52 protein-coding genes, 1 other RNA gene and 1 pseudogene (1 of these 54 cut by a window edge) are annotated in these 55,795 nt (G+C 71.9%); 30 read left to right on the forward strand and 24 right to left on the reverse strand.

The window, feature by feature from the left end:
- A protein-coding gene (locus ABZ441_RS01920) for a hypothetical protein (protein ID WP_358966921.1) crosses the window boundary here: on the forward strand, positions 1-798 show its end. The gene continues 3,666 nt to the left of window position 1, outside the view; only the last 798 of its 4,464 coding nucleotides appear in the window; its start codon lies off the left edge, out of view; the stop codon is at positions 796-798.
- 131 nt (positions 799-929) lie between these two features.
- Here the strand turns inward: ABZ441_RS01920 and glnA are convergent, their stop codons facing one another.
- Positions 930-2,291, reverse strand: coding sequence for a type I glutamate--ammonia ligase (glnA, locus tag ABZ441_RS01925; RefSeq protein ID WP_205019757.1), 1,362 nt, complete (start codon positions 2,289-2,291; stop codon positions 930-932).
- 245 nt (positions 2,292-2,536) lie between these two features.
- Between glnA and ABZ441_RS01930 the strand changes: the two genes are divergently transcribed.
- The 7 genes from ABZ441_RS01930 (at position 2,537) to ABZ441_RS01960 (ending at position 9,922) form a co-directional block, all read left to right on the forward strand.
- Positions 2,537-3,220, forward strand: a complete 684-nt coding sequence (locus ABZ441_RS01930) for a DUF3105 domain-containing protein (protein ID WP_358966924.1) — start codon at positions 2,537-2,539, stop codon at positions 3,218-3,220.
- Positions 3,217-3,894 carry a DUF305 domain-containing protein gene (locus ABZ441_RS01935; RefSeq protein ID WP_358966926.1) on the forward strand — a complete coding sequence of 226 codons (678 nt, stop codon included), beginning with the start codon at positions 3,217-3,219 and terminating at the stop codon, positions 3,892-3,894. The genes ABZ441_RS01930 and ABZ441_RS01935 overlap by 4 nt, the downstream gene beginning before the upstream one ends.
- 124 nt (positions 3,895-4,018) lie before the next feature.
- Positions 4,019-4,444: a CBS domain-containing protein gene (locus tag ABZ441_RS01940; protein WP_358966929.1), complete on the forward strand. Its 426-nt coding sequence runs from the start codon at positions 4,019-4,021 to the stop codon at positions 4,442-4,444.
- A gap of 147 nt (positions 4,445-4,591) precedes the next feature.
- Positions 4,592-6,178, forward strand: coding sequence for a multicopper oxidase family protein (locus ABZ441_RS01945; protein WP_358966932.1), 1,587 nt, complete (start codon positions 4,592-4,594; stop codon positions 6,176-6,178).
- A gap of 92 nt (positions 6,179-6,270) precedes the next feature.
- Positions 6,271-8,031: an NAD+ synthase gene (locus ABZ441_RS01950; protein ID WP_358966935.1), complete on the forward strand. Its 1,761-nt coding sequence runs from the start codon at positions 6,271-6,273 to the stop codon at positions 8,029-8,031.
- Positions 8,032-8,180: 149 nt separating this feature from the next.
- Positions 8,181-8,849, forward strand: coding sequence for an RNA polymerase sigma factor (locus tag ABZ441_RS01955; protein WP_358966938.1), 669 nt, complete (start codon positions 8,181-8,183; stop codon positions 8,847-8,849).
- Positions 8,846-9,922 carry a CU044_5270 family protein gene (locus ABZ441_RS01960; RefSeq protein ID WP_358966941.1) on the forward strand — a complete coding sequence of 359 codons (1,077 nt, stop codon included), beginning with the start codon at positions 8,846-8,848 and terminating at the stop codon, positions 9,920-9,922. Before ABZ441_RS01955 ends, ABZ441_RS01960 begins: the two co-directional genes overlap by 4 nt.
- Before the next feature lie 127 nt (positions 9,923-10,049).
- Here ABZ441_RS01960 and ABZ441_RS01965 read toward each other — a convergent pair whose 3' ends face one another.
- The 5 genes from ABZ441_RS01965 to ABZ441_RS01985 all read right to left on the reverse strand — a co-directional run bounded on the left by ABZ441_RS01965 (position 10,050) and on the right by ABZ441_RS01985 (position 16,585).
- The gene (locus tag ABZ441_RS01965) at positions 10,050-11,270 is read right to left on the reverse strand and encodes an MFS transporter (RefSeq protein ID WP_358966944.1); all 1,221 of its coding nucleotides are present in this window, start codon (positions 11,268-11,270) and stop codon (positions 10,050-10,052) included.
- Between the two features lie 180 nt (positions 11,271-11,450).
- A complete protein-coding gene (locus ABZ441_RS01970; protein WP_358966947.1) occupies positions 11,451-12,638 on the reverse strand; it encodes a Cmx/CmrA family chloramphenicol efflux MFS transporter in 1,188 nt (395 codons plus the stop codon).
- Between the two features lie 339 nt (positions 12,639-12,977).
- Positions 12,978-14,000: an endonuclease/exonuclease/phosphatase family protein gene (locus ABZ441_RS01975; RefSeq protein WP_358966950.1), complete on the reverse strand. Its 1,023-nt coding sequence runs from the start codon at positions 13,998-14,000 to the stop codon at positions 12,978-12,980.
- Between the two features lie 166 nt (positions 14,001-14,166).
- Positions 14,167-14,865: a TetR/AcrR family transcriptional regulator gene (locus tag ABZ441_RS01980; protein ID WP_358966953.1), complete on the reverse strand. Its 699-nt coding sequence runs from the start codon at positions 14,863-14,865 to the stop codon at positions 14,167-14,169.
- Between the two features lie 112 nt (positions 14,866-14,977).
- On the reverse strand, positions 14,978-16,585 hold the full coding sequence (locus ABZ441_RS01985) for a DHA2 family efflux MFS transporter permease subunit (RefSeq protein WP_358966955.1): 1,608 nt from the start codon (positions 16,583-16,585) through the stop codon (positions 14,978-14,980).
- 184 nt (positions 16,586-16,769) lie between these two features.
- Here ABZ441_RS01985 and panB point away from each other — a divergent pair, with 184 nt between their 5' ends.
- The 3 genes from panB (at position 16,770) to ABZ441_RS02000 (ending at position 19,648) form a co-directional block, all read left to right on the forward strand.
- A complete protein-coding gene (panB, locus tag ABZ441_RS01990) occupies positions 16,770-17,657 on the forward strand; it encodes a 3-methyl-2-oxobutanoate hydroxymethyltransferase (RefSeq protein WP_358966958.1) in 888 nt (295 codons plus the stop codon).
- 120 nt (positions 17,658-17,777) lie between these two features.
- Complete coding sequence (locus ABZ441_RS01995) at positions 17,778-18,794, forward strand: ATP-binding cassette domain-containing protein (RefSeq protein WP_358966961.1); 1,017 nt, start codon at positions 17,778-17,780, stop codon at positions 18,792-18,794.
- Positions 18,791-19,648: an ABC transporter permease gene (locus ABZ441_RS02000; RefSeq protein WP_358966964.1), complete on the forward strand. Its 858-nt coding sequence runs from the start codon at positions 18,791-18,793 to the stop codon at positions 19,646-19,648. The genes ABZ441_RS01995 and ABZ441_RS02000 overlap by 4 nt, the downstream gene beginning before the upstream one ends.
- 7 nt (positions 19,649-19,655) lie before the next feature.
- Here ABZ441_RS02000 and ABZ441_RS02005 read toward each other — a convergent pair whose 3' ends face one another.
- Positions 19,656-22,979 (reverse strand): BTAD domain-containing putative transcriptional regulator, encoded by a 3,324-nt coding sequence (locus tag ABZ441_RS02005; RefSeq protein ID WP_358966967.1) that lies wholly within the window; start codon positions 22,977-22,979, stop codon positions 19,656-19,658.
- Positions 22,980-23,104: 125 nt separating this feature from the next.
- On the opposite strand from ABZ441_RS02005, the gene ABZ441_RS02010 reads away from it, so the two are divergent.
- Positions 23,105-23,923: a site-2 protease family protein gene (locus tag ABZ441_RS02010; protein ID WP_358966970.1), complete on the forward strand. Its 819-nt coding sequence runs from the start codon at positions 23,105-23,107 to the stop codon at positions 23,921-23,923.
- Positions 23,924-23,927: 4 nt separating this feature from the next.
- On the opposite strand, the gene ABZ441_RS02015 is transcribed toward ABZ441_RS02010, so the two are convergent.
- The 3 genes from ABZ441_RS02015 to ABZ441_RS02025 form a co-directional block, all read right to left on the reverse strand.
- A complete protein-coding gene (locus ABZ441_RS02015) occupies positions 23,928-24,113 on the reverse strand; it encodes a hypothetical protein (RefSeq protein ID WP_358966973.1) in 186 nt (61 codons plus the stop codon).
- A gap of 80 nt (positions 24,114-24,193) precedes the next feature.
- Complete coding sequence (gene npdG, locus ABZ441_RS02020) at positions 24,194-24,904, reverse strand: NADPH-dependent F420 reductase (protein ID WP_358966976.1); 711 nt, start codon at positions 24,902-24,904, stop codon at positions 24,194-24,196.
- Positions 24,905-24,914: 10 nt separating this feature from the next.
- Positions 24,915-25,253 carry a hypothetical protein gene (locus ABZ441_RS02025; protein WP_358966979.1) on the reverse strand — a complete coding sequence of 113 codons (339 nt, stop codon included), beginning with the start codon at positions 25,251-25,253 and terminating at the stop codon, positions 24,915-24,917.
- A gap of 119 nt (positions 25,254-25,372) precedes the next feature.
- On the opposite strand from ABZ441_RS02025, the gene ABZ441_RS02030 reads away from it, so the two are divergent.
- Entirely contained in the window at positions 25,373-25,975 is a 603-nt protein-coding gene (locus ABZ441_RS02030) for a hypothetical protein (RefSeq protein ID WP_358966982.1), read from the forward strand.
- Between the two features lie 22 nt (positions 25,976-25,997).
- On the opposite strand, the gene ABZ441_RS02035 is transcribed toward ABZ441_RS02030, so the two are convergent.
- Entirely contained in the window at positions 25,998-26,234 is a 237-nt protein-coding gene (locus tag ABZ441_RS02035) for a hypothetical protein (protein WP_358966985.1), read from the reverse strand.
- 58 nt (positions 26,235-26,292) lie between these two features.
- Here ABZ441_RS02035 and map point away from each other — a divergent pair, with 58 nt between their 5' ends.
- Positions 26,293-27,150 carry a type I methionyl aminopeptidase gene (gene map / locus ABZ441_RS02040; RefSeq protein ID WP_358966988.1) on the forward strand — a complete coding sequence of 286 codons (858 nt, stop codon included), beginning with the start codon at positions 26,293-26,295 and terminating at the stop codon, positions 27,148-27,150.
- 170 nt (positions 27,151-27,320) lie between these two features.
- Positions 27,321-27,983 carry a biliverdin-producing heme oxygenase gene (locus tag ABZ441_RS02045; RefSeq protein WP_358966991.1) on the forward strand — a complete coding sequence of 221 codons (663 nt, stop codon included), beginning with the start codon at positions 27,321-27,323 and terminating at the stop codon, positions 27,981-27,983.
- Between the two features lie 24 nt (positions 27,984-28,007).
- On the opposite strand, the gene ABZ441_RS02050 is transcribed toward ABZ441_RS02045, so the two are convergent.
- Positions 28,008-28,712, reverse strand: coding sequence for a PhzF family phenazine biosynthesis protein (locus tag ABZ441_RS02050; RefSeq protein ID WP_358966994.1), 705 nt, complete (start codon positions 28,710-28,712; stop codon positions 28,008-28,010).
- 391 nt (positions 28,713-29,103) lie between these two features.
- Here ABZ441_RS02050 and efeO point away from each other — a divergent pair, with 391 nt between their 5' ends.
- The 4 genes from efeO to ABZ441_RS02070 are packed head-to-tail and all read left to right on the forward strand — an operon-like array spanning position 29,104 to position 33,417.
- Positions 29,104-30,240 (forward strand): iron uptake system protein EfeO, encoded by a 1,137-nt coding sequence (efeO, locus tag ABZ441_RS02055; RefSeq protein WP_358966996.1) that lies wholly within the window; start codon positions 29,104-29,106, stop codon positions 30,238-30,240.
- A 14-nt stretch (positions 30,241-30,254) separates the two neighbouring features.
- Entirely contained in the window at positions 30,255-31,520 is a 1,266-nt protein-coding gene (efeB, locus tag ABZ441_RS02060) for an iron uptake transporter deferrochelatase/peroxidase subunit (RefSeq protein WP_358966999.1), read from the forward strand.
- A 42-nt stretch (positions 31,521-31,562) separates the two neighbouring features.
- Positions 31,563-32,498: an iron uptake transporter permease EfeU gene (gene efeU / locus ABZ441_RS02065; RefSeq protein WP_358967002.1), complete on the forward strand. Its 936-nt coding sequence runs from the start codon at positions 31,563-31,565 to the stop codon at positions 32,496-32,498.
- Entirely contained in the window at positions 32,410-33,417 is a 1,008-nt protein-coding gene (locus ABZ441_RS02070) for a hypothetical protein (RefSeq protein WP_358967005.1), read from the forward strand. Before efeU ends, ABZ441_RS02070 begins: the two co-directional genes overlap by 89 nt.
- 78 nt (positions 33,418-33,495) lie before the next feature.
- On the opposite strand, the gene ABZ441_RS02075 is transcribed toward ABZ441_RS02070, so the two are convergent.
- Together ABZ441_RS02075 and ABZ441_RS02080 are read right to left on the reverse strand one after the other, a co-directional pair.
- Complete coding sequence (locus ABZ441_RS02075) at positions 33,496-34,239, reverse strand: bifunctional DNA primase/polymerase (RefSeq protein WP_358967007.1); 744 nt, start codon at positions 34,237-34,239, stop codon at positions 33,496-33,498.
- A gap of 141 nt (positions 34,240-34,380) precedes the next feature.
- Positions 34,381-35,010: a TetR/AcrR family transcriptional regulator gene (locus ABZ441_RS02080; RefSeq protein ID WP_358967010.1), complete on the reverse strand. Its 630-nt coding sequence runs from the start codon at positions 35,008-35,010 to the stop codon at positions 34,381-34,383.
- 185 nt (positions 35,011-35,195) lie between these two features.
- On the opposite strand from ABZ441_RS02080, the gene ddaH reads away from it, so the two are divergent.
- The gene (ddaH, locus tag ABZ441_RS02085) at positions 35,196-36,011 is read left to right on the forward strand and encodes a dimethylargininase (RefSeq protein WP_358967013.1); all 816 of its coding nucleotides are present in this window, start codon (positions 35,196-35,198) and stop codon (positions 36,009-36,011) included.
- 27 nt (positions 36,012-36,038) lie between these two features.
- Here the strand turns inward: ddaH and ABZ441_RS02090 are convergent, their stop codons facing one another.
- Positions 36,039-37,034: a small ribosomal subunit Rsm22 family protein gene (locus ABZ441_RS02090; RefSeq protein ID WP_358967016.1), complete on the reverse strand. Its 996-nt coding sequence runs from the start codon at positions 37,032-37,034 to the stop codon at positions 36,039-36,041.
- Positions 37,035-37,104: 70 nt separating this feature from the next.
- Positions 37,105-38,532, reverse strand: a complete 1,428-nt coding sequence (locus ABZ441_RS02095) for a Bcr/CflA family multidrug efflux MFS transporter (RefSeq protein ID WP_358967018.1) — start codon at positions 38,530-38,532, stop codon at positions 37,105-37,107.
- Positions 38,533-38,617: 85 nt separating this feature from the next.
- On the opposite strand from ABZ441_RS02095, the gene ABZ441_RS02100 reads away from it, so the two are divergent.
- A complete protein-coding gene (locus ABZ441_RS02100) occupies positions 38,618-39,625 on the forward strand; it encodes a Gfo/Idh/MocA family oxidoreductase (protein ID WP_358967021.1) in 1,008 nt (335 codons plus the stop codon).
- 17 nt (positions 39,626-39,642) lie between these two features.
- On the opposite strand, the gene ABZ441_RS02105 is transcribed toward ABZ441_RS02100, so the two are convergent.
- Complete coding sequence (locus tag ABZ441_RS02105) at positions 39,643-41,310, reverse strand: alkaline phosphatase D family protein (RefSeq protein ID WP_358967024.1); 1,668 nt, start codon at positions 41,308-41,310, stop codon at positions 39,643-39,645.
- A 142-nt stretch (positions 41,311-41,452) separates the two neighbouring features.
- Between ABZ441_RS02105 and ABZ441_RS02110 the strand changes: the two genes are divergently transcribed.
- The 3 genes from ABZ441_RS02110 to ABZ441_RS02120 all read left to right on the forward strand — a co-directional run bounded on the left by ABZ441_RS02110 (position 41,453) and on the right by ABZ441_RS02120 (position 43,975).
- Entirely contained in the window at positions 41,453-42,208 is a 756-nt protein-coding gene (locus ABZ441_RS02110; RefSeq protein WP_358967027.1) for an SDR family oxidoreductase, read from the forward strand.
- Positions 42,209-42,344: 136 nt separating this feature from the next.
- Entirely contained in the window at positions 42,345-42,809 is a 465-nt protein-coding gene (locus ABZ441_RS02115) for a lamin tail domain-containing protein (protein WP_358967030.1), read from the forward strand.
- A gap of 311 nt (positions 42,810-43,120) precedes the next feature.
- On the forward strand, positions 43,121-43,975 hold the full coding sequence (locus tag ABZ441_RS02120) for a PhzF family phenazine biosynthesis isomerase (RefSeq protein ID WP_358967033.1): 855 nt from the start codon (positions 43,121-43,123) through the stop codon (positions 43,973-43,975).
- Positions 43,976-44,039: 64 nt separating this feature from the next.
- On the opposite strand, the pseudogene ABZ441_RS02125 reads toward ABZ441_RS02120, so the two are convergent.
- Positions 44,040-44,270 (reverse strand): annotated as a pseudogene (locus tag ABZ441_RS02125) (hypothetical protein); the annotation flags it as partial.
- A gap of 119 nt (positions 44,271-44,389) precedes the next feature.
- The gene (locus ABZ441_RS02130) at positions 44,390-45,001 is read right to left on the reverse strand and encodes a TetR/AcrR family transcriptional regulator (protein ID WP_358967035.1); all 612 of its coding nucleotides are present in this window, start codon (positions 44,999-45,001) and stop codon (positions 44,390-44,392) included.
- Positions 45,002-45,106: 105 nt separating this feature from the next.
- Here ABZ441_RS02130 and ABZ441_RS02135 point away from each other — a divergent pair, with 105 nt between their 5' ends.
- The 4 genes from ABZ441_RS02135 (at position 45,107) to ABZ441_RS02150 (ending at position 49,348) form a co-directional block, all read left to right on the forward strand.
- Positions 45,107-46,552, forward strand: a complete 1,446-nt coding sequence (locus ABZ441_RS02135; RefSeq protein WP_358967038.1) for an MFS transporter — start codon at positions 45,107-45,109, stop codon at positions 46,550-46,552.
- Between the two features lie 44 nt (positions 46,553-46,596).
- Positions 46,597-47,178 carry a GNAT family N-acetyltransferase gene (locus ABZ441_RS02140; RefSeq protein ID WP_358967041.1) on the forward strand — a complete coding sequence of 194 codons (582 nt, stop codon included), beginning with the start codon at positions 46,597-46,599 and terminating at the stop codon, positions 47,176-47,178.
- Between the two features lie 77 nt (positions 47,179-47,255).
- Positions 47,256-48,158 (forward strand): glycosyltransferase, encoded by a 903-nt coding sequence (locus ABZ441_RS02145; RefSeq protein WP_358967043.1) that lies wholly within the window; start codon positions 47,256-47,258, stop codon positions 48,156-48,158.
- A gap of 407 nt (positions 48,159-48,565) precedes the next feature.
- The gene (locus ABZ441_RS02150) at positions 48,566-49,348 is read left to right on the forward strand and encodes a phosphodiesterase (protein WP_358967045.1); all 783 of its coding nucleotides are present in this window, start codon (positions 48,566-48,568) and stop codon (positions 49,346-49,348) included.
- Between the two features lie 545 nt (positions 49,349-49,893).
- Here ABZ441_RS02150 and rnpB read toward each other — a convergent pair.
- Positions 49,894-50,293, reverse strand: an RNA gene (gene rnpB, locus ABZ441_RS02155) — RNase P RNA component class A.
- Positions 50,294-50,311: 18 nt separating this feature from the next.
- Positions 50,312-50,845, reverse strand: coding sequence for a TetR-like C-terminal domain-containing protein (locus ABZ441_RS02160; RefSeq protein WP_205019855.1), 534 nt, complete (start codon positions 50,843-50,845; stop codon positions 50,312-50,314).
- Positions 50,846-51,053: 208 nt separating this feature from the next.
- Between ABZ441_RS02160 and yaaA the strand changes: the two genes are divergently transcribed.
- Both yaaA and eda read left to right on the forward strand, forming a co-directional pair.
- Complete coding sequence (gene yaaA, locus ABZ441_RS02165; RefSeq protein ID WP_358967050.1) at positions 51,054-51,854, forward strand: peroxide stress protein YaaA; 801 nt, start codon at positions 51,054-51,056, stop codon at positions 51,852-51,854.
- Positions 51,855-51,915: 61 nt separating this feature from the next.
- Positions 51,916-52,563 carry a bifunctional 4-hydroxy-2-oxoglutarate aldolase/2-dehydro-3-deoxy-phosphogluconate aldolase gene (gene eda / locus ABZ441_RS02170; RefSeq protein ID WP_358967053.1) on the forward strand — a complete coding sequence of 216 codons (648 nt, stop codon included), beginning with the start codon at positions 51,916-51,918 and terminating at the stop codon, positions 52,561-52,563.
- Positions 52,564-52,597: 34 nt separating this feature from the next.
- Here eda and ABZ441_RS02175 read toward each other — a convergent pair whose 3' ends face one another.
- From ABZ441_RS02175 to ABZ441_RS02185, 3 genes are read right to left on the reverse strand one after another with little or no spacing between them, the layout of a single operon-like run.
- Positions 52,598-53,869, reverse strand: coding sequence for a bifunctional RNase H/acid phosphatase (locus tag ABZ441_RS02175; RefSeq protein ID WP_358967056.1), 1,272 nt, complete (start codon positions 53,867-53,869; stop codon positions 52,598-52,600).
- Positions 53,869-54,612: a C4-type zinc ribbon domain-containing protein gene (locus tag ABZ441_RS02180; RefSeq protein ID WP_358967527.1), complete on the reverse strand. Its 744-nt coding sequence runs from the start codon at positions 54,610-54,612 to the stop codon at positions 53,869-53,871. The genes ABZ441_RS02175 and ABZ441_RS02180 overlap by 1 nt, the downstream gene beginning before the upstream one ends.
- Positions 54,609-55,445: a Nif3-like dinuclear metal center hexameric protein gene (locus tag ABZ441_RS02185; RefSeq protein WP_358967059.1), complete on the reverse strand. Its 837-nt coding sequence runs from the start codon at positions 55,443-55,445 to the stop codon at positions 54,609-54,611. Before ABZ441_RS02185 ends, ABZ441_RS02180 begins: the two co-directional genes overlap by 4 nt.
- Between the last annotated feature and the right edge of the window lie 350 nt (positions 55,446-55,795).

The following is a 55,795-nucleotide window of genomic DNA, read 5'->3' on the forward strand; positions in this document are numbered from 1 at the left end:
CCGCAGCACACCGTCGCCGCCGAGGCCGGATTCGTCCTGGACCGGCTGCTCACCCGCCGCGACCTCGGCCCGGACGACGTACGGCAGGTGGTTCTTCCAGGGCTGCAGTGGCTGGAACTCCACGTCGCGAGCGCTGAGGCCCGCTTCGTCCTGCGCTCGTTGCTCACCCGCCGCGACCTCAGCCCGGACGAGGCACTGCAGGCAACCTCCTCGGCACTGACCTGGCTGCGGCAGCACACCGTCATCGCTGAAGCCGGATTCGTCCTGGACCGGCTGCTCTCCCGCCGCGACCTCAGCCCGGACGAGGCACGGCAGGCGGTCCCCGCGGCACTGATGTGGCTCGGACAGCACGCGCCCGCCGCCAGGGTCGGCTTCGTCCTCGGACCGCTCCTCTCCCGCCGTGACCTCACTCCGGAGGAGGTACGACAGGTTGTTTCCCTGGGGCTGCAATGGCTGGGGCGCCACGCCGCGAGCGCTGAGGCCCGCTTCGTCCTCGACCGGCTGCTCTCACGCCGCGACCTCGGCCCGGACGAGGCACGGCAGACGGTCTCCTCGGCGCTGACCTGGCTCGGACAACACGCCACCACCGCCGAGGCCCGCTTCGTTCTCGCACCTCTGCTTCTTCGTAAGGGCCTTCGACCGGATGAGGTACGGCAGGTCGTCTCCTCGGCGCTGACCTGGCTGGGACGTCACGTCACAGCCCGCAACTCTCATGTGGTGCTGGCGCCTCTGCTCTCCCGCAGCGACCTCACACCGGAAGAAGCCCAACGGGCTGCTTCGTCGGCCGCGACACGATAGGGCGGTCGGCGCAGCGGCTCGGGGCCCGGACAACGCCCCACAGACGGCCCGGCCGACACGCCTTCGGGCCGACGGGATCACCCCGTCGGCCCGAAGCCACGTTCAAGCACCTCAACGGCGCCGGCCTGCGCCTACAGCACCGGCAGCAGGTGCTTCAGCTCGAAGGCCGAGACCTCGCTGCGGTACTCCTCCCACTCCTGCTTCTTGTTGCGCAGGAAGAAGTCGAAGACGTGCTCGCCCAGTGTCTCGGCGACCAGTTCGCTCTTCTCCATCAGCGCGATCGCCTCGCCCAGGTTCTGCGGCAGCGGCTCGATGCCCATCGCGCGGCGTTCCGAGTCGGAGAGGGCCCAGACGTCGTCGTCGGCACCGGCCGGGAGCTCGTAGCCCTCCTCGATGCCCTTGAGGCCGGCTGCGAGCAGCACCGCGTACGTCAGGTAGGGGTTGGCGCCGGAGTCGATCGAGCGGACCTCGACGCGGGCCGAGCCGGTCTTGCCGGGCTTGTACATCGGGACCCGGATCAGCGCGGAGCGGTTGTTGTGACCCCAGCAGATGTACGAGGGGGCCTCGCCGCCGGCGCCGGCGGAGCGGCTGGAGCCGCCCCAGATGCGCTTGTAGGAGTTGACCCACTGGTTCGTGACGGCGGAGATCTCCGCGGCGTGCGTGAGCAGGCCCGCGATGAAGGACCGGCCGACCTTGGACAGCTGGTACTCGGCGCCCGACTCGTAGAAGGCGTTGCGGTCGCCCTCGAAGAGCGAGAGGTGGGTGTGCATCCCGGAGCCCGGGTACTCCGAGAACGGCTTCGGCATGAAGGTGGCCTGCACACCCTGCTCCAGCGCGACCTGCTTCATGACCAGGCGGAAGGTCATGATGTTGTCGGCGGTGGAGAGCGCGTCGGCGTACCGCAGGTCGATCTCCTGCTGGCCGGGGGCGCCCTCGTGGTGGCTGAACTCGACCGAGATTCCCATCGATTCGAGCATGGTGATCGCCTGGCGGCGGAAGTCCATGCCGACGTTCTGCGGGGTGTGGTCGAAGTAGCCGGAACTGTCGGCCGGGGTGGGGCGGCTGCCGTCGACCGGCTTGTTCTTCAGCAGGAAGAACTCGATCTCCGGGTGGGTGTAGAAGGTGAACCCCAGGTCGGAGGTCTTCGCGAGGATGCGCTTGAGGACGAAGCGCGGGTCGGCGAAGGAGGGCGAGCCGTCCGGCATCAGGATGTCGCAGAACATCCGCGCCGTCCCGGGGGCCTCCGCGCGCCACGGAAGGATCTGGAACGTGCCGGGGTCCGGCTTCGCGATCATGTCCGATTCGTATACGCGGGCGAAGCCCTCGATCGCGGAGCCGTCGAAGCCGATGCCCTCGTCGAAGGCCTGCTCGAGCTCGGCCGGGGCCACGGCGACGGACTTGAGGTAACCGAGAACATCGGTGAACCACAGCCGTACGAAGCGGATGTCGCGCTCCTCAAGCGTCCTGAGGACGAATTCCTGCTGCTTGTCCATAGCCACATCCTTGCAGTTCAGACGGTCCGTGCACCACCGCCCGGGGTAGGGGAGACACCTCAGTATCACGACCCGGGATTTCACCCAGATTACGCACACGGTGTGAGAGAGAGCACGCGGCCACCCACTACGATCGGCGCCCATGGTGTGCAAGGGCCGCAGCCGGTCCGCAGGTGCCCTCCACCACCGTGTTCCCCCTGTCCCGCCCCGTCCCTACCGACTCCCTGGCAGAAGGACCCGACGTCATGAGCTTCGACCGCGACACCCGTATGGAGCAGACGCACGACACCGCTCGTGCGCACGACGGCCGCAACCGGGTCGTCGGCATAGCTCTGAGTGCCGTGGTGGTCGCCGGGCTGCTGGGTTCCGGCTCGTACACGCTCCTGGAGAAGTCCGAGGCGAGGGAGAACGGCGGGGAGAGCCGGGCCCAGGACGACAAGTCGACCGGGACGACCGAGCGGGAGCGGAAGAAGCTCGCCGCGGAGCCGATCGCGGACGAGAGGACGTGGGACACGACGACGCTGACCCGCCACCACGTCACGACCGACGTGAAGTACCCCATGAAGCCGCCCGTCGGCGGGAACCACAATCCGGCCTGGCTGAACTGCGACGGCCTCGTATACGAAAAGGCCGTCCCGGACGTCAACGCCGTGCACGCCCTGGAGCACGGCGCGGTCTGGGTGACACACAGCGGGAAGGCTTCCCCGGACGATGTCGCCGGACTCGCGTCGCGGGTGAGGAGCACCCCCTACTCGCTGATGTCCCCCTACGAGGGCCAGTCCGGGGCGATCATGCTCAGCGCGTGGGGGAAGCAGGTCACCGTGGACGGTGCGGACGACCCGCGGGTGGCCCGGTTCTTCGCCAGGTACGTCCAGGGGGCGCAGACGCCCGAACCGGGCGCGCCCTGTACCGGCGGGATCGACGGGTGACCCCGCCCCGGACCCGGCGTACGCGGTGGGCGGCGGGCTCGGCCGTGGCCCTCGCCCTGCTGTTCGCCGGTGCGGCGACGGTCACCTCGGCGCGCGGCGACGGCGCCGCGTCCGGGCCCCGTACGCCCTCGGCGCAGTCCGCGGACGCGGGGTTCGCGCGGGACATGGCAGTCCACCACCAGCAGGCCGTGGAGATGTCGTTCATCGTGCGCGACGGGACGCGGGACGAGGACGTACGGCGCCTCGCGTACGACATCGCCAACACCCAGGCCAACCAGCGGGGCATGCTGCTCGGCTGGCTGGACCTGTGGGAGCTGCCGAAGACCGCGCCGGAGGGCCAGGGGCCGATGGCCTGGATGCGGGGCGGCCACGGCGGTCATGGCATGCACGGCGCGGAGGGCATGAGCCACGACGGCGTCCTCATGCCCGGCATGGCGTCCAGGACCGAGCTGAGGAAGCTCGGTGAGGTCCGGGGGAAGGATGCCGAGATCCTCTTCCTGCAGCTGATGACCGACCACCACGAAGGCGGGATCGCGATGGCCCGCGGCTGCGCCGAGCAGTGCGCCGTCCCCGTGGAGAAGCGTCTGGCCCAGGGCATGGCCGACGCCCAGCGTTCCGAGCTGGACCTGATGGCCGACATGCTCGCGGCGCGCGGGGCGACGCCCCGTTCCTGAGCGTGGGCCCTGCCCGGCGTACGCCCGAACGGGTGACAGCGTTCGCGTGCGCCGGGTGGGCCCCCGACGATGGAAGGGACTCGGGGCCGCACAGCAGTGCCCACCGGCACGCAGGAGGCAACCCATGACCACGGCCAGGGACATCATGCACACCGGGGCCCAGTGGATCCCCGCCCACGAGACGCTCGACCGCGCGGCGCAGATGATGCGCGACCACGGGGTGGGGGCGCTGCCCGTCTCCGCCGAAGGCGAGCAGGACAGGATGGTCGGGATCGTCACCGACCGGGACATTGTGATCAAGTGCGTGGCGTCGGGGCACGATCCGTCGAGGATGACGGCGGGCGAGCTCTGCGACGGCACTCCGCGCTGGATCGAGTCGACGGCCGACGTCGACGCGGTGCTGGAGGAGATGCAGAGCCATCGGATCCGCAGGCTTCCGGTGATCGAGGACAAGAAGCTGATCGGCATGATCAGCGAGGCCGACCTGGCACTCCACCTCTCGGACGAGCAGGTGGCCGGCTGGGCGGAGAAGGTCTACTCCAGCGCCTGACTCCCCCGCGGGGCCCGCACACACCCACCCCGTCCTCCCGCTCCGTCACCCGGCCCGGCGGCCGGCGATCCTCACGCGCGGGCGGGGCGCGGGGCTGCCGGGTGTCGACGCCGGCGCCTTATACCCGCCGGGAGTACGGTACGCAATATGTCTGAAATGCCCAAGCGTCGCGCCGTGCTCGGCGCCGGAATCGCCCTGGCGGGAACGGTGGGCCTCACCTCCCGGGCCTCCGCCACCCCGGCCGCGCCTCCCCTGGCCACCGCCGCCCCCTCCCCCGCGCGGCGCGCCGCCGACCCGTACGTCACGCCCGGCGGGCCGGAGGTAGTGGACGCCGAGGCCCGTCGGGGCACCGGCCCGGTGCGGAAGGTGGCACTCACCGCCACCGCGTCCCGCTGCGAACTGGGCGACGGCCTCACCGTCCCCACCTGGACGTACGGGGACCGGCTGCCCGGTGAGGCGATCCGGGTCACGGCGGGCGACACCCTGGAACTGGCCTTGGCCAACCATCTGCCGCAGGCCACCACGATGCACTGGCACGGCCTCTCCCTGCGCAACGACATGGACGGGGTGCCGGCGCTGACGCAGCAGCCGGTCGAGGCGGGCGCCGGCTTCACCTACCGGTTCGCGGTCACCCGGCCCGGTACGTACTGGATCCACCCGCACTCGGGCGTCCAGCTCGACCGGGGGCTGTACGCCCCGCTGATCGTCGACGACCCGATGGAGCCACTCGCGTACGACAAGGAGTGGGTCGTCGTCCTCGACGACTGGCTCGACGGGGTGGAGGGCTCCACTCCCGACGCCGTACTCGACGAACTCACCGGAGGCCGGGGCAGCGGCCACGACGCGGCCGGCCACAAGGCGGCCCGCCGCGCCGGCGACGGCGACGCGCCCTCGCGGCTCCTGGTCGGCGCGAGCAGCGATCTGCTCGGCGGCCACGCCGGCGACGTCTCCTACCCGCACTACCTGGTCAACGGCCGCAGGGGGAACGACCCTTCGGTCTTCGAGGCCAGCCCCGGCGACCGCATCCGGCTGCGCGTCATCAACGCCGGCGGGGACACCGCCTTCCGGCTGGCGCTCGGGGGCCACCGGATGACGGTCACGCACACGGACGGCTTCCCCGTGCGGCACACCGGGACCGACACCCTGCTGCTGGCCATGGGCGAGCGGTACGACGTGCTGGTGACCGCAGGGGACGGGGTGTTCCCGCTGACCGCGCTCGCCGAGGGCAAGGCGGCGTCGGCGATGGCCGTGCTGAGGACGGGGCCGGGAACGATTCCGCCCGCCACGGTGCGGCCGGCGGAGCTGGACGGCGAACTGGTCACGGCCGGCCGGCTGGCCCCGGACGAATCGGTGGCCCTGGCGGAGCGCGAGCCCGACCGGACCGTGCGCATGACGCTCACGGGCTCCATGGACGCGTACGACTGGGCCTTCGACGGCAAGCCCTACGACCCGGCGGTGCGACACCCCGTCAAGGCCGGGGAACGCGTGCGGCTGGTCTTCACCAACCGCACCTCCATGTGGCATCCGATCCATCTGCACGGCCATACGTTCGCACTGGCCGGAGCAAGTGAAGGGGTGGCCCTCGGCGCGCGCAAGGACACGGCCGCCGTCCTGCCGGGCCGCTCGCTGACGGTCGACTTCGACGCGGACAATCCGGGGCTGTGGATGCTGCACTGCCACAACGTCTACCACGCCGAAGCGGGGATGATGACGGTCCTCGGCTACCTGCGCTGACCTGCGGCGCACCCCGGTCCGGACGCGGCCCGCGACTTCCGGACCGGGGATACGCCAGGACATAGCGTCAGTCAGACGATTACACTGGTCACGTGCCTCAACTACGTCTCGCACTCAATCAGATCGACGCGACCGTCGGAGACCTCGCCGGCAACTCCGAGGCGATCCTCCACTGGACCCGGCACGCCGCCGAGCAGGGCGCCCACCTGGTGGCGTTCCCCGAGATGGCGCTGACCGGATATCCCGTCGAGGACCTGGCCCTGCGGTCGTCCTTCGTCGAGGCCTCGCGGACGGCGCTGCGCGCGCTCGCCGCACGTCTCGCCGACGAGGGCTACGGGGAACTGCCGGTCGTCGTCGGCTACCTCGACCGCTCCGAGCACGCCGCGGCACGCTACGGCCAGCCCGCAGGGTCCCCGCGCAACGCCGCTGCCGTGCTGCACCGCGGGCAGGTCGCGCTGAACTTCGCCAAGCACCACCTGCCCAACTACGGCGTCTTCGACGAGTTCCGGTACTTCGTGCCGGGCGACTCGATGCCCGTCGTGCGGGTGCACGGCATCGATGTGGCCCTCGCGATCTGTGAGGACCTCTGGCAGGACGGGGGCCGCGTCCCGGCCACGCGCGCCGCCGGAGCCGGGCTGCTGCTGTCGATCAACGCCTCCCCGTACGAGCGCGACAAGGACGACACCCGGCTGGAGCTGGTCCGCCGGCGGGCCCGGGAGGCCGGCTGCACGACGGCGTACCTGGCGATGATCGGCGGTCAGGACGAGCTGGTCTTCGACGGGGACTCCATCGTCGTCGGCAGGGACGGCGACGTCGTCGCACGCGCCCCCCAGTTCACCGAGGGCACCGTGCTCCTCGACCTGGACCTGCCTGCCGCCGCGGCCGAGGCACCGTCCGGGGTCGTCGACGACGGGCTGCGGATCGACCACGTGGTCCTGAGCGAGGAGCCGCTCCCGGCCTACGAGCCCGAGCTGGCCGGCGGATACGCCGAGCGGCTGGACGACGACGAGGAGCTGTACTCGGCGCTGGTCGTGGGTCTGCGCGCGTACGTGGCGAAGAACGGTTTCAGCAGCGTCCTGATCGGCCTCTCGGGCGGCATCGACTCGGCGCTCGTCGCGGCGATCGCCTGCGACGCGCTGGGAGCTCAGCACGTGTTCGGCATCTCGATGCCGTCGAAGTACTCCTCGGACCACTCCAAGGACGACGCGGCGGACCTCGCCCGGCGCACGGGGCTGAACTTCCGCACCGTACCGATCGAGCCGATGTTCGACGCGTACATGGGCTCGCTGGGGCTCACCGGGCTGGCGGAGGAGAACCTCCAGTCGCGGCTGCGCGGCACGACGCTGATGGCCGTCTCCAACCAGGAGGGCCAGATCGTGCTCGCGCCGGGCAACAAGTCCGAGCTGGCGGTGGGCTATTCCACGCTGTACGGGGACTCCGTCGGGGCGTACGGGCCGATCAAGGACGTGTACAAGACGTCGGTCTTCCGCCTCGCGAAGTGGCGTAACCGCGCGGCGGAGGAGCGCGGGCAGACCCCGCCCATCCCGGAGGCGTCCATCACCAAGCCGCCGAGTGCCGAGCTGCGCCCGGACCAGGTGGACACGGACTCGCTGCCGGACTACGACGTGCTGGACCGCATCCTGGAGCTGTACGTCGACCGGGACCAGGGCCGGGACGCGATCGTGGCGGCCGGGTTCGACGACGCGCTGGTGACGAGGACGCTGCGGATGGTGGACACGGCGGAGTACAAGCGGCGGCAGTACCCGCCGGGCACGAAGATCTCACCCAAGGGCTTCGGCAAGGACCGCCGTCTGCCGATCACGAACCGCTGGCGGGAGTCGAGCGGGGACTGAGGACGCGGAGGGGACAGCGCCCGGGACGCCTCGGCGTCCCGGGCGCTGTCGCGTGCGGTCCCGCTGTGTGGCGCAGGTCACCGGAACCCCTCGGCCCGGCCGGAGCGGTAGGTGGTGTGAGCTGCAACGAACAGGGAGATCGGGAGCGGATGCGTGCACGGATCAGAGCGGGCGACCGCGAGGCGTTCGCCGAGCTCTACGAGGAGTACGCGCGGGCGGTCTACAACCACGCCTACCGGCTGACGGGCGACCGGTCGACGGCCGAGGAGGTCATGTCCGAGACCTTCCTGGCCGCCTGGCGCACCCGTCGCACCGTCGAACCGGAGGGCGACTCGCTGCGGCCGTGGCTGTTCGGGATCGCCACGAACAGGGCGCGCAACGCGAACCGCGGTACGGGGCGGCGCCTGGCCTTCCTGGCCCGCCGCCCCGCCCCGGAACCGGTGGCGGACATCGCGGACGCCACGGCCGGACGCGTGGACGACGCCCGGCGGCTCGCCGCGGTCCGGCAGGCGCTGGCCAGGCTGCGCCGCCAGGAACGCGAGGTGCTGGTGCTCTGCGTCTGGTCGGGACTGGACTACGCCGAGGCCGCCGAGGCCCTGGGCATCCCCGTGGGCACGGTGCGGTCGCGGCTGTCCCGTGCCCGTGACCGGCTGCGCCGGCTCACCGACGAGGAACTCGGCCGGACGCCGGACGGGCCCGCGCGGGACGCGCCGCCCGGAGAAGGGGTCCGCACCGCGAGGGAACCCCGCAGGGGCTGCGGAGAGGTAGGGAGCAGGGCCGCGTTCGTGGCCCTGCCCATCCAGGAGGAAACCCGATGAACGACCGCACCGCCGGCCACGAGCGGGCCGAACGCGAGGAACTGGCCCGGCTGTTGCCGGCCCCGGCCGAACGGGACCTGCCCCCGGGCCGCCATCTCCACCACAAGGACACCCTGATGCGTCTGATCGACCAGGACGACGAACGCGCCACCGCACGCCCCCGCCCCCGCCTCCTGCGCCCCGCCGTCCTGCTGCCCGTCGCCGGACTGGCCCTGGGCGGAGTGCTGCTGACCACGCTCACCGTGACCGGCCAGGACAGCGCTCCGACACCGTCCGTCTCGGGCGCGGAGTCCCGGACCACGGCCCCGCGCGGCGCGGCGGTGCTGCTCGACCGGATCGCCCTGGCCGCGGGAAGGAGCGGCGAACAGACGGTCACCGGCGACCAGTTCGTGTACGTCAGGACACTGGAGTCCGGGAACGAGGGCGAATTCGGCGGCCCGGTGAGGCTGACCGAGCCCAGCGAACGCGAGGTCTGGATGACGCAGACGGCGGGACCGGTGATCGACGAGGGCCTGATCCACCAGGACGGTTCGTACATCCCGATCGTCGTCGGCGTCCCGGACGGCGAGACCCCCGTCGGCCACCCGGCGGGCCTCAACCGCCCGACCTACGCCTGGCTGGCCTCGCTGCCCACCGACCCCGACGTCCTGCTCCGGCGCCTCACCACCGAGATCACCCGGGACCAGGACGCGCGTGACACCCCGGCCGAGGACCGGGACCGGGCCCAGGACGCCTTCGACGCCATCGGCGAGCTGCTGCGGGAGACGGTGATGCCGCCGAGGACAGCCGCCGCCCTCTACAAGGCCGCGGCGAGGATCCCCGGCGTGACGGTGGACCCCGACGCGGTGGACGCGGCCGGCCGGCACGGGATCGGCGTGGCCCGCGACAACACGCGGGCCGGTTGGCGCACCGCCTGGATCTTCGACTCGGCCACCCTGGAGTACCTGGGCGACCGGAGCTACCTCATCAGGGACACGTCCATGGGCAGGAAGGGCACCCTGATCGGCGTGTCGGCGGTCCTGGAGCGCGCGGTGGTCGACGCACTCCGCGAGAGGCCGTCGACGACGACCTGACCCCGGCGGGATGCTGCCGGGCCGTGGCCACGCGGTTGACCGCCGCCCGGCCGAGTCCGGGCCGGTGGGCGCACATCGCGCCGCCACCGGCCCGTCGTCGCGATCCGGGCTCGGGGAGCGGGACGGCTCAGGCGTCAAAGGACCGCGCCTCCGCGTACTCCCGCTCCTCGGCGCGGACGCCGGACGCCACCACACGCGAGGTGCCCGGAGTCCGGTCCAGCACTCCCGCCGTGACCGCCACGGCGAGTCCGGCCACGGCCAGTACCGCGCCGACCAGGGCCGGGGACGTCCAGCCCCAGCCCGCCGCGATGGCGACCCCGCCGAGCCAGGCCCCGCCCGCGTTGGCGAGGTTGAAGGCGGAGTGGTTGGAGGCGGACGCCAGGGTGGGGGCGTCCTTGGCCTTGTTCATCACCAGCATCTGCAGCGGTGTGGTCGTCATGAAGCCGATGCCGCCGAGCAGCATGACCATGAGCAGCGCGGCCCACTGCACGTGGACCGTGAAGGGGAAGACCACGAGGACGACGGCCAGGGCCGCCAGCGAACCGTAGAGGGTGGGACGCAGCGCCCGGTCGGTCAGCGGTCCCGCGGCCAGCGCACCGAGGGTCATCCCGATGCCGAAGAGCGCGAGGACGAGCGTCACCGAGGACTCGCCGAAGCCCATCGCCTCGGTCGTCATGGACGAGAGGTAGGAGTAGACGGCGAAGACGCCCGCGAAGCCGAGGACGGCGGTGAGCAGGCCGAGCAGCACCTGCCGGTTGCCGAGCGCGCTCAGTTCACGGCGTACGTTCTGGTGCGCCTCGACGGGGATCTGCGGGACGAGACGGGCGAGCGCGGCCATCGCGGCCAGCCCGATCACGGCGACCACCATGAACGTGGCGCGCCAGCCGAGGTGCTGTCCCAGCAGGGTGGCCGCCGGTACGCCGACGATGTTGGCCACGGTCAGGCCGAGGAACATCGTGGCGACCGCGCGTGCCTGACGGCCGTCCGGCACGAGGCGGGCGGCGACGACCGCGCCGACGCCGAAGAAGGCCCCGTGCGGGAGCCCGGCCAGGAACCGGCCGGCCAGCAGCCAGCCGAAATCGGGGGCGAAGGCGGAAGCGAGGTTGCCGACGGTGAACACGGCCATCAGCAGCAGGAGCATCCGCTTGCGGGGAATCCTGGAGCCGAGGCCGGTGAGCAGCGGGGCACCGAGGACGACGCCGATCGCGTACGCCGAGACGAGGTAACCGGCGGTGGGTACGGACGTTCCCAGATCGTCCGCGACGTTGGGCAGCAGGCCCATCATCACGAACTCGGTGGTGCCGATGCCGAAGGCGCTCACAGCGAGGGCGAGCAGGGCCAGGGGCATGGAAAGAACCTTTCGGACAGGGGGCCGCCCGGGACCGTGGTGGGCCGGGTGGCGGCGGTGTGTGTGCGGGAGCGTCGGCTTCGTTGCCGGGACGGGTTATGTATCCCGTCGGAACAAAGTCTCTCAGACGTTTTATGCCCGGACGTGAACATGCCGTTGCGTCGGGGTGTGATGTGGGCGTCACTCGGTGGGGGCGGTTGCCCCGGAGGGCGCCGACGGCACCGTGCCCGGGGACGCCGACAGCGCCCCCGCCGCCGCGAGGGCCGCACACATCAGCAGGGCGCTCACCCAGACCGGAGCACGGAAGCCGAAGCCCGCGCCGAGGGCCAGGCCGCCCAGCCAGGGGCCGGCCGCGGCGCCCACGTTGAAGGCCGCGGTCGCGAAGGAGCCCGCCATCGTCGGGGCGTCCGGGGCCAGGTGGAAGACCCTGGTGATCAGCGTCGTTCCGGTACCGAAGGCGAGTGCCCCCTGGAGCAGGACCAGGGCGAGCGCCGCCGCGGGGTGGGCGGCGGTCAGGGCCAGCGCGGCCCAGCCGAGGGCCAGGGCGGTCATGCCGAGCCCGATGACCGCGTACGGGCGGGTGTCGGCCAGGCGCCCGGCCAGGGCGACACCCGCGAACGAACCGACGCCGAACAGCGCGAGCACCACGGGCACCCAGCCGGCGCCGAAGCCGGTGACCCGGGTGACCAGCGGTTCCAGATAGGAGAACGTACAGAAGGTCGCCGCCTGGACGAGCGCCATGACCAGCAGCGTCAGCAGCAGCCGGGGCCGGGCCAGGACGCGCAGTTCACTCCGGGCGCTCACCTGCGGCGCACCGTCGGGCCTGCCGCCCGGCACGGCCACCAGCAAGGCGGCAGCGGCCGGCAGGGAGACGAGCGCCACGGCCCAGAACGCCGAACGCCAGCCCCACAGTTCGCCGAGCACCGCCCCCGCCGGGACGCCCACCACGCACGCGACGGTGACCCCGCCGACGACCACGGCGGTGGCCCGCGCCCGCTGCCGCGGGCCGACCATGGCCAGCGCGGTGACCAGCGCCACCGCCCAGAAACCGGCGTTGGCCAGCGCCCCCGCGACCCGGGTCGCGAGCAGCACCGCGTAACTGGAGGTCAGAGCGCCGACTACGTGGACGGCGACGAAGACGCCGAGGAAGAAGAGCAACGCCCTGCGCCGGGGCCAGGTGCGGCCGGCCAGAGCGGTGAGTGGCGCACCGACCACCATCCCGACCGCGAAGGCCGAGGTCAGCAGGCCGGCGGCGCCCAGCGAGACGTGCAGGTCACCGGCGATGCCCGAGAGCAGTCCGGACAGCATGAACTCCGATGTGCCCTGGGCGAAGACCGCGAGCCCGAGCACGTACACGGCGAATGGCATGAGAAGGGGACCCCTTGTACGGAACCGTCGGAGGAACGAGCGGTGTGCAGGGGATGCGGGCCGCGCCCGTCGTCACGCTCTGGAACGCGAGGACGCTCTGGAACGCGAGGAAGGCAACGCGGTGGAACGTCCGGTGTTCGTCCCGGACATGAGGGTCGGCCCACACCGCCGCGGAAGATCCGGCGGTGGTCTACGGCTCGGCGGGGAGAGCCCGGTGACCGCTGGGGTCAGAGGCTCTCTGCGTCGGTGACCGGCCACCGGCGAACCGGCGGCCTGAGTCTGTCGGACTCGGGGCTGGACATGGGGGCGAGCGTACCGCCTGTCACGGGGACGCGGGGCTCACAGCTCCACACGGGCCGCGATCGGGAGGTGGTCGCTGTCCGTGGCGGGGAGGGTCCAGGAGGCGAGGGGTTCGACGCCCCGCACCATGATCTGGTCGATCCGCGCCATCGGGAACGCGGCGGGCCAGCTGAAGCCGAATCCGTCGCCCGCCGCGCCCTGGGTGGAGCGCATCTGGGCGGTGACCGCGTTCAGCGAGCGGTCGTTCATCGTGCCGTTCAGGTCGCCGAGCAGAACGACCCGGTCGAGCGGTTCGTCGGAGATCGCCTCGCCCAGGGCGTCCGCGCTGTCGTCCCGCTGGTTGGCGGTGAAGCCCGCGTGCAGCTTGACCCGTACGGAGGGGAGGTGGGCGACGTACACCTTGACCGGGCCCTCGGGGGTCGTGACCGTGGCACGCATCGCCCGGGTCCAGCCCAGCTTGATGTCGACGGGGCTGGAGTCCGTCACCGGGTACTTGCTCCACAGACCGACGGTGCCCTGGACGGAGTGGTGCGGGTAGCGGTCGGCGAGCGCTTCCTCGTACGCCGCCACCTTGCCGCTCGGCAGTTCCTGCAGGGCGACGACGTCCGCGCCGGAGCCGGCGACCTGCTGGGCGGTACCCGCGGGGTCGGGGTTGCCCGCGTTGACGTTGTGCGTGGCGACCGTGAGGTCACCGCCGGTGCCCGACTTGTCGGCGAACAGCAGACCGCCGAAGAGGTTGAGCCAGACGGCGGCCGGCAGGACGAGCGCGATCAGCGCCGTCGCGGACCGGCGGACCAGGCCGAGAACCAGCAGAACCGGCACGAGCAGACCGAACCAGGGCAGGAAGGTCTCGATGAGGCTGCCCAGGTTGCCGATCGTGTTCGGGATGTCCGCGTGGAGGACCAGCACGACGGTCAGGAGGACCGAGCAGAGCGCCAGGAGGATGCCGCGTCGCCAGATGCCCCGGTCCCAGACCAGTCTGTGCCACAGGTTCCGCATTCCGGATCCCGTCCCCGGACCCGTGCCGGCGTCCTCGGTGTCCGCCCTGTACGCCTGCACCATCGCGCTCGTCCTCACTGCCTTGCCGTACACATCACCGCGCCCTTGACCCTAGGCGATGGGTGACGCCGTTCCCGCCGTCGACGACGGCCGTACTGCCATCAGGACGACGGATGCGGTACGGCGGGTTCCTGGCACAGCGGGAAGTTCCGGGTCTGTGACAGAACGATCACACGGGGGCGGCTGTCCTCCCCGCGGCCGCGGCCCGCGGTTCCGGTCCGCGTGGCGCGAGGCCCTGGAGGAGCGTCCGGATGATGCGGTCGGCGAGGTCCTCCGGGAGAGGGGCCTCGGGCCGGTGGACGGTGCGGACGAGCATCGGTCCCAGGAACAGGTCGTCCATGAGCTCCACGTCGAGGTCGTCGCGGAGCTCCCCCGCGTCCACGGCCCGCCGCACGGCGGCGAGCATCGCGGCGCGCCGCGGCGCGATGACGGTGCTCTGGTACTCGGTCCAGAGTCTGGGGTGCTTCTTCATCTGCACGAACACGTTGTGCAGGAGTGCGGAGGAGCGCTGGGCGAGACCGCGCGTACGCATGGATTCCAGCAGGACGCGCAGGTCGTCCAGACCGGCGGTGCCGGAGACGGTCGGGTCGGCGGGCTCGATGTCGCGCAGGACGTCGACGAAGAGCTCCTCCTTGCCGCTCCAGCGGCGGTAGATGGTGGCCTTCCCGACCCCCGCGGTGCGGGCGATGCGCTCGATGGACAGGCCGTCCAGGGTCTCTCCCGCCTCCAGCAGCTGGACGACGGCGTCGAGGATCGCGCGTTCCACGGCCGCGCTGCGGGGTCGGCCGCGGCGCGGCTCCTGCTTCCGGCAGGGCGGGTCCCCCGGACCGGCCGGGTCCCGCGCCGGGTTCTGTGCCGCCTGCCGCACGTGGGCCGCCTCTCGCTGCGCCGTCCGCCGCTCGCTGTTCGCTGTTCGCCGTACGCATCGATTCTCGCCGACCGGCCGGGGGCGGAGCGACTCCCCCGGCCGGAGCAGCGGGTCAGGACTGGTGCGCGGGCTCCCCGACGGCCTGGCGGGCCTGGTCCGGCTCCCCCGGTACCGGCGGCCGGCCGGGCAGGAACGCGGCCACCACCGCCGCGCCGATCAGGGCGACCGCGGCCGAGCCGAGCGCGGTGACGTGCATCGCGCCGATGAACGCGTCGTTGGCCGCGGCGATCAGCGGCCTGCCCGCCGGCCCCAGCTTCTCCGCGACGCCCAGGGTCGCCTCGATGGACTCGCCGGCGACGTCCCTCGCGGCGGCCGGAACGTCGTCGAGGTGGCCCTCGATGTCGCCTCGGTAGACCGTGGAGAGCACCGAGCCGAGCACGGCGATACCGAGCGCTCCACCCACCTGGCGGAACGTGTTGTTGATGGCGGAGCCCGAGCCCGCCCGCTCGCGCGGCAGGGCCTGCATCACGGCGACGGTGACCGGCGGCATGATGTGCGCCATGCCGGTGCCCTGGACGAAGAAGACCAGGCACAGCACCCACAGCGGGGTGTCGGCGTCGAACAGCGCGAAGGCGGCGAGGCCCGCGGCGACGAGCAGCATGCCGACGGTGCAGACCGCCCGGGCCCCGAACCGGTCGACGACCAGCCGGGCGCGAGGCGCGAAGACCATCTGTGCGGCGGCGAGCGGCAGGATCAGCAGTCCGGACTCCAGGGCGGTGTAGCCGCGCACGCTCTGGAGGTAGAAGGCGGAGAAGAAGGTGACGCCCATCAGCGCGAAGAAGACCAGCGCGATGGCGGCGACGGCGGCGGAGAAGGCGGGCTTGCGGAAGTAGGAGATGTCGATGGACGGGTGGCTGCTGCGCTTCTCGTGCCAGACGAAGGCCGTCAGGACCAGCAGGCCGCCGATCAGCGGTGCGAGGACGGTGACGTCGGTGAAGGAGGCCAGTTCACCGCCGCGGATGATGCCGTAGACCAGCAGGACCAGGCCGATGACGGACAGTACGACCCCGAACGGGTCGACGCGGCCGGGGGCGGGGTCCTTGGAATCGGGCACGAGGACGGCCATGGCGATGAGCGCGATGACCACCACGGGCACGTTGACCAGGAAGATCGAGCCCCACCAGAAGTGCTCCAGGAGCAGACCGCCGGTGATCGGACCGATCGCGATGCCGAGGCCGACGCTGCCGGCCCAGATGCCGATGGCCTTGGGCTGCTCGTCGCGCTCGAAGACGTTCATCAGGACGGCGAGGGTGGCGGGCATCACGAACGCCGCGCCGAAGCCCATCAGCGCGCGCCAGGTGATGAGCTCGCCGGGTGACGAGGAGAGCGCGGCCAGGGCCGAGCCGACGCCGAAGACGAGGATCCCGGCCAGCAGGACCTTCTTGCGGCCGATGCGGTCGCCCAGAAGGCCGGCCGTGAAGAGCAGCCCGGCGAAGACGAGCGTGTAGGAGTTGATCGCCCACTCGAGCTCGCTCTGGGTGGCGCCGATACCGGTCGGCGCGGGGCTGGCGATCGTCTTGACCGCGACGTTCAGGATCGAGTTGTCCAGAACGACGATGAGCAGGCTGAACATGAGGACGCCGAGGATGGCCCAGCGGCGGCGGTGGACCGCCTCCGGGACACGGGGCGCGGCGGCGGGGCCGCCGGACGGTATGGACATGGCCACGACTCTAACCACTTTCCAATACGGCACCGTCTCGTATTGGAAAGACTTTACCCGGTTGCCCGGCACCGTTCACCGGGCACGGTGGGCCCACTTCCCGGGAACGGTGCCGGGATGCCACCATGGAAGGGATCCGGGGACGCCGTCAGGGCGCCTCGAGATGACGAAGGAGCCGTTGGCCATGTCGCTTCAGGCTGCGCACCACCAGTCCGCAACACCCCCCACGGGCCCCGCTCCCGGCGCAGGCAAGGCGCTGTACGGGGGCACGAGCACCCGCCGCATCAGCGTCCACGACATCGCCGCCGCCAGTGAGCGCGGCGAGAAGTGGCCGATGCTCACCGCCTACGACGCGATGACCGCGTCCGTGTTCGACGAGGCCGGCATCCCGGTCATGCTCGTCGGCGACTCCATGGGCAACTGCCACCTCGGCTACGAGACCACGGTGCCGGTCACCATGGACGAGATGGCCATCCTCTCGGCCGCCGTCGTACGGGGGACCAAGCGGGCCCTCATCGTCGCCGACCTGCCGTTCGGGGCGTACCAGGAGGGCCCGGTCCAGGCCCTGCGCAACGCCACCCGGCTGATCAAGGACGCCGGAGTGGGCGCGGTGAAGCTGGAGGGCGGCGAGCGCTCCCACGAGCAGATCCGGCTCCTCGTCGAGGCCGGAATCCCGGTCATGGGCCACATCGGCCTGACGCCGCAGTCCGTCAACGCCATGGGTTACCGCGTGCAGGGCCGGGGCGAGGAGGCCGCCCAGCAGCTGCTTCGCGACGCGAAGGCGGTCCAGGACGCGGGCGCCTTCGCCGTCGTCCTGGAACTCGTGCCGGCCGAGCTCGCCGCCGAGGTCACCCGAACCCTGCACATCCCGACCGTCGGCATCGGCGCCGGACCCGACACGGACGCGCAGGTGCTGGTCTACACCGACATGGTCGGACTGACCGGCGGCAAGGTCCCGCGCTTCACCAAGCAGTACGCGAACATGCGCCAGGTGCTCGCCGACGCCGCCAGGGAGTACGCCGAAGAGGTCGTCGGCGGCACGTTCCCGGCGGCGGAGCACACCTTCCACTGACGCCCACACACCACTGCCGCACCACCGACAGCCCGCCGACTTCCCCCCTCGGCGGGCTGTCGCCTGTGCTCGGTCCCCTGTCACCGACATGTCGGCGACTTGTCGGTGAGGGCTGGTGTCATGGTGTCCATGAAGAACGCGAAGAACCTCAGGGGCGGCACGAACGCCATCGAGGTACGGGGGCTGGTCAAGCACTACGGCGCCACGAAGGCACTGGACGGGGTGGACCTCGACGTGCGCGAGGGCACCGTCCTCGGCGTGCTCGGGCCCAACGGTGCCGGAAAGACCACCCTCGTACGCTGCCTGTCCACCCTGATCGTGCCGGACGCCGGGCATGCCGTCGTCGCCGGCTGCGACGTGGTCAGGCAGCCCCGGCAGCTCCGCCGCACGATCGGCCTCACCGGCCAGTACGCCTCGGTCGACGAGAAGCTCTCCGGCTGGGAGAACCTCTACATGATCGGGCGCCTGCTCGACCTGCCGCGCAGGAAGGCACGGTCCCGCGCCGACGAGCTGCTGGAGCGCTTCTCGCTCACCGACGCCGCCAGGAAGGCCGCGATGGACTACTCCGGCGGTATGCGGCGCCGGCTGGACCTGGCCGCCTCGATGATCGGCAGCCCGGCCGTGCTCTATCTGGACGAGCCGACGACGGGTCTGGACCCCCGTACCCGTAACGAGGTCTGGGAAGAGGTGCAGCGCATGGTCGCGGAGGGGGCGACCGTGCTGCTCACCACCCAGTACATGGAAGAGGCCGAACAGCTCGCCAGTGAGCTCACCGTCATCGACCGGGGGAAGATCATCGCCCGGGGCGGCGTCGACGAGCTCAAGGCCAAGGTCGGCGGCCGCACTCTGCAGATCCGGCCCTCCGACCCGGCCGAACTGACCGCGATGGCACGGGCGTTGCAAGAGAGCGGCCTCGACGGCATCGCGGGCGCCCAGACGGTCCCGGACCAGGGACTGCTCCACGTACAGATCCTCAGCGACGAGCAGCTCACCGCGGTGATCGGACTGCTCGGCACCCGGGGCTTCTCGCTCGCCCATGTCGCCACCGCGCTTCCCAGCCTGGACGAGGTGTTCCTCGCCATCACGGGCGACAAGGCCACCGTCACCGGCACGATCCCCCAGGAGGTCGCGGCATGAGCACGACGACTCTGACGCCCACCCCCACCGAAACGGCCGCGTCCGCACCCGACACGCGTCTCCACGACGAGGGCCGGATCGGGCTACGGAACAACCTTCGCCACATCGGGGCGCTGGTGCGGCGCAATCTGCTCCAGATCAGGAAGGATCCGGAGTCGATGTTCGACGCCCTCCTGATGCCGATCATCTTCACGCTGCTGTTCGTGTACGTCTTCGGCGGCTCGGTCGGCAGCAGCATGGGCGGTGACCGGCAGGACTACCTCAACTACCTGATCCCCGGCCTGATGGCGATGATGGGCATGAACATCGCCATGGCGGTCGGTGCCGGCGTCAACGACGACTTCCGCAAGGGGGTCATGGACCGGTTCCGCACGATGCCGATCGCCCGCTCCTCCGTGCTCATCGCGAAGATCGTGGTCGAACTCGGCAGGATGATGGTCGCCACGCTGATCCTGCTGGGCATGGGCTTCGCCCTCGGTATGGAACTCCAGGAGTCGGTGCTCGGACTGATCGGGGCGATCGCCCTCTCGGCCGCGTTCGGCGCCGCCATCATGTGGATCTTCATCCTTCTCGGGCTGACCATGAAGACGGCCCAGGCGGTGCAGGGGATGGGGATGCTCGTGCTGATGCCGCTCCAGTTCGGGTCGTCCATCTTCGCGCCGACGGGCACCATGCCCGGCTGGCTGCGGACGTTCACCGACTACAACCCGCTGTCCAACCTGGCCGACTCCGCCCGTGCCCTGATGATGGGCGGCCCGCTGGCCCACTCGGTCTGGGTGACGCTCGGCTGGACCGTGGCCATCACCGCGGTGGTGGCCCCGCTCGCGGTGTCCAGGTTCCGCAAGAAATCCTGATCACGGCTCACTGAGCCAGGTACGTGCCCGCGAGGGCGGTGGCCTCCTCCAGCGTGAGGCCGCCGCCCTCGGCGTGCGCCGCCTCGTAGGCGTCGTCCGTCAGGCAGGTGCGGACGGTCTCCTCCGCCATGGCCAGGTTCTGGCGCTCCACCGCCATGGGCACGTAGCCCTCCGGGAGCAGCGCCGCGTGCAGGCCGAGCAGGCGTGCGGCGTCCCGCCCGCGGTCCTCGCCGCCGGGCCCCGCCAGCGCCCAGGCCACGACGACCAGATGGATGGAGGTCATCTGGGGCGCCACCACCTGCGCCATCGAGTCGCCGGACCGCTTCAGCGCGCGGACGGACCGGGAGAGGGCGGTGCCGTAGTCCCCCTCGAGGTTGTCCAGCCATGCCTGGACACCGAGCACGAACCCCTCGACGAGGGCCACCGACTCGGACACGAACGCACCGAACAGGATGTCCAGTTGCTCACGCGCCTCGCCTACCCGACCGGTCCTTCCCAGCCACAGCGCGAGGTGGAGCCGGGCCACGGGCCTGGCCTCGGGGCCTGACTGCCGGCCGTCGGCGAGCACCTCGCGCAGGATGCGCTCCCCCTCCTCGCCCCGGCCCGTGTCGCAGAGCGCGGAGGCGTACCTGGCCCGCAGCACCGCCACCTGGGCATGGGCCCCGAGCTGTTCGGCGTAGGCGACGCCGGCGCGGAAGTCCTCGGCGGCGGCGGCGCTTTCGCCTCTCCGCTCGTTGGCCTCCCCCCTGGACGCGAGTGCCTCGGCGGCGCCCCAGACGTCACCGAGACCCATGAAGATGTCCAGGCTCTCGTCGGCATCCCGCCCGGCCTCACCCACCCGGTCGGGTCGGTTGGCCAGTGCGTTGGACCGCATCTGGAGGGCGGTGGCGAGCTCCCACTCGAAGCCGAGCTCCCGGCAGGCGTTCACCGTGCCGTCCAGAAGGGCGCGGAACTCGTCGACGTCCCCGGTGAACATGACGGCGAACAGCCACAGTGAGCCCGGGATCCGGCAGGTCTGCGGCTGACCCGGCCGGTAGGTGCGGGCGATCGTCCGCAGCCGGTCCATGCCGGCGCTCGTCATCCACTCGTTTTCCTGGTGGCCCATGTTCACCAGCTGGATCAGCCGCACCCCGCGGCGGGCCTCCTGGAGCTGCTCCGCCACCATCGGCGGCGGACGGTCGGTACAGCGTTCGAGCAGCGAGGGGACGGGCTCGACGGGCTCGGTGAACGGGTCGGGTCCGAGAGCCGCGACCGCGTCCGCCCAGAGGTTCGCCTCGCTCCGCAGATCACGCATCTGCCAGTACCAGCAGAGGGAGTGCACCAGGCAGAGCGCCTCGTGCTCGTCCTCGGCGGCGACGGCACGGCGCAGGGCGGTGCGCACGTTCTCGTACTCGCGCTGGAACAGGGCGAGCGCGGCCTGCTGCCCGGCGCCACGGAGTGCGGGGTCGCTGACGCGGGCGAGCTCGCGGTAGTGGACGAGGTGCCGGCGCTCCGCGGCAGCCCGCTCCCCCGATGCGTCGAGGCGCTCGGCCGCGTACTCGGCGACGGTCTCCAGGAGCCGGTAACGCATGTCGCCGTCGTCACCGGGAGCGGCCACGACCAGGGACTTGTCGACCAGGGAACCGAGAAGGAACGTCACGTCACCGGTGTCGCCGGACTCCGCACCCGGCAGGGAACAGACACCCTCCACCGCGGTGATGTCGCAGCCGCCGGCGAAGACCGACAGCCGGCGCAGGACGGCGCGCTCGCCGTCGTCGAGGAGGTCCCACGACCAGTCCACGACCGCGCGCAGGGTCTGCTGGCGCGGCAGTACGGTGCGGCTGCCGCTGGACAGCAGGCGGAAGCGGTCGTCCAGGCGGTCGGCGATCTGACGCGGGCCGAGCATACGCAGCCGGGCCGCGGCCAGTTCGATGGCGAGCGGCAGCCCGTCGAGGCGGTGGCAGATCTCCGCGCAGGCCGCCGCCGTCCCGGCGTCGGCGTCGGCCCTGAAGCCGGGCCTGGCGGCGGCGCCGCGGTCGGCGAACAGGCGCAGGGCCATGGGGTCGGGCAACGGGCCCAGGGGCCGCACCAGTTCGCCGGGGACACCGAGGGGCTCCCGGCTCGTCGCCAGGACGGTGAGCCCGGGGCAGCGGGCGAGCAGGTGGTCGGTCAGCCGGGCCGCCGCCTCGACCACGTGCTCGCAGTTGTCGAGCAGCAGGAGCATGCGCCGCTGGGAGCAGTGCTCGGTGAGGTGGGTGAGCGCGCTCCCGGCCCCGGCCACGGAGCTGCGTTCGACGGCGCGCAGTCCTTCGGCGCCCGCCCCGCGCAGGACGGTCTCACGGGCCCCGAGCGCGCCGAGCACGGCCTCGGGGACCGCCTCCGGGTCGTCCACGGGGGCCAGTTCCGCCAGCCACACTCCGTCGGGCCATGCGGCGGCGACCGTTTCGGCGGCCTCCTGGGACAGCCTGGTCTTGCCCGCACCGCCGGGGCCGAGGAGGGTGACCAGGCGGGCACGGGTCAGGTCCTCGCCCAGGTCCGCGATGTCCGCCTCCCGGCCGACGAAGCTCGTGAGCCTGGCCCGCAGATTGCCCGGCCGTGCCGGTGGCGGCGGGACGGGGGCCGGGACGATCGGCTCCTGGTGCAGCAGCCCCTCGTACAGGGTGCGCAGTGCGGGGCCCGGGCCGGTGCCGAGCCGGTCGGCGAGCAGGGTGCGCACCTCGTCGTACGCCGCGAGTGCCTGCGCGGTGCGCCCGGCGTCCCGCAGCGCCCTGATACGGAGCACCTGCAGGGGCTCGTCCAGGGGGTGGTCGGCGCAGAGCCCGGCCAGTTCGGGCAGCGCTTCGTCGGTGCGGCCCTGCGCGAGGACCGCCTCGGCCCGGGTCCGGCGGGCGTCCAGGCGCCTGGCCTCCCAGCGGGCGGCCGCCACGGCGCGGTCCGGCAGGTCGGCGAGAGCGGGGCCCCGCCACAGGGCGAGCGCGTCGTCGAGGACGGTGGCTGCCTTCGCCGCGTCACCCTCCTCCAGCGCCCTGGCACCCTCCGCCGCGAGCCGCTCGAAGCGGTGCAGGTCAACGGCGTCCGGACCGGCGGCGAGGAGGTAGCCGTTCTCCGCGGATTCGACCGCGTCCCGGCCCAGCGCGCGCCTGAGGCGGCTCACGAGTGCCTGCAGGGCACCCGGGGCGTCGGAGGGCGGGTCGCCGTCCCACACCTCGTTGACGAGCACCCCGGCCGGGACCGTACGTCCGGGGCGCAGGGCGAGCACGGTGAGCAGGGCGCGCAGCCGCGCCCCGCCGAGGGCGACGGCCGTGCCGTCGGCGCGGAGGGCGCGGGTGGTACCGAGGATGCCGTAGTACACGGGCCCATTGTCCGTGAAGGCTCCGTCCGCCGTGGAACTACCACCCGTCGGTGAGGCGTTCTCGCCGTGTCACCCGTACGCTCGGGGGCCGCAGCCAGCCGTCCAGCCCCTCAGGAGTGCCGCCGATGACCACCGCGTTCCGCCGCCCCAGTGACCGGCGGGTCAGTTCGATCTTCCTCGGGATCGTCGCCGTCATGGCCGTCTCGGGCTGGGCGGTGTGGACGGACTTCGCCGAGCAGACCGGTTTCGCGGTCTTCCTCTTCGTCACGGCGGCCTGGATCGTCTCGCTCTGTCTCCACGAGTACGCGCACGCGCGCACCGCGCTGCACAGCGGCGACATCTCGATCGGGGCGAAGGGCTATCTGACGCTCAATCCGCTCAAGTACACCCACGCCCTGCTGAGCATCGTGCTGCCCGTGCTGTTCGTGATCATGGGCGGCATCGGCCTGCCGGGCGGCGCGGTCTACATCGAGCGGGGCCGCATCAGCGGGCGCTGGAAGCACAGCCTGATCTCGGCGGCGGGCCCCCTGACAAACGTCCTGTTCGCCGTCGTCTGCACCGCACCGTTCTGGCTGGGCGCCCTGGACGGCGTCCCGCTGTCCTTCCGGTTCGCCCTGGCGTTCCTCGCGCTGCTCCAGGTGACGGCGGCGATCCTCAACTTCCTGCCGGTCCCGGGGCTCGACGGCTACGGCGTGATCGAGCCGTGGCTGTCGTACAAGGTCCGGCGCCAGGTGGAGCCGTTCGCGCCCTTCGGGCTGATCGCCGTCTTCGCGCTCCTGTGGATCCCCGAGCTCAACGGGGTCTTCTTCGACGCGGTGGACGCGCTGCTGCGGGGCCTGGGCGTCAGCGAGGTCGAGACGTACTGCGGGCTCGACACCTACCGCTTCTGGCAGGAGTGGTTCGGCGACCAGAACCCGGTCTGCGCGGTGCCGCAGGGGGCGTGAGCCCTCAGCTCGCGGCCGCTTCCGTCTGCGCCCTGTGCTTGCGGACGTAGAACCACGTCATGTTCGAGGAGAGGCCGACGAGCAGCACCCAGACGATCCCGAGGAGGATGCTGCCCTGGACGAAGGAGACCACGGCCGCGGCGACGGCGAGTACACAGACGGCGAGGGTGTAGAGAGCGAGGCGGGGCATGAGGGCTGGTGCTCCTGTCCGGGGATGGTGCGCGGTCCCGTCCAGTGTCCCTCATGCCCGTTTCGGCTCCGGACACGGACTCACACGTCGGTGGTGCGCAGCCCCGCGTGTGCCTTGTAGCGGCGGTTGACCGAGATCAGGTTGGCGACGAGGGACTCGACCTGGTGCGCGTTGCGCAGCCGGCCCGCGAACACGCCGCGCATCCCGGGGATACGGCTCGCGAGTGCCTGCACGGTGTCCGTGTCGGCGCGCGCCTCGCCCAGCACCATGACGTCGGTGTCGATCTCGTCGATCGCCTCGTCCTGGAGGAGGACCGCCGACAGGTGGTGGAAGGCGGCGGTGACCCGGGAGTCCGGCAGCAGGGCGGCGGCCTGCTCGGCGGCGCTGCCCTCCTCGGGCTTCAGCGCGTAGGCGCCCTTCTTGTCGAAGCCGAGCGGGTTGACGCAGTCGACGACGAGCTTCCCGGCGAGCTCCTCGCGCAGGGACTCGAGCGTCTTGGCGTGGCCGTCCCACGGCACGGCGACGATCACGATGTCGCTGCGGCGCGCGCACTCCGCGTTGTCCGCGCCCTCGACGCCGTGGCCCAGTTCGGCGGCGGCGGCCCCGGCCCGGTCCGCGGCGCGCGAGCCGATGACGACCTTCTGCCCGGCGCGGGCCAGGCGGTAGGCGAGGCCGCGGCCCTGGGGGCCGGTTCCGCCGAGTACGCCGACGGTCAGGCCTGACACGTCGGGGAGGTCCCAGGGGTCCTTGGCGGGGGGCTTGGGGGCGCTGCCACTGTCGTTCGTAGTCATGGCGCCGACCCTACTGCGAGGCAGGGGAGGTCTTCCTCCGCCGTCGCCGCTCCGCGGTATCCGTCACGACGACGAGGAGGATCGCGGCGAGCACCGCCACCGGTCCGGCCAGGAGCGTGAGCGGGTACCGGTCGCCGGTGGAGAGCCCCGCCGACCGCGACACGACCGACGTCACGGCGCTCGCCCAGAGGATCAGGCCTCCGATGCCACGGGCCCGCAGCATGCGCGGCGTGGCACGCCGGCGGAGCCGTGCCGGTGCCCAGCCGCGCAGGAGGGCGCAGGACAGCGGAAGGACCAGCAGTGTCCAGCCGAGTATCCAGACCCGGTCGAAGGTGTCAGCGGCGGTCATGGCGTGATGGTGACGGCCACGGCGGGGGCGGGCAGTTCCGTGTTCCGGCAGTACCCGTACGGGTGGGTTGCCGCGTTCGGGCAGTCCCGGGGCGGTACCCGGGGGCATGATGCCGGTTCATGGATGCTGTGCGTGTCGCGTTGCTGCGTGAGGTGCTCGCCGGTACGGAGTGGCCCGCGGCGGCCCGGCGTTTCGCCCGGACCCTGCGGTCGTCGGTCGTGCCGCAGGACGGCGGGCTGCTGCTGGTGGGGACCGAGGTGTACGAGCCGTGGCACCTGGCGGCTCATCTGGTCGACGAATCCACCTGGTCGGGTCTGCCGCAGCTGCGCCCCACGCTCGTACGCCACCGGGTGAAGCCGGACGACCCGGTGCACCTGGCCGCCGGTCTGGGCCGGATCGAGACGGCCGGACGCGGCCGGACGCTGCTGGTGGTGGCACCCGGGCGGCCGGGCGACGGCCTGCTGGAACGTGTCCACGACGCGCGGCGTGCGGGGGCGACGGTGCTCACGCTGGACGGGGGTGACGCGGAGGTGCGGGGACTCGCCCACGAGGCGCTGACGGTGACCGCCGGCGACGAGGTCGACCTGGACACGGTCCAGCACCTGGTCAGCGCCGCCGCGGGGGAGAACGGCGCCCCGGCACCCCGGGGCCGCCGCACGTTCCGCGACCGGCTCTCCCGGCTGGCCGACCAGCTGACGGCGCCTCCGCCGGAGCGCTGGTGACACCTCCGCCCCGGGCGCGGGCCTAGTCCGGGGTCTCGTCCGTCGGCCGGTCCGAGCGGTCGTGCCACTTCGGGTCGTTCTCCCACTCCAGGTTGCGCTCACGCGCCGTGTCCATCGCGCGCTGCGCCTCCCCCTGCGTGGTGTACGGGCCGAATCGGTCCTTCCCTGGGCACTCGGGACCCTCCTCGACCTTCTTGTGCTCCAGGCAGTAGTACCATTCGCCCGGTTTGCCCACCGTGCGCTTCTTGAACAGGGCCATTGCGGAATCCTTTCCTCGTTGCCATGGTGCCCCGAGCACGCTGGTTAGACTCGCTGACATGTCTGGCCAGTCACTTCTCGCACCAGGGGAGATCACTCCCGTCCGTTCCGTTCCCGGAAGGATCCGGCGTCCCGAGTACGTGGGGAAGCCCGCCCCCACTCCGTACAGCGGGCCGGAGGTCCAGGACTCCGACACCGTGGAGCGCATGCGGATCGCCGGCCGCATCGCGGCGCAGGCGATGGAGGAGGCCGCCAAGCACATCGCGCCGGGGGTCACCACCGACGAACTGGACCGGGTCGCCCACGAGTTCATGGTGGACCACGGGGCCTATCCGTCGACCCTCGGCTACCGGGGCTTCCCTAAGTCGCTCTGCACCTCGCTCAACGAGGTCATCTGCCACGGCATCCCGGACTCCACGGTGCTCCGGGACGGCGACATCGTGAACCTCGACGTCACCGCGTACATCGACGGCGTGCACGGGGACAACAACGCCACCTACCTCTGCGGCGACGTGGACGAGGAGTCGCGGCTCCTCGTGGAGCGCACCCGGGAGTCACTGAACCGCGCCGTCAAGGCGGTGCGGCCCGGACGCCAGATCAACGTGATCGGGCGCGTCATCGAGTCGTACGCGAAGCGGTTCGGATACGGGGTGGTGCGGGACTTCACCGGGCACGGGATCAACTCCTCGTTCCACTCCGGCCTGATCATCCCGCACTACGACAGCCCGCACGCGACGACCGTGATGCAGCCCGGGATGACGTTCACCATCGAACCGATGCTGACGCTCGGGACCCACGACTACGACATGTGGGACGACGGCTGGACCGTGGTGACGAAGGACCGGAAGCGGACGGCGCAGTTCGAGCACACCCTGGTGGTGACCGAGACCGGGGCGGACATCCTGACCCTCCCGTAGGCGGACCGTGCGCGCCCGCGCCCTTTACCGACAGCCAGTCGGGAACCTGTTGACTTAGGCAAGCCTAAGCAGGAAGATCGGGACACCGGTGTGCGCCGGCGCGTTCAGCCGCCGCCGGTACGTACGCCCCTGTCCGGACTTCCCGTCCCCTCGGTCCCCGGAGGCCCGCCTTGGACTCGACCGCCACCACCCCCTTCTCGACGCTCATCCGCACCGCCTCGCACGAGCAGCACACGGAGGCGGAGTCCTCGACCTTCATGGGCGACATGCTCGGCGGACGGCTCGGCGTCGAGGCGTACACGCGCTACACCGAGCAGCTGTGGTTCGTCTACCGGGCGCTCGAGGACGGTGCGCAGGCCCTGCGGGAGGACCCGGTCGCCGGGCCCTTCATCCAGCCGGAGCTGATGCGCGCGGCCGAGCTGGAGCGGGACCTCACGCACCTGCGCGGCGAGGGGTGGCGTGAGGGGCTGGAGCCGCTGCCCGCCACAGCCGCGTACGCCGCGCGCGTCGCCGAGTGCGCGAGGGAGTGGCCCGCCGGGTACATAGCGCACCACTACACCCGCTACCTCGGGGACCTCTCGGGCGGCCAGATCATCCGCGGCACCGCGGAGAAGACCTGGGGCTTCGACCGCAAGGGCGACGGGGTGCGGTTCTACGTCTTCGAGCAGATCCCCAACCCCGCCGCCTTCAAGCGGGACTACCGCGAACTGCTGGACGCCGTGAACGCCGACGACCTGGAGAAGCAGCGCGTCATGGACGAGTGCAAGCGCGCCTTCGCACTGAACACCACCGTCTTCCGCGAGCTGGGCGAGGTCTTCCCGCTCAGCGCGTGACGCCTCCCGGCGCCGAGGGCCCGGTCAGGACGCGACCGCCAGAAGGACGCGCCCCCCGACCTCCATCATGCCGTCCGGCGCGGGCGCGGTCAGGATCTGGGAGCCGCGGCCCTGCGTGATGTTGAGCGCCCGGCCGAGCTGGGCGCTCAGCAGCATGGCCGCGGCGCCGGTCGCCTCGTCCTCCTCGATCCCCCCAGCTCCACCGGAGCGGCTGTCGCCGCGCTCGTCACGGCGGCGCGGGAAGGCCCGCGCCCGTACGCGGCCGGCGGCCTCGTCCTCCCAGGCCCAGACGTAGAGCCGGCCCGCGCCGGGCGGCGGTCCGGTCAGCGCCTCGACCTCGGCGACCGAGGCGTACTGCTCCAGGGTCCTCGGCGGCACCCACTCGGGGCGGCCCGTGATCCAGGTGAACTCGCCGTCCTGGCGCGCCTCCACGTCCCCGACGGGCAGCTCCAGGATCTCCAGGTCGAGCAGCCAGGCCGCGCCGACGAGCGGATGCCCGGCGAACGGCAGCCGCAGGTCCGGCGTGCGGATGTCGACGTCGCCGCGCTCGGGGTCGTCCACGAACACGGTCTCGCTGAAACCGAGCTTGCGGGCGAGCGCCTGCCGGGAGTCGTCGTCGGGGTATCCGCGCCCGTCCCGTACGACCCCGAGCGGGTTGCCGTGCCGGCCGTCGGGGCCGCAGAACACGCGCAGTACGTCGATGCCGTCGGGTACGTCGAAGTCGTTCACGCAGGCATTCAAGCACCGTCCGTGCCCCGGGCGGCCAAAGGATCGCACCGGCGTGCAGTGCCGGTGCGGCCGGGACGCGCCCCGGCCGGCACGGCGGCGGGCCGCCGGCGGTCACCGCCGAGGCGCGTCGGCAGCCGGTCGGACATCCCCTCGCCCGGCCGGCGGGCCGGGTGTCCGCGCCTCGCTCCGAAAGGGCTTGCTTGACCCGCCTTTGACCGTCCTGCGGGTTCCGCATGGGACTCCTGTGACCGGGCTGTTTCCGGCCCTCCGGAGTGAGACCCGAATCACGCGAACTCTGGGTATCGGCGAGGTAAGGCACGGTTAAGTTAGGCGCGCCTCACCTGCTGTTCGTCCGCACCACCCCCGCTCTTTTCACCCTCGTGGAGCCCGCATGCGAGCCGTTCGTCCCTCCGTCGTCACCGCTGTCGCCGCGGTGGCCGCACTGACCGCCGTCACGGGCTGCGCCGAGAAGAGCGACGGCAGGAGCGACGGCGCCGTACAGGTCGTCGCCAAGGACGATTCCTGCGAGGTCTCGTCCAAGAAGTTCCCGGCCGGACACGTCGAACTCGCCGTGGAGAACAAGGGTTCCAAGGTCACCGAGGTCTACGTCCTCTTCCCTGACGACCGGATCGTCACCGAGCGCGAGAACATCGGCCCTGGCACCAGGGCGAGGATCACGGCCGAGATCAAGGCCGGGACGTACGAGATCGCCTGCAAGCCCGGGATGAAGGGCAAGGGCATCCGCCAGACGGTCGAGGCGACCGGAGGGAAGGCCGCCGCGCGGAGCCCCGAGATGGACAAGGCCGTCGCCGGATACCGCGACTACGTACAGGCACAGGCCGACGAGACGCTGCCCAAGGTGAAGGTCTTCACGGATGCCGTGGCCGCGGGCGACGTCGAGGCGGCGAAGAAGGCGTACGCGGATTCCCGTATCGGCTGGGAGCGCACCGAACCGGTCGCCGAGTCCTTCGGTGACATCGACCCGAAGGTCGACGTCCGCGAGGACGGCCTGGAGGACGGTCAGAAGTGGACGGGCTGGCACCGCCTGGAGAAGGCGCTGTGGCAGAACGGGAAGCTGGGCGCCGAGGAGAAGGAGCTCGCTCCTGTCCTCTACAAGGACCTGCTGGACTGGCAGAAGCGGGTCGGCCGGGCCGACATCTCCCCGACCTCGATGGCCAACGGCGCCAAGGAGCTCCTCGACGAGGTCGCCACCGGCAAGGTCACCGGTGAGGAGGAGCGCTACAGCCACACCGACCTCGTCGACTTCAAGGCGAACGTCGAGGGGGCGGAACGCTCCTACACGCTCCTCGAGCCGATCGCTTCGAAGAACGACGCCGCGCTGACCGCCTCCCTGGACAAGCAGTTCGCGGCGCTGAACACCCTGCTGGACAAGTACCGCACGGACAAGACCTCCTACGACTTCACCTCGTACGACAAGGTCGGCAAGGCGGACCGCAAGGAACTCTCCGACGCGGTCAACGCGCTGGCGGAGCCGCTGTCCAAGCTGGCCGCCGCGGTCACGAAGTAGCGGGAGCCGTAGACATGGCCGGGGACACCGGGGACAAGGACACGGGGGCCGCTCCCACGCCGTCGCGCCGCGCGCTGCTCGGCTGGGGCGGTGCCGGGCTGGCGCTCGGCGCCGCGACGGCCGGCGGCGCGGTCGCCGTGGTGCGCTCCGGCGGGAGCGCCGGACCGGCCGCGGACAGCGGCGCGGCGGTGCCCTTCCACGGAGCGCACCAGGCGGGGATCGCCACCGCGGTCCAGGACAGGCTGCACTTCGCCGCGTTCGACGTGACGACGAAGGACCGGGCCGAACTGGTCTCCCTCCTGAAGGAATGGACCCGGGCCGCCGAGCGGATGACGGCCGGACGGACCGTGGGCGAGGGTGCGTACGGAGGGGCGGCCGAGGCCCCGCCGGACGACACGGGTGAGGCACTGGGCCTCCGGCCGTCGCGGCTGACGCTCACGATCGGCTTCGGCCCGTCCCTGTTCGCCCGGGACCGCTTCGGCCTCGAGGACCGGCGGCCCGAGGCGCTGGTCGATCTGCCGAAGTTCCCCGGCGACAACCTGGACTCCGCCCGCAGCGGCGGGGATCTGTGCGTCCAGGCCTGCGCGGACGACCCGCAGGTCGCCGTGCACGCCATCCGCAACCTCGCCAGGATCGGAATGGGCCGCACCGCCATCCGCTGGTCGCAGCTGGGGTTCGGCAAGACGTCCTCGACGACGCCCGGCACGCAGACCCCGCGCAACATGATGGGGTTCAAGGACGGCACCCGGAACATCTCGGGCACGGACGACGCGGCCCTGGACACACACGTGTGGGCCGGCCGGAAGGACGACGCCGGGTGGATGGCCGGGGGTTCGTACCTGGTGGCCCGGCGTATCCGCATGCACATCGAGACGTGGGACCGGGCCCCGCTCCAGGAGCAGGAGGACATCTTCGGCCGGGACAAGGGCGAGGGTGCCCCGGTCGGCAAGGCCAAGGAGCGCGACGAACCGTTCCTCAAGGCGATGCTGCCGACCGCGCACGTCCGCCTGGCGCACCCGGACACCAACGACGGGGCGACGATCCTGCGCCGCGGCTACTCCTTCACCGACGGTACGGACGGCCTGGGCAGACTCGACGCGGGGCTGTTCTTCCTGGCCTACCAGCGGGACGTCCGCACGGGCTTCATCCCGGTGCAGCGCAGCCTCGCGGCTTCGGACGCGCTCAACGAATACATCCAGCACGTGGGTTCGGCGGTCTTCGCCGTTCCGCCCGGCGTCCGCGACAAGGACGACTGGTGGGGCCGGGCACTGTTCTCGTGACCCTGGCGCTGTTCTCATGACCCGCACCTTGGAAGGACCGGCATGTTCGGCAACTATCTGATCGGCCTGCGCGAGGGGCTCGAGGCCGGCCTCGTCGTCTGCATCCTCATCGCCTATCTGGTCAAGACCGGCCGCCGTGACGCGCTGCGCCCGGTGTGGACCGGCATCGCCATCGCCTGCACCATCTCGCTGGCCTTCGGCGCCGCGCTCGAATTCGGTTCGCAGGAGCTGACGTTCGAGGCGCAGGAGATGCTCGGCGGTTCCCTGTCGATCATCGCCGTCGGGCTCGTGACCTGGATGGTGTTCTGGATGCGGCGTACCGCGCGGCACCTGAAGAAGGAGCTGCACGGGAAGCTGGACTCGGCGCTCGCGATGGGCACCGGCGCCCTGGTGGCGACCGCCTTCCTGGCGGTCGGCCGCGAGGGCCTGGAGACCGCGCTGTTCGTGTGGGCGTCGGTGCGGGCGAGCGGTGAGGGCTCCTCGTCGCCGCTGATCGGGGTGCTGTCGGGCATCGCGACCGCGGTCGTGCTGAGTTGGCTGTTCTACCGGGGCGCCCTGAAGATCAACCTGTCGAAGTTCTTCACGTGGACGGGCGGCATGCTCGTGGTGGTGGCGGCGGGGGTGCTGGCCTACGGCGTGCACGACCTGCAGGAGGCCCGCTTCCTCGGTGGCCTGCGGGACAAGGCGTTCGACATCACGACCACGATTCCGCCGGACAGCTGGTACGGCACCCTGCTCAAGGGGGTCTTCAACTTCCAGGCGGATCCGACCGTTCTCCAGGTCACGGTGTGGGCGCTGTATCTCATCCCCACGCTCGCGCTGTTCCTCGCCCCGGTAGGGTTCAGGCGGTCAGTGCGGACGACGGATCAGAAGGCGCAGAAGGCAACGGATGAGAAGGCTGGGTCGACTGACGGCGGGGCTCGCGACGGCGACGGTACTGGTCGTGACGGCGAGCGGCTGCGTGACGGTACACGGTGAGCTGGAGGTAGTTCCGGGGGCGACGAGGTCCGAGGCCGCGAAGGCCCTGGAGGACTTCACGGTCGCGTACAACAAGGCGGACAAGGCGTACGATCCGGCGCTCGACGAGGACGTGGTGACCGGCTCGCTCGGCGCGATCAACCAGGCGGGTCTGGCCGCGCGGCAGAAGAACAGCCCGGAGGGCAACGCGCAGCACAAGCCGCTGGAGCTGACCGACGCCTCGTACACCATCCCCAGGAAGGCGGGGTGGCCCCGCTGGTTCGTCGCGGACACCGACTCCAACCGCGACCAGGACGGCGGCAAGCTGGACACCCGCTGGCTGCTGGCCTTCGTCCGTACCGGGCCGGACGCGCCGTGGAAGGTCGCGTACCTGGCGGTGGCCCCTCCGTCCGAGATCCCGAAGTTCCGCAAGGACGCCGACGGCTGGGCACAACCGGTGCCCTCCGCGGACACGGACGCCGCGCTGACCACCCCGCCGGCGGATCTGAGCACCACGTACACCGACTACCTCGGTGAGGGCTCCCCGGATGTGTTCGCCCCGGGGGCGGTGACCTCGGGCTGGCGGGAGGCGCGGAAGAACACCCGCAGGACGGGCTTCTCCTACCAGTACGTCGACCAGGCGCTGGATTCCGGAACGTTCGCACCGCTCGGCCTGACGACGGAGGACGGCGGGGCGCTGGTCTTCTTCAGCAGCAAGCACTTCGAGCGGCAGACGGCGGCCGAGGGACTGCGGCCGACGGTCACCGCGGACGTGCGGGCGTTGCTGACCGGCGAGGTGAAGAGCACCCTCACCAAGGAGCGGGTGTCCAGCCAGCTGGCCTACGTGCCCAAGAAGGGCGCGGGAGACGCCGGGGCCGCGGACGGACGGGTGCGCGTGCTGAACCGTCTCCCCGGCCTGGTCGCGGCGCAGGGGTCCTGACCGCTTCGGACAGCAGGGCCCTGCACGGGGCCCTGCTCACCGCAGGCCCGCCGGCCGGCGGGCGGACCGCGACACCTCTCAGCGGCTGAGCGGCCAGGCCACCGCGTCGTGGTCGAGGTCGCTCTCGTCGGCCGTGTCCGCGTACCGCGCGCAGGCGTCGGTGAGCGTCTCCAGCAGGGTCAGCGGGTCGGGCAGCGGGTGCTCCGGTCCGCGGATCCAGTGCACGTCCAGTTCACCGGGGAGCCGTGCGGGCGGCACGAGGACGTAGCTGCCGCGGCAGTGCCAGCGGAAGCCCGGGTGCTCGTCCATGGTCTCGGGGTGGCAGTCCAGCTCGCACGGCCACCACTCGTCCTCGTCGTCGGGGGTGCCGCGGGTGGCGGTGAAGAAGAGCATCCGGTCGGTGCCGGACTGGGCCACGGGGCCGACGTCGATGCCCGCCGCGGTGAGCCGCTCCAGGGCCGAGAGTCCAGCGGTGAGGGGGACGTCGAGGACGTCGTGGATCATGCCCGTCGCGGTGATGAAGTTGGCCAGCGGCTGACCGGCCGCCCAGCGTTCGATCTGCGCGCTGTCCGTCGTGGACTGCGTCTGCCACGCGAACGAGACGGGGTGCCGAGCGGGCGTGGGACAGCCGATGCGGTCACACGAACATCGGTAACCCGACGGGTGCGCCGCGGGCGAGATGGGCATTCCTGCCTCGGCGACGGCCAGGAGCAGCGCCAGCCGCGCCGCGTCGTCGGCCTCCGGCTGCGGTTTCGGCCGCCTGCGCAGCCACTGGGAAATCCTGCCCTCTGTGCCGCGATAGCGGCCGGAATCGGCGCCCATCTATCCCCTCACCTCAGCGGTTACTCATCCATCGTCGCACCATCCTGCTCCTCGGGTGGCCAGAGTGCCCAAGCGGGGTGCCCGGGCCGTCGCGCAGAGGTCGCCGGACCCGTACGGAATGTCACGAAATCAGGGACGGGCTCATGGCCTGACCGAGAGCCCCCGCAGGGTGTGGTCGACGACGGCGTCCGCGTACGCGTGGGTCAGCGGAAGCGTTCTCAGCAGCCAGCGGTGGGCGAGCGGGGCGATCAGGAGCTCCAGCGCGACACGCGGATCGACGTCCGCGCGCACCTCGCCGGCCTCCTGGGCCGAGCGCAGGCGTGTGACATACAACTGGAGCTGTGGTTCGAGAAGATTTTCGACGAATTGGGCCCCGAGCGCCGGATCGATGACGGCCTCGGCGGTCAGGGCCCGGGTGGGTGCCTCGGTCGCGGGGTCGTTCAGTTCGTCGACCGTGGCCCGCAGTACCGCCTTGAGGTCGGCCGCCAGGTCGCCGGTGTCCGGGATCCCGTGCTCGCCCCCTCCTCCCGCCGCGTCCGCGTCCGCGGCCTGCCGGGCCCCCATGGCGAGGAACGCCTCCATGAGCACGGCCGCCTTCGACGGCCACCAGCGGTAGATCGTCTGCTTGCCGACCCCGGCCCGGGCGGCGATGCCCTCGATCGTCGTCCGCGCGTAGCCCACTTCGCCGACGAGTGCGAGCGCCGCGTCGTGGATCGCGCGGCGGGAGCGGTCACTGCGACGGCTGGAGTCGGGTGCCTTGTGGGATGACATCGGGCCAGCCTAGGGGCCTGCGGGCCGATACGTATCGTCTTGCCCGGTCAACAGCCGTCGCCCGCGAACCACCCGAACGGATCACTGTGCAACGGCCCGGCGCGGGCGCACCATGAAGGCACGCACACACCCCGTGCGCATCCCACCGTTCCGCGGCCACGGCCGCCGTTCGTGAGGAGCCTGCATTGACCCGTGACGCCACCCCTCGTCGCTACCTGATGTGTGCCCCGGCCCACTTCGAGGTCACGTACTCCATCAACCCGTGGATGGACCCGTCCAAGCCCGTGGACCTGCCCCTGGCCATCACCCAGTGGGAGGATCTGCGCGACCGTTACCGGGCTCTCGGTCACACCGTGGAGCTCCTCACCCCCCGTTCCGACCTGCCCGACATGGTGTTCGCCGCCAACGGCGCCACCGTGATCGACGGCCGGGTGCTCGGCGCCCTGTTCGCCTACCGGGAGCGGTTCGCCGAGGCCGAGGCGCACCGGGAGTGGTTCCGGGCCAACGGTTTCACCGAGATCCACGAGCCGGCCCATGTCAACGAGGGCGAGGGCGACTTCGCCGTGACCGCGTCGTATCTGCTGGCGGGGCGGGGCTTCCGGTCCAGTCCGCTCTCCCACGACGAGGCGCAGGAGTTCTTCGGGCTCCCGGTGATCGGCCTCGATCTGGTGGACCCGCGCTACTACCACCTGGACACGGCACTCTGCGTCCTCGACGACACGGCCGACGAGATCATGTACTACCCCGGGGCCTTCTCACCGGGCAGCCGGTCCGTGCTGGCCCGGCTCTTCCCCGACGCGCTGCTGGCCGAGGAGGCGGACGCCGCCCTGCTGGGCCTCAACGCCGTCAGCGACGGACGTCATGTGCTGCTCCCCCAGGCCGCCGTGGGGCTCCTCGACCCGCTGCGGGACCGGGGCTTCGAGCCGGTCCCGATGGATCTGGGTGAACTGCTCAAGGGCGGCGGCAGCGTGAAGTGCTGCACCCAGGAGCTGCGGGCCTGATCCGGCCGGGCGGAGAGGAGAGAGGGCCTATTCGTCCTCGGGCGGCGGCCAGGCGTCGCCCCACGCGGTGTCCCGGGCGGCACGGTAGAGCGCCCCGTGCCGCTTGGTGACCGTGGCGCGCTCCAGGCCCTCGTCCCGGGTGCAGAGCTCCAGCATCACCTGGCCCTTGCGGATCTGCGGTCTGCGGGTGACCCGGGCGGTGACCGGATCCGTGGCGAACCGGGTCGCCACGACGTAGCTGAACTTCTCGTCCTCGTGGCTGAGCGAACCGCCCTTGACCTGGCGGTGCAGCGACGAGCGGCTCACCCGTGCCGAGAAGTGGCACCAGTCCGTGCCCCGTTCGATGGGGCACGCCTCGTCGTGCGGGCAGGGTGCCGCGACGCTCAGCCCCGCGGCGATCAGCCGGTCGCGGGCCTCGATGACGCGGTCGTAGCCGTCGGGGGTGCCGGGCTCCACGATCACGACGGCCTGGGCGGCCGACGCCGCGGCGTCCACGACCGTGGCCCGGTTCCCGGCGGTGAGCTCCTTGAGGACGTAGGAGACGGTCACCAGGTCCGTCGGTGCCGGAGCCGGTGAGGTGCCGATCCTCGCCCGTTCCCAGGTGGCGGCCCGCAGCGCGGGGATGCCGGAGGCCGCTGCCAGTTCACGGCCGAGCGCGAGGGCCGGTTCGGACCAGTCCAGGACCGTGGTGCGCGGCCCGTCCCAGGCCCCCGCGACCGCCCAGCTCGCCGCGCCCGTGCCGCCCCCGATGTCGGTGTGGGTGGCGGGCACCCAGTCGGGCGCGGCCTCGCGGAGTGCGGCGAGGCAGGACCGTACGGCCTCGAACGTCGCGGGCATCCGGTACGCCGCGTAGGCGGCGACGTCGGAGCGGTCCCGCAGGATGGGCGCGTCGGTGGGGGTGGTCCCGCGGTAGCTGGCGATCAGCCGGTCGACGGCCTGCGCGGCCTGTGTCGGGGGCAGCCCGTCGAGCAGGGCGGCCAGCGCCGCACGCAGGGTTTCCCCGGTGGGGAGGGAGTCGTTCACCGCCGCATTGTAGGCGCAGGGGCCCCTCCCCCCGAAGCCCGGTGCTCCCCGGTCCGGTCACACCGGTCGCTCACTTCGTGAGCGGCTCCCGCACGGAGGGCGTGTTCCGCCACGGCCGGCACAGCAGCAGGAAGCACGCCGCCGCGGACAGTGCGCAGACCACCTGCACCACGGCCATCGGGACGGCGGTCTGTTCACCGGCGATCCCGACCAGCGGCGAGGCGATGGCACCGATCAGGAACTGGGTCGTCCCCAGCAGCGCCGAGGCGGAGCCGGCCGCGTGCCTCGTGCGCATCAGGGCCTGGGTGTTGGTGTTGGGCATCGCCAGGCCCATCGCGGACATGAGCACGAACAGCCCGACGGCCACCGGCAGCAGGCCGACCTCGCCGAAGACCCCGGAGGTCATCAGCAGCAGCGCGATCGCCGCGGCGCAGATGACGGCGAGGCCGACGCCGAGCGCCTTGTCCAGGCTGACCCTTCCGACGAGCAGCTTGCCGTTGATCTGGCCGACAGCGATCAGCCCGATGGAGTTGATCCCGAAGAGCAGGCTGAAGGTCTGCGGCGAGGCACCGTAGATCTCCTGGACGACGAACGGGGACGCGCTCACGTAGGCGAAGAGCGCGGCGAAAGCGAGGCTGCCCGCGATCATGTACCCGGTGAACACCCGGTCGGCGAGCAGTCCTCGCATGGTGCGCAGCGCGTCGCCCACACCGCCTGTGTGCCGCTGTTCCGTGGGGAGTGTCTCGTGGAGCCACTTCCTGACGACGAGGGTGAGCAGCACCCCGATGAAGGTGAGGACGACGAAGATGCCACGCCAGTCGGTGAACTGCAGCACCTGACCGCCGATCACGGGCGCGACGACGGGCGCGACGCCCGAGATCAGCATCAGGGTGGAGAAGAACCGCGCCATCTCGTCGCCGTCGTAGAGGTCACGTACGACGGCACGGGAGATCACGATGCCCGCGGCTCCCGCCAGGCCCTGCAGGAGGCGGAAGCCGATGAGGAGTTCCGCGGTGGGGGCGACGGCGCAGATCGCGGTGGCGATCACGTAGACGACCATGCCGAGGAGCAGCGGGGTGCGCCGGCCCCAGCGGTCGCTCATGGGGCCCACGACGAGCTGGCCGAGCGCCATTCCGGTGAGGCAGGCCGTCAGGGTGAGCTGGACCGTCGCGGCCGGGGCGTGCAGGGCGTCGGTGACCTCCGGGAGCGCCGGGAGGTACATGTCCATGGAGAGGGGCGGCAGTGCGGTGAGCCCGCCCAGCACCAGGGTGACCAGCAGTCCGACGCGCCGGGCGGTCGTCGTGGAGGTGGCCGGGATACCCGGCGTGGTGGTGATGGAGGCGGCGGGGATGCCCGCCGCGGTGTTCGTGGCCGTGAGTCCGGCCGTACCCACCGCGGTGGGGGTGGCGGTGGCCGGGGCGCCGCGTGTGGCGCACTCGTTGCTCGTCGGTATGTGCTCGTGCTCTTGCTGGGCCCGGCTCGCGCCGCTGTCCGGCATCCTCGTCTCCGCTTCGTTGAATCCACATCTATGCTCTCAGGTCAGTCGTAGTGGTCGATACCTTTTTGCGTGGGAGCGGGCGGGCATGAGTGGGACTGTGCGTTGGGGTGTACTGGCGACGGGCGGCATAGCCGCGACCTTCACGGGGGACCTGCTGGCGATGAAGGACTCCGGGGCCGAGGTCGTGGCGGTCGCGTCCCGCACCGAGGCCTCCGCGAGGGCGTTCGCCGAGCGGTTCGGTATCCAGCGGGCGTACGGGAGTTGGGCGGAGCTCGTCGCCGACGACTCCGTCGACGTCGTCTACGTCGCCACCCCGCACTCCGCGCACCGGGAGGCGGCCGGGCTCGCTCTGCGGGCCGGCAAGCACGTGCTGTGCGAGAAGGCGTTCACGCTCAACGAGCGTGAGGCGCGGGAGCTGGTGGATCTGGCCCGGGAGCGCGGCCTGTTCCTGATGGAGGCCATGTGGACGTACTGCAACCCGCTGATACGCCGGATGACCGAGCTGGTGCGGGACGGCGCCATCGGCGAGATCCGCACGGTGCAGGCCGACTTCGGCTTCGCGGGCACGTTCGGGGCCGAGCACCGGCTGCGTGATCCCGAGCTGGGCGGCGGCGCGCTGCTGGACCTCGGGGTCTACCCGGTGTCGTTCGCGCAGTTGCTGCTGGGCGAGCCGGACCGGGTGCAGGCGGACGCCTTGCTGTCCCCGGAGGGCGTCGACCTGAACACCGGGATGCTGCTGGGGTGGGACTCCGGGGCCACGGCGCTGCTGACCTGTTCGATCGTCGGGGACCTGCCGACCGTCGCGTCGGTCACCGGCACGGCCGGGCGGATCGACTTCCCGCAGGGCTTCTTCCACCCGGAGCACTTCGTCCTGCACCGGCAGGGCCACGAGCCCGAGAAGATCGTCACGGGCCCTGGCCCGCAGGGGCTTTCGGGCATGCAGTACGAGGCGGCCGAGGTGACGCGCGCGCTGCTGGCGGGCGAGAAGGAGTCGCCGCTGGTGCCGCTGGAGGGTTCGCTCGCCGTGATGCGGACGCTCGACACGGTGCGTGACCGTGTCGGCGTCCGCTACCCGGCGGACGACCGGGCCTGACCCCGTGCGGGGCCGGGTCACGCGGGGGTGAGCCCCGGGTTCCCGGCCTCGGTCACGAAGGAGGCGGCCGTGCTGATGGGCGCACCGGGTGTGGTGACCGCCGGCACCGTGCGGAAGTCGGCACGCGCCCGCTCCGTCCCGAGGGTGACGAGCGCGTAGCCGCGGCGGCCGTTGTAGAACTTCATGTGCGGGTTGGCCTGGGTCAGGTTGTTCCAGTTGGCGGGCTTGTCGGAGCCGTCCTTGCCGCTGGCGATCGAGGTGGCCACGATCTCCGTGCCGACGGTGCGGGACGCCGGGTCGTCGAAGTCCTTCTTCAGGTCGAAGCCGTAGCCGACGTGCACGTCCCCGGTCAGGACCATGAGGTTCTCGATGCCGGCGGCCTCCGCGCCGTCCATGATCCGCTGCCGGGACGCGGGGTAGCCGTCCCACGAGTCCATGGACAGCTTGTAGGCGTCGGTCGGGACGTCGCGCCGCTGGGCGAAGGTGACCTGCTGCGGTACGACGTTCCACCGCGCGTCCGAGGTCTTCCAGCCGTCGAGCAGCCAGCGCTCCTGGGCGGCGCCCGTCATGGTGCGCGAGGGGTCCTCGGACTCCGGTCCGGGGACCTTCCAGCCGTCGCCGTACGCCTGGTTGCTGCGGTACTGGCGGGTGTCGAGGATGTCGAACCGGGCGAGCCGGCCGAAGCGCAGCCGGCGGTAGAGCCGCATGTCGGGGCCGGTGGGGCGCTGCGGCGTGCGCAGCGGCTGGTTCTCCCAGTAGGCGCGGTAGGCGGCGGCCCTGCGGAGCAGGAACTCCTCCGGGGGGACGCTGTTCTCCGGGGTGTCGCCCGCGTAGTTGTTCTCGGTCTCGTGGTCGTCCCAGGTGACGACGAAGGGGTGCGCGGCGTGCGCGGCGCGCAGGTCGGGGTCGGACTTGTAGAGGCCGTACCGCATGCGGTAGTCCTCGAGCGTGAGCGTCTCCCGGGCGAAGTGGTCCGGCAGGACGCGGTCGGTGTAGCCGCGGGCGCCGCCGGTGGCGGTGACGGCGTATTCGTAGAGGTAGTCGCCGAGGTGGAAGACCACGTCGACGTCCTCGTCGGCGAGGTGCCGGTAGGCCGTGAAGTAGCCGTCGTGGTAAGCCTGGCAGGAGACGGCGGCCAGGGTCAGGGAACTGTTGCGGGCGCCGCGGGCGGGTGCGGTGCGGGTGCGGCCGGTGGGACTGGTCCAGCTTCCGGCGCGGAAGTGGTAGTAGAAGTTCCGGTCGGAGTCGAGGCCGTCCACGTCGACCCGGACGCTGTGTCCGAACTCCGGGTGGGCGGTGGTGGATCCGCGCCGGACGACACGCCGGAAGCGGTCGTCGCGGGCGATCTCCCAGCGGACCTCGACCCGCTCGGCGGGCAGCCCGCCGTCGGCCTCGTACGGGCGGGGCGCGAGTCTCGTCCACAGCAGCACGGAATCCGGCAGCGGGTCTCCGGAGGCCACCCCCAGGGTGAAGGGGTCCTCCGTGATCTTCCGGGCGTCGAGCTCGGCTGCGGCCGCCGTGCCCGCGCCTGGCAGGTTGACGGCGAAGGCCAGCGCGGCGGCGGCGCCGGTGACGGTGAGGAAGCGGCGGCGGCCCACCCCGGAGCCGAGGCTCCGCGCGGCACTGCGCAGTTCGGCGGAATGGCCGCCCTGTCCGGGCGTCCTGCTGATCTGTGCGGGTGTCATGTGCCCCTCCCCTGCCGGATGCTGTCAGAGGCATTGGAGTGCGGGACGACGACTTCCCGTTGGCACGTACACAACATCCGTATGGCGGCGCGATGAGCACCGGGTGCCGGCCGCCGCGAAACCTCCCGTACGCTGCCGGGCCATGAACGCTGAGCAGAGGATCGCGGTCGTCACGGGTGCGGGATCGGGAATCGGCAGGGCGGTGGCCCTCACCCTCACGAGTGCCGGCTGGACGGTGGCACTGGCCGGGCGCCGGGCCGCCGCCCTGGAGGAGACGGCCGCCTCGGCGGGCCCGGGCGCCACGGTGTGCCTGCCCACCGACGTGAGCGATCCGGACGGGGTGGCCGCGCTGTTCACCGCCGTGCAGAGCCGCTTCGGCAGGCTGGACCTGCTCTTCAACAACGCGGGGACGTTCGGGCCGCGCTCGGTTCCGGTCGAGGACATCGCGTACGAGGACTGGCGGACGGTGGTGGACGTCAATCTGACCGGCACGTTCCTGTGCGCGCAGGCGGCCTACCGCCTGATGAGGGAGCAAGACCCACAGGGCGGCAGGATCATCAACAACGGCTCCGTCTCCGCTCACGCGCCGCGTCCGCACTCCATCGCCTACACGGCGACGAAGCACGCGGTGACCGGCCTGACGAAGTCCCTGTCGCTGGACGGGCGGCCGTACCGGATCGCCTGCGGGCAGATCGACGTCGGCAACGCCGCGACCGACATGACGGAGCGGATGAGTACGGGGATCCTCCAGGCGAACGGCGAGACGGCCGCCGAGCCGGTCATGGCGGCGGACGACGTGGCCCGGACGGTCCTGCACATGGCGGAACTGCCCCTGGAGGCCAATGTCCAGTTCGCGACGGTGATGGCCACAGCGATGCCGTATGTCGGCCGGGGCTGACCGCCCGGCTCCGCACTCGCCCGGAACTCACCTCCGAATGACGGAGTTTGCATATTTCCGTCACCGAGCCCGGGAGAGCGCGTGCTGACCGTATGCTACTGACCTTCACCAGTTGCACACAGAAGGAACACGCCGAATGCGCATACGCACCGCCGCACCCCTCGCTCTGGCCGCCGCCACCGCACTGGCCGGCTCGCTCCTCGCCACGGCCCCGGCCTCGGCGGCCTCCCATCAGGGCGGGCTGCACCTCGGCAAGATCCAGTACGACAGCCCCGGCAAGGACACCCGGACGAACACGTCCCTGAACGCCGAGTACGTCGACATCCACAACAACGGCAAGTCCAAGCTGCAGCTGAAGGGCTACAAGCTGAAGGACAACACCGGCTACACCTACACCTTCCCCGGCTTCACCGTCGCCGCCGGGAAGACGGTCCGGGTCCACACCGGCAAGGGCAGGAACACCGGGGCCCACGTGTACTGGAACCGCGGTTCGTACGTCTGGAACAACACCGGCGACAAGGCCCGTCTGATCAAGCCGAGCGGCACCCTCCTGGACTCCTGCTCCTGGGGGAAGGGCACCGGCGTGAAGGTCTGCCACTGACCATCCGAATGGGCCGCCGCGGCCGGGGGGCCGCGGGAGCGGCCAGGGGTGGTCCGGGGTTTCAGGACCCCGGACCACCCGGGCGCGGAGCGGCGACGCCCCGGAGACCATGGAATGCGCCGGAAGTCCTCGGAAGGCCCCGGAGCGGAAGGCCCCGGAGGCCGGCGCCCGGAACCGGCGGTGGAAGCCGCGGGTCGTCGCCGACGGAGCACTGCTCACGGCGCCGATCGGTGAAGGCGGTGCGCCGCTGGTGCCCACAGCCTTCAGGCGCGCCGGGAATGCGCACCCCCGTACCGTGGTTGACCCGCGGCATGAGCACACAGCCGGGCACCGAGATCCTCCGCTACACCGCGTTCTCCGCGGACCCCGCCGGGGGCAACCCGGCCGGGGTCGTCCTGGACGCCTCCGGGCTCGACGACAAGGCGATGCTCGCCGTCGCCGCGGACCTGGGCTACAGCGAGTCGGCGTTCCTCACCGAGCCGGACGGGCACGGCGGCCACACCGTCCGCTACTTCAGCCCGAAGGCCGAAGTGCCCTTCTGCGGCCACGCCACGGTTGCCGCCGCCCTCGCACTCGCCGAGCGGGACGGTCCGGGCGATCTGGTGTTCTCCACCCCCGCCGGTACGGTCCCGGTCACCGTCGTCCGCGAGGGCGACGAGCTCCGCGCCACCCTGACCAGCGTCGAGCCGCACACCACCGACGCCGCACCCGAGGACGTGGCGGAGGCACTGGCCGCCCTGGACTGGCCGGCCGCCGGACTGGACCCCGCACTGCCGCCCCGTATCGCGTACGCGGGCGCCCGCCACCTGGTACTGGCCGCCGCGAGCCGGGAGCGGCTGGCGGACCTGTCGTACGACTTCGCCCGCCTGGAAGCCCTCATGCGGCGACTCGACCTGACGACCGTGCAGTTGGTGTGGCGGGAGTCCGGCACCGTCTTCCACGTCCGCGACCCGTTCCCGGTCGGTGGCGTCGTCGAGGACCCGGCGACGGGCGCGGCGGCGGCCGCGTTCGGCGCGTACGCACGCGAGTCGGGCCTCGTCCCGGACGACGCGGTCCTCACCCTGCACCAGGGCGCCGACATGGGCCGTCCCGGCACCCTCACCGTCGAACTGAGGCCGGGTGACGCGCGGATCAGGGTGAGCGGGACGGGGACCCGCATCGGCTGACGGGGCGGGGCCGGCGGACGCGTCCTCTTCAGCACCACGTCGGCTTCGGCCCCTTCGGGGCCACCGGGTCCTCGGCGCTCCGTCCGTAGGCCCTGATCAGCCCCTCGGCCACGAACTCCTCGCACACGTAACGGAGTTCCGCCGCCTCGCCGAGCGGGACGTCGCCGAGATGCCGCTGGTGGAGATCGACGGCCACCGACTCGCCGTCGTCCGCCTTGCCCCAGCCGAGCGGGCTGCCGTCGGGCGCCGGCCACGCACCGCCGATCGCCCCGCGCCCGAGGCCGAGCGCCCCCATGCCGGTCCCGCCGCTCACGGGCGCTCTCCGCCGCCGGTCCGTCTTCGTCCGCGTGGCGCAGAAGCCACGAGCCGGAGTGCAGAGGAAGTCAAGCGTCCGCTCTCCCCCGCGGGTCCGCGTCAGCTCACGTACACGCCCGCCCTCGCCGCCACCGCCGCCGCCTCGGCCGCGCGGTCGGCGACCGCCTCGTCGAGGGGGTCGCCACTGGCCAGCAGCCGGTAGTACAGGGGCGCCGACACAGCCCTGACCACCTCTCGGGCATCGGTGCCCGCGGGCAGCTCACCGCGTCCGACAGCCGCCTCGACACAGCCGGCCCACTCCTCGACCCGCACCGCGTAGAAGCGGTGCAGGGCCTCGGCCGTCCGGGCGTCGCACGTCGCCGCCGCGACGACGGCGGCGAAGAGGGGACCCTGGCGCGCGTCGGTCAGCGTCCGCAGCACCAGCCGCGCGTTCGCCCGGAGGTCCTCGTCCAGCGACCCCGTGTCCGTACGCGGCACGGACTGTTCGGCCATGTCCGTCAGCAGGTCCGCGACCAGTCCCGCCGTGGTGGACCAGCGCCGGTAGACCGTCGTCTTGCCGACTTCGGCACGGCGGGCGACATCGGCGAGGTCGAGCCGGTCGAAGCCCTGCTCGACCAGCGCGTCGCCGGCCGCACGCAACACGGACTCCCGCACCCGGGCCGTACGCCCACCGGGCCGGACCGTGCCGGGCTCACCATCCCCTGCATCCATAACGGGTCTCCAGTTCCATTAGTCGGTCATCCCCTGTTACGGTGACTCCACCTTATCGGAACCACGGATCCGTTAAGGCTCTTGGGCCTCCAGGAAAGGGCACCCATGTCCACGACCAGCACGGCAACGAGCGCCGCGCCCCACCAGGTTCCGGCCCCGCGCATGACCGGCCGGCAGAAGCTCGTCCTCGTCCTCCTCCTCGGCGCGCAGTTCATGATCGCCGTCGACTTCTCGATCCTCAACGTCGCCCTGCCCGCCGTCGGCGAGGGTCTCGGATTCTCCCTCGCCCATCTCCAGTGGATCGCGACCTCCTTCGCCCTCGCCGCCGCCGGTTTCACCCTGCTGTTCGGCCGCGTCGCCGATCTCGTCGGCCGCAAGCGCCTGTTCACCGGCGGCATGGTCCTCCTCGGCCTCTCCTCCGCGCTCGGCGGGCTGGCCAGCTCCCCCGAGGTCCTGCTCACCGCGCGCGTCCTCCAGGGCCTGGCCACCGCGGCCGTCACCCCGGCCGGACTCGCGCTGCTCACCACGGCGTTCAAGGAGGGGCCGCTGCGCGAGCGCGCCCTCGGTCTCAACGGCGCCCTGATGTCCGCGGGTTTCACGGCGGGGGCGATCCTCGGCGGGCTGCTGACCGATCTGCTCTCCTGGCGCTGGGCCTTCTTCGTCAACGTCCCCGTCGCCGTGCTCGTCGTCGCGCTCGCCCCGTCCGTGATCACCGACTCGCGGCCCGCCGAGCGGCCGAAGCTCGACCTGCCGGGCGCCGCCGCCGTCACCGGTGGCCTGCTGCTGCTCGTCCACGGCTTGACGCAGGCGGGCGAGTCCGGCTGGAGCACACCCACCACGCTCGTCTCGCTGCTCGTCGGCGCCGCGCTCCTCGTGGGGTTCTGGTTCATCGAGAAGCGGGCGGCGGCGCCCCTGGTCCCCGTTCGCGTTCTCGGACGGCGCAGCGTCATCTGGGGCAACGCCACCGGGCTGATCGCCTTCGTCACGGAGACCTCCCTGGTCTTCCTGCTGACGCTCTACCTCCAGGAGGTGCTCGGCTACTCCCCGCTCGCCACCGGACTCGCCTTCGGCGTACTCGGCGTCGGCACCGTGATCGGCGGCATGCTCGGCGGGCGGGCGGTCGGCAGGTTCGGCAACCGGCGCACCATCGTCGTGGGCGGCGTCGTCCAGGCCGCCGCCACCCTCTCCCTCGTCGCCCTCGGCACATCCGGCGACTGGATTAGGCTCCTGCTGGCCGCGACCTTCGTCGGGGGCGTGGGCAACATGCTGATGATCGTCGGCTTCATGGTCACGGCCACCTCCGGGCTCCCCGACGAGGAGCAGGGGATGGCCACCGGCCTGGCCACGATGACGCAGCAGGTCGGCATCACCCTGGGCATCCCGGTCATGAGCGCGATCGTCACGGCCCGGACGGGCACGGACACCGGGCCCGGCGCGGTGCTGTCCGGGATCTCCGCGGCGGTCCTCGTCAACTCGGCCCTCGTGCTGGCCGGAGCCCTGCTCGCCGGGGCGTTCCTCGGCCGGTCCGGCGGCCGGACGTCCGCCGGGTGAGTCGGGTCCGGGGCACGGGGCGACGGCGCGGCAGGATGACCGTCATGGCACAACCGCTGACCGTCCCGAGCCTGACCGCCGGAGCCGATTTCGTCCTGCGCCCCTGGGAGATGAGCGACCTGCCCCTCGTCCGCGAGGCGGCGGAGGACGACTACATCCCGCTGATCACCACGATCCCCTCTCCTTACTCCGACGGGGCGGCCGAGGCCTACGTCAGACGTCAGTGGGGCCGGGCGGCCGCCGGGACCGGGTATCAGTTCGCCATCGCGCGCACCCGGGACCGGCGGCCGGTCGGCTCCATCGGGCTGCGGCTCACGGATGCGGCCGAGGGCAGGGCGACGCTCGACTACTGGATGGCGGGCCCGGACCGCGGCCAGGGCGTCGCGACAGCGGCACTGCGCACGGTCACCCGCTGGGCCCTGCACGACCTGCGCATTCCCCGCCTCCAGGTCCTCGTCGAGCCCTGGAACACCGCCTCGGCACGGACGGCCGAGCGTGCCGGCTACCGGCGCGAGGGCCTGCTGCGCGGCTGGCGGGAGATCGGGGGCCGGCGCCGGGACATGCTGATCTACGCACAGTTGAACGCGGACCGTCAGCAGGATGGCCGGGGCCCGACGAACAGCTGAACACGAGACGTTACGATCGCGGGCACCGCGGTGGTACCGCGGTGCCCGCAGCCACCGGAACCCGCAGGAGCCGACCCTTGTCCGAACCACGCATCGGCGTATCCATCGTGACCATGGGAGACCGGCCGCAGCAGGTCGAGGCTCTGCTGGCGTCGGTGGCCATGCAGGACGTACGGCCCGCCCGCGTGATCGTCGTGGGCAACGGGTCGCCGCTCCCCGACTACGGCGCCTTCCCCGGCCTGGCGGACCTCTCCGGCGGTGTGACCATGCTCGAACTCGACGTGAACCTCGGCTGCCCCGGCGGCCGCAACGAGGCCCTGGACGCGCTCGCGGGATTCGGCGACGTGGACGTGGTGATCGAACTGGACGACGACGGACTCCTCGTGGACAAGGACGTGTTCCGCCGGGTCCGGGAGCTGTACGCCGCCGACCCGCACCTCGGCATCGTCGGCTTCCGCATCGCCGACGAACACGGGGAGACCCAGCGCCGACACGTCCCGCGTCTCCGCGCCCAGGACCCGATGCGCCCCGGCCCGGTCACCGCGTTCCTCGGTGGCGGTCACGCGCTTTCCATGCGGATGCTCGCCGAAACCGGCCCCTGGCCCGCCGAGTTCTTCTTCACGCACGAGGAGACGGACCTGTCCTGGCGGGCACTCGACGCGGGCTGGACGATCCTCTACGAGCCCGGCCTGCTGCTCCAGCACCCCAAGACGTCCCCGGCCCGTCACGCGGTCTACTACCGCATGACGGCCCGTAACCGCGTCTGGCTGGCGCGCCGCAACCTGCCCCTCCCCCTGATTCCCGCCTACCTCGGCACCTGGATCCTGCTCACCCTCGCCCGCACCCGCTCGGCCTCCGGCCTGCGCGCGTGGGCGGCCGGCTTCTCCGAGGGGGTGCGCACGGAGTGCGGGGAGCGCAAACCGATGCGCTGGCGCACGGTGTGGCGGATGACTCGGCTGGGCCGCCCGCCGGTCATCTGACCGTGCCGCGGAGTGCTCGGTCTGCGCCGCGCGCCGGAGATGGGGCCATTACAGGTCAACTCACCCTGCCGCAGCGGAGCTCATCGGGTCCGGAGGCGCCAGATCAGCTTCTCCCCTTGTGCCGAGGCCCGTGGGTCTGAGGTCATGACAGTCGTCCCCTCGGTTCAGCGGAAGTCACAGCCGTTGTGGGCGCCGCAGGTCCTGCACTGAGGCCAGGATGGCCGATGAAATCGCGAAAGGTGGCGTTCTGCGCGATATGCGCCCGCCCTGCGACGGCACCGCCCCGTGTTCGGGAGGGCTGGGCACGACCACTCATGGCGCTGATGTCCACCGGAACCGCCCGGTCAGGCGTTTCGCCGTCGGCGTGATCGGTTGCCCGGCACCCGTGGCGGGGGAGACGTGCGGTCATGACCCTTTCCGTCGCACATCTCAGCGATCCGCACATGACGACCGGCGTGCTCGCCGGCGCACCGGCAGCAGGTCTGAGCCGTGCGCTCGGCCGGGTCCTCGCGCTCGCCCCGCAGCCGGACTGCGTCGTCGTCACCGGCGACCTGGTCGACCGGGGGCGTCCGGACGAATACGAAGCGCTGCGTGAGGTGATCGGCCGCTTCCCGCTTCCGGTGTATCTGGCGGCCGGCAACCACGACGACCCCGCGTCGCTGCTGGACGCGTTCGGCGGCACGGACTTCATGGGCGGTGCGCGCCAGGCGCACTATGCCGTGGACCATCCGGCATTCACCGTGGTCGTCCTGGACTCGACCGTACCCGGCTCCGCCTGCGGCCGTCTCGGGTCCTCCCAACTGGCCTGGCTCGACGGGCTTCTCGGCCGCAGGCCCGGTGTGCCCGCGATCGTGTGCCTGCACCATCCGCCGATGCCGGTCGGCATTCCCTTCCTGGACGACATGCGTCTCGAGGACGGAGACGCGCTGGCCGAGGTGGTCTCCCGTCACTCCGGCGTGGCCCGTGTCCTGGCAGGCCACGTACACCGCCCCGTCATCGCCGCTTACGCGGGCAGCACACTCGCCGTTGCTCCCAGCACCCACCTCCAGAGCGGCCTGGCCCTGCGTGAGGACGTTCCCCACTACCTTCCGGAGCCGACGTCCTTCCTCCTCCACCTCCTCGTCGGCGCCTCGTGGGTCACTCACACCGTCCCGGTCAGCCATGCCGCCGCACCGATCGCGGGATTCTAGGACCGCTCCGGCGGAACCTGCCGGACGGACCGGCGTGAAGCGAAGCCGATCACCGTCGAGGGGATGGTCGCCGAGACCCGTCGGCGGCGGCGGAGCGCTCGCGATCCATCCGGCCGGGGCCCTCCCCGGCGGACTTTGGAAGCATCCGCGTTCGAGCGCACAGCCGGTTCCGGTCGGCATCCACGGGCTCAGAACTGTGCCGTAACGTCATGCGTTTCACTGGAATCGCCGAGACTAACGCTCTTTGACTGTTCATCAACCGGCACACCGACGGATACCGAAGGGCGAGGTGACGAGAGATCGCGACCCGAATGCGGAACGGGCCGGAATTCTCCGGTTCCGCTACGACTCACGTCATGGAAATTCGTCGACTTCGGCAGTTCCGCTGCGACGACGCCAATGCCGTCCACCACTCAGGAGAAACCCGGCCCGGCCTGATCCGGTCATGGCGTGGGCACACTCCCGCCGGTCGCAGGCGTTCGAGCACCGGTAAGGGCCTCCGACGCAGGTCGGAGGCCCTTCCGAGGCAAAACCGCTGGTGGCGGCAGACGAGTCGGGCTGTACGCCGGGTTCTGTCGCCCGGTCGCCTCGCGGCGGCCGGGGAGACGGCCATCCATCTAGGACCGGCATTGCTGCCGGTCTCGTGCGGTCTACCCGCGAACTCGGGCGGGCAGCCCTCGGACGTTCGCGCAGGAGCACCGGGGTGCTCCCTCTTGACCTTGCTCCGGGTGGGGTTTACCTAGCCGCCTGAGTCGCCTCAGGCGCTGGTGGTCTCTTACACCACCGTTTCACCCTTACCGGGGACCGAGGTCCCCGGCGGTCTGTTTTCTGTGGCACTGTCCCGCGGGTCACCCCGGGTGGCCGTTAGCCATCACCCTGCCCTGTGGAGCCCGGACGTTCCTCGGGAGGATCCGGGGATCCTCACGCGGCCGTCCGCCCGGCTCGTCTGCCGTGATGACCATGCTACCCGGCGGGGCCGGGGGTGAAGGCCGCGATCCCCGCTTCCCAGGCCGCCGAGAGGTCGGCGCCCGGGGGGAAGCGGCCGTTGAGCTCCAGGACGACCATCCCGTGGGCGAAGGCCCAGGCCGCCCGGGCCCGGTCCTCGTCGCCCCCGGCGGCACGGAACAGCGGGGCGGCTGCGGCGTCCGCCGCTTCCACGGCGGGGAGGGCGCGGCCCATGGTGAGGAGGTAGAGGTGCGGATGGGCCAGGGCGTAGGTGCGGTACGCGGTGGCGAGTGCGGAGAAGGATCCCGGGGCCGCCCGCTCGGCGGCCTCCAGGACCCCGGCGGTCTCCCGGAGCATCTCGGCTGCCAGTGCCGCCACCACGGAGGACTTGTCGGGGAAGTGCTTGTACAGGGACGGCGCCTTGACGCCCACCCGGTCGGCCAGCCGGCGCATGGTGAGCGCCTCGGGCCCCTCCGCCTCCAGCAGGGCGCGCGCGGCGGCGATGATCTGCCGGGGCCGGCCGGCCGTGGGGGCGATGGCGAGGTCAGTCACGCGTACGACCTTCCCTGGTACGGAGTCGGTACGCAGTCCGTAGCCGAGGACGTGATCGTACGAGATGCGGACAAGCCGGTCGCCGGAGCCTTGCCGCCGCAGGGGTCGTCCCGGGCTCCGGGAGGGCTCCGGGGAAGGTGGCCCGTACCCTTGCCGGAGGGCTCCCTCGTGCGCGGGGCCCTGTTCCGCGTAGATCAGGAGAACGCCCGTGCTCGTGCTGTTGCCGCCCTCCGAAGGTAAGGCCGCCTCGGGGCGCGGGGCACCGCTGAAGCCGGAGTCACTGTCCCTGCCGGGTCTCGCGGACGCCCGGGCCGCGGTCCTCGACGAGCTGGTCGAGCTGTGTGTGGCGGACGAGGAGAAGGCCCGCGGGGTGCTCGGCCTGAGCGAGGGGCTGCGCGGCGAGATCGCGAAGAACGCGGAGCTGCGCACGGCCGGAACCCGGCCCGCCGGGGAGATCTACACCGGCGTGCTGTACGACGCCCTGGACCTGGCCACCCTGGACGCGGCGGCCAGGCGACGGGCCGGGAAGTCGCTGCTGGTCTTCTCCGGGCTGTGGGGCGCCGTGCGGGTGGGCGACCGGATTCCCTCGTACCGCTGCTCGATGGGGGTGAAGCTGCCGGGTCTGGGTGCGCTCAACGCTCACTGGCGCGCCCCGATGGCGTCGGTCATGCCCGAGGAGGCCGGGGAAGGGCTGGTCCTGGATCTGCGCTCGTCGGCGTACACCGGGGCGTGGAAGCCCTCGCGTGAGGTCGCGGAGCGCACGGCGAGTGTGCGGGTGCTCCAGTCCCGGATGGTGAACGGGGTCGAGAAGCGGTCCGTGGTCAGCCACTTCAACAAGGCCACCAAGGGCCGCATGGTGCGCGATCTGCTGCTGGCCGGGGCACGCCCGAAGGGGCCGGCGGAGCTGGTGGAGGTGCTGCGCGACCTCGGTCACGTGGTGGAGGCGCAGGCTCCCGGGCGGGCCGGGCGGCCGTGGGCGCTCGACGTGGTGGTCACCGAGATCCACTGAGCCGTTGCGTCCTGCGCAACGCTCGTTGCGCATTATGCGGTCCGCGCGGCAGGATGACTCCATGACCTCCTCCGCGCCCGCCGCCGTGTCCACCTCCGTGCTGGACCTCGCCCCCGTCGTCCCCGTCGTCGTGCTGGAGGACGCGGCCGACGCGGTGCCGCTGGCCCGTGCGCTCGTCGCAGGTGGGCTTCCCGCGATCGAGGTCACGCTGCGGACGGCCGCCGCACTCGACGCGATACGGGCGATCGCCGCGGAGGTACCCGACGCCGTGGTCGGCGCGGGCACGGTGATCTCCCCGGCGCACGTGACCGAGACCGTCGCGGCCGGAGCCCGCTTCCTGGTCAGCCCCGGCTGGACGGACACACTGCTGGACGCGATGAAGGCGTCGGGGGTCCCGTTCCTTCCGGGCGTCTCGACGACCTCCGAAGTGGTAGCGCTGCTGGAGCGCGGAATCACGGAGATGAAGTTCTTCCCGGCCGAGGCCGCTGGCGGCACCGCCTATCTGAAGGCGCTGTCCTCGCCGCTTCCCCAGGCCCGGTTCTGCCCGACGGGCGGCATCTCGCTCGCGTCGGCGCCGTCCTATCTGGCGCTTTCGAACGTCGGCTGTGTGGGCGGCAGTTGGATGGTCCCCGGTGACGCCGTGGCGGCGAAGGACTGGGCGCGGGTGGAGCGGCTGGCCGCCGAGGCGTCGGCGCTGGGCCGCAGCTGAGCGCCACGAGCGCGCGGCGGGCGCCCCGGCGGCGCTACCTCAGGTGCGAGGTGTCGTTGAGGAGCCTCAGCGAGGGGTTCCCGTCCGCGTAGTACGCCACCGTCGAGACGGAGGCGGGCGAGAGCTCCATACGGAACAGGGACTCCGGCGGGGCACCCAGCGCGAGCCGGACCAGTGTCTTGATCGGCGTGACGTGCGTGACCAGCAGCACCGTGCGGCCCGCGTACCGGGCGATCAGCCGGTCGCGCGTCGCCGAGACCCGCTCCGCCACCTCGGCGAAGCTCTCGCCACCGCCGGTGGGGGCGGCGTCGGGGGACGCCAGCCAGGTGGTGAGGTCCGGGCCGTGGCGTTCGCGTACCTCGGCGAAGGTGAGCCCCTCCCAGGCGCCGAAGTCCGTCTCGCGCAGGCCGTCCTCGATGCGGACCTCCAGGCCCAGCCGGAGCGCGACGGCCTCCGCCGTCTGGCGGCAGCGGCGCAGTGGGGAGCTCACGATGTCCTGGACCGCGCCGCGGGCGGCGAACGCCTCGGCCGCGCAGGCGGCCTGGTGCCGGCCGGTCTCCGAGAGCTCGGGGTCGCTGCCGCCACTCCCCGAGAAGCGCTTCTCGGGGGTGAGGGCCGTCTCGCCGTGACGGAGCAGGACGAAGGTCGCGGGCGTACCGAGGTCGGGCGCGCTCCCCCAGCCCACCTGCGGAGATGCCGTGGTGTCCGCCTGGGTGTCCGGGACTGCCCGCGCCGGGCGGGCGGCGGCCATCGCGGCGCGGACCTTCGCCGCACCCGCGGCTGCGTCGCCGGGCGGCCCGGACGGGGGCAGTTGCTCCGCCAGGGCGGGGGGACGCGTCGTCTCCAGGTCGGCCGACGAGGTCTCCGGGGTCCACTGCTCACCCCGCCTGCCCGCGTCCATCGCCTCGTTGGCGAGCCGGTCGGCGTGCTTGTTCTGCTCGCGCGGAATCCACTCGTACGTGACGCAGGACGCGGGGAGCAGACTCGCGGCCTCCGCGGCGAGCGGCTTCATGTCGGGGTGCTTGATCTTCCAGCGCCCCGACATCTGCTCGACCACCAGCTTGGAGTCCATCCGCACACGCACCTGTACGGGCGTGTCCGGGAACAGCTCCTTCACCGCCTTCAGGCCGGCGATCAGGCCCCTGTACTCCGCGACGTTGTTCGTGGCGACGCCGATGTACTCCGCCGCCTCGGCGAGCGTCGCGTCATCGGCCGCGTCGAGGACGACCGCGCCGTATCCGGCGGGCCCCGGGTTGCCCCGGGACCCGCCGTCGGCCTCGACGACCAGCTTGCGGGGGACGGACACTACAGGCCGGAGTCCGCGGTGCGGACCAGGATGCGGTGGCAGTTCTCGCAGCGCAGCACGGTGTCGGGGGACGCCGCCTTCACGTCGTTGACCTCGGTGATGTTCAGCTCCAGACGGCAACCCTCGCAGCGTCGCTGGTAGAGCCGTGCCGCACCGACGCCGCCCTGCTGGGCGCGCAGCTTGTCGTACAGCTTGAGCAGGTCGGCGGGGACAGCACCCGCGACGACCTCCCGGTCCTTGGCCACGGTGGCGGCCTCGGCGTCGAGCTCCCGGCTGGCGGCGTCCCGGCGGGCGGTCGCGTCATCGGCCTTGGCCTGCACCGCGCCGACGCGCTCGGTCAGTTCGGCGACGCGCTCCTGGGCGGACTCGCGCCGCTCCATGATCTCGAGGACGACGTCCTCGAGATCACCCTGGCGCTTGGCCAGCGAGGTGATCTCGCGCTGCAGGCTCTCCAGGTCCTTCGGGGAGGAGACCGCGCCGGAGTCGAGCCGCTGCTGGTCGCGGACGGCGCGCTGGCGCACCTGGTCGACGTCCTGCTCCGCCTTGCTCTGCTCGCGGGTGGTGTCGCTCTCCTCGGTCTGCGAGGCGACCAGCAGGTCGCGCAGCTGCGCGAGATCGCTGTTGAGCGAGTCGAGCTCGGCGTGCTCGGGCAGCGACGTGCGCTTGTGGGAGAGCTGCGACAGGCGTACGTCGAGTGCCTGGACTTCGAGGAGTCGGATCTGGTCGGCGGGCGCGGCGTTCAGTTGGGGGCTCCAGAAGAGTGGTGGGTGGTCCAGGGGTCGGTGACCTGCTTCGAGACGTGGACCCGCAGGTCCCATCCGTGGCGGTCGGAAAGTGCGTCGAGCTGCGCGGCGGCCTGCTCGCACCAGGGCCATTCGGTGGCCCAGTGTGCGGCATCGACGAGACCGAGCGGCGAGTGCTGCACGGCCTCGGAGGCCGGGTGGTGACGCAGGTCCGCGGTGAGGAAGGCGTCCACACCGGCGGCGCGTACCGCGTCGAAGAGGCTGTCCCCGGAGCCGCCGCTGACCGCGACCCGGCGGACGACCGCGTCCGGGTCGCCGGCCAGCCGGACGCCCTGTGCGGTGGCGGGCAGCCGGGCGGCGGCGCGGGCGGCGAAGTCGCGGAGGGTCAGAGGGCTGTCGAGCTCGCAGACCCGGCCGAGCCCGCGGCGGCCGGCGGAGTCGGTGGGATCGGGCACGAGGGGGCCGGTGACCCGCAGGTCCAGGGCGCCGGCGAGGGCGTCGGAGACTCCGGGGTCGGCGGAGTCGGCGTTGGTGTGCGCGACGTGCAGGGCGATGTCGTGCTTGATCAGCCCGTGCACGACCCGGCCCTTGAAGGTGGAGGCCGCGACCGTCGTCGTACCCCGCAGATAGAGGGGGTGGTGGGTGACGATCAGCTGGGCGCCGAGGGAGCGTGCCTCGTCGGCGATCTGCTGGACGGGGTCGACGGCGAAGAGGACCCGGTCGACCACTGCTTCCGGATCGCCGCAGACCGTACCGACGGCGTCCCATCCCTCGGCCCGCTCGGGGGGCCAGAGGGCGTCGAGTTCGGCGATGACTTCAGACAGACGGGGCACGGGGGAAAGGCTACCTGGCCGCCGTACCCCGCCGCCCCTGACCGCCCGGGCCCGTGGAGCAGGACCGGCGGCCGGTACGAATCGTTACGTGGCGCGGGCGGCGCGGAGCCCCTCAGAGGGCCGCGTTCCCGTGGGCGGCGCCGAAACCCCGGGGTGAGCGGAGACGGCAGCACAGTCGCTCCCGCCTCCGCAGGCGAATCAGGACATCGGCATCCTTATGTGTGAAGTGGCATGGCTCATGTTGTCCGGCAGGGTGTCCGAAACCTAGCTTCTGTTGCCGGAGGTGACCGGACCATGACTGCCTGTGCCATCGAGAACAAGACCGCCGGAGCCGCAGGGGCTGCCGCGAC

The organism is Streptomyces sp. NPDC005752 (assembly GCF_040630715.1).
GTDB lineage: Bacteria > Actinomycetota > Actinomycetes > Streptomycetales > Streptomycetaceae > Streptomyces.

Excerpts from the sequence above, each read along its gene's own strand:
- ABZ441_RS02035 (WP_358966985.1), bottom strand. The coding sequence starts at position 26,234 with ATGGCCCTGTTCAAGAAGCGCACGGTGGGCAAACCGGGCGAATGGTAC.
- ABZ441_RS02115 (WP_358967030.1), top strand. The coding sequence starts at position 42,345 with ATGCGCATACGCACCGCCGCACCCCTCGCTCTGGCCGCCGCCACCGCA.
- npdG (WP_358966976.1), bottom strand. The coding sequence starts at position 24,904 with ATGACTACGAACGACAGTGGCAGCGCCCCCAAGCCCCCCGCCAAGGAC.
- ABZ441_RS01975 (WP_358966950.1), bottom strand. The coding sequence starts at position 14,000 with ATGGTGCAGGCGTACAGGGCGGACACCGAGGACGCCGGCACGGGTCCG.
- ABZ441_RS02000 (WP_358966964.1), top strand. The coding sequence starts at position 18,791 with ATGAGCACGACGACTCTGACGCCCACCCCCACCGAAACGGCCGCGTCC.
- ABZ441_RS01960 (WP_358966941.1), top strand. The coding sequence starts at position 8,846 with ATGAACGACCGCACCGCCGGCCACGAGCGGGCCGAACGCGAGGAACTG.
- ABZ441_RS01985 (WP_358966955.1), bottom strand. The coding sequence starts at position 16,585 with ATGTCCATACCGTCCGGCGGCCCCGCCGCCGCGCCCCGTGTCCCGGAG.
- ABZ441_RS02150 (WP_358967045.1), top strand. The coding sequence starts at position 48,566 with ATGACCCTTTCCGTCGCACATCTCAGCGATCCGCACATGACGACCGGC.
- ABZ441_RS02080 (WP_358967010.1), bottom strand. The coding sequence starts at position 35,010 with ATGTCATCCCACAAGGCACCCGACTCCAGCCGTCGCAGTGACCGCTCC.
- ABZ441_RS01995 (WP_358966961.1), top strand. The coding sequence starts at position 17,778 with ATGGTGTCCATGAAGAACGCGAAGAACCTCAGGGGCGGCACGAACGCC.
- ABZ441_RS02120 (WP_358967033.1), top strand. The coding sequence starts at position 43,121 with ATGAGCACACAGCCGGGCACCGAGATCCTCCGCTACACCGCGTTCTCC.
- ABZ441_RS01970 (WP_358966947.1), bottom strand. The coding sequence starts at position 12,638 with ATGCCATTCGCCGTGTACGTGCTCGGGCTCGCGGTCTTCGCCCAGGGC.
- panB (WP_358966958.1), top strand. The coding sequence starts at position 16,770 with ATGTCGCTTCAGGCTGCGCACCACCAGTCCGCAACACCCCCCACGGGC.
- ABZ441_RS01965 (WP_358966944.1), bottom strand. The coding sequence starts at position 11,270 with ATGCCCCTGGCCCTGCTCGCCCTCGCTGTGAGCGCCTTCGGCATCGGC.
- ABZ441_RS02110 (WP_358967027.1), top strand. The coding sequence starts at position 41,453 with ATGAACGCTGAGCAGAGGATCGCGGTCGTCACGGGTGCGGGATCGGGA.
- ABZ441_RS02095 (WP_358967018.1), bottom strand. The coding sequence starts at position 38,532 with ATGCCGGACAGCGGCGCGAGCCGGGCCCAGCAAGAGCACGAGCACATA.
- map (WP_358966988.1), top strand. The coding sequence starts at position 26,293 with ATGTCTGGCCAGTCACTTCTCGCACCAGGGGAGATCACTCCCGTCCGT.
- ABZ441_RS02030 (WP_358966982.1), top strand. The coding sequence starts at position 25,373 with ATGGATGCTGTGCGTGTCGCGTTGCTGCGTGAGGTGCTCGCCGGTACG.
- ABZ441_RS02140 (WP_358967041.1), top strand. The coding sequence starts at position 46,597 with ATGGCACAACCGCTGACCGTCCCGAGCCTGACCGCCGGAGCCGATTTC.
- efeO (WP_358966996.1), top strand. The coding sequence starts at position 29,104 with ATGCGAGCCGTTCGTCCCTCCGTCGTCACCGCTGTCGCCGCGGTGGCC.
- ABZ441_RS02015 (WP_358966973.1), bottom strand. The coding sequence starts at position 24,113 with ATGCCCCGCCTCGCTCTCTACACCCTCGCCGTCTGTGTACTCGCCGTC.
- ABZ441_RS01940 (WP_358966929.1), top strand. The coding sequence starts at position 4,019 with ATGACCACGGCCAGGGACATCATGCACACCGGGGCCCAGTGGATCCCC.
- ABZ441_RS02070 (WP_358967005.1), top strand. The coding sequence starts at position 32,410 with ATGAGAAGGCTGGGTCGACTGACGGCGGGGCTCGCGACGGCGACGGTA.
- ABZ441_RS01955 (WP_358966938.1), top strand. The coding sequence starts at position 8,181 with ATGCGTGCACGGATCAGAGCGGGCGACCGCGAGGCGTTCGCCGAGCTC.
- ABZ441_RS02010 (WP_358966970.1), top strand. The coding sequence starts at position 23,105 with ATGACCACCGCGTTCCGCCGCCCCAGTGACCGGCGGGTCAGTTCGATC.
- ABZ441_RS02100 (WP_358967021.1), top strand. The coding sequence starts at position 38,618 with ATGAGTGGGACTGTGCGTTGGGGTGTACTGGCGACGGGCGGCATAGCC.
- ABZ441_RS02075 (WP_358967007.1), bottom strand. The coding sequence starts at position 34,239 with ATGGGCGCCGATTCCGGCCGCTATCGCGGCACAGAGGGCAGGATTTCC.
- glnA (WP_205019757.1), bottom strand. The coding sequence starts at position 2,291 with ATGGACAAGCAGCAGGAATTCGTCCTCAGGACGCTTGAGGAGCGCGAC.
- ABZ441_RS02130 (WP_358967035.1), bottom strand. The coding sequence starts at position 45,001 with ATGGATGCAGGGGATGGTGAGCCCGGCACGGTCCGGCCCGGTGGGCGT.
- ABZ441_RS02135 (WP_358967038.1), top strand. The coding sequence starts at position 45,107 with ATGTCCACGACCAGCACGGCAACGAGCGCCGCGCCCCACCAGGTTCCG.
- ABZ441_RS02025 (WP_358966979.1), bottom strand. The coding sequence starts at position 25,253 with ATGACCGCCGCTGACACCTTCGACCGGGTCTGGATACTCGGCTGGACA.
- eda (WP_358967053.1), top strand. The coding sequence starts at position 51,916 with ATGACCTCCTCCGCGCCCGCCGCCGTGTCCACCTCCGTGCTGGACCTC.
- efeB (WP_358966999.1), top strand. The coding sequence starts at position 30,255 with ATGGCCGGGGACACCGGGGACAAGGACACGGGGGCCGCTCCCACGCCG.
- ABZ441_RS01945 (WP_358966932.1), top strand. The coding sequence starts at position 4,592 with ATGTCTGAAATGCCCAAGCGTCGCGCCGTGCTCGGCGCCGGAATCGCC.
- ABZ441_RS02105 (WP_358967024.1), bottom strand. The coding sequence starts at position 41,310 with ATGACACCCGCACAGATCAGCAGGACGCCCGGACAGGGCGGCCATTCC.
- ABZ441_RS01930 (WP_358966924.1), top strand. The coding sequence starts at position 2,537 with ATGAGCTTCGACCGCGACACCCGTATGGAGCAGACGCACGACACCGCT.
- efeU (WP_358967002.1), top strand. The coding sequence starts at position 31,563 with ATGTTCGGCAACTATCTGATCGGCCTGCGCGAGGGGCTCGAGGCCGGC.